This window comes from Mixta hanseatica (assembly GCF_023517775.1).
In the GTDB taxonomy this organism is placed as follows: domain Bacteria; phylum Pseudomonadota; class Gammaproteobacteria; order Enterobacterales; family Enterobacteriaceae; genus Mixta; species Mixta hanseatica.
Map to the genome: position 1 here is coordinate 3,545,843 of NZ_CP082904.1, position 57,671 is coordinate 3,603,513.

Annotated in this window: 52 protein-coding genes and 1 pseudogene (1 of these 53 cut by a window edge); 29 read left to right on the forward strand and 24 right to left on the reverse strand. The window is 54.4% G+C overall.

The window, feature by feature from the left end:
• Positions 1-91: 91 nt before the first annotated feature.
• From K6958_RS16885 to epd, 6 genes are all read right to left on the reverse strand, one after another.
• Positions 92-814 carry an oxidative stress defense protein gene (locus K6958_RS16885; protein WP_249892192.1) on the reverse strand — a complete coding sequence of 241 codons (723 nt, stop codon included), beginning with the start codon at positions 812-814 and terminating at the stop codon, positions 92-94.
• 179 nt (positions 815-993) lie between these two features.
• Positions 994-1,614: an arginine exporter ArgO gene (argO, locus tag K6958_RS16890; RefSeq protein WP_249892193.1), complete on the reverse strand. Its 621-nt coding sequence runs from the start codon at positions 1,612-1,614 to the stop codon at positions 994-996.
• Between the two features lie 174 nt (positions 1,615-1,788).
• The gene (mscS, locus tag K6958_RS16895; RefSeq protein WP_249892194.1) at positions 1,789-2,676 is read right to left on the reverse strand and encodes a small-conductance mechanosensitive channel MscS; all 888 of its coding nucleotides are present in this window, start codon (positions 2,674-2,676) and stop codon (positions 1,789-1,791) included.
• A gap of 184 nt (positions 2,677-2,860) precedes the next feature.
• Positions 2,861-3,940, reverse strand: coding sequence for a class II fructose-bisphosphate aldolase (fbaA, locus tag K6958_RS16900; RefSeq protein ID WP_249892195.1), 1,080 nt, complete (start codon positions 3,938-3,940; stop codon positions 2,861-2,863).
• Between the two features lie 98 nt (positions 3,941-4,038).
• Complete coding sequence (gene pgk, locus K6958_RS16905; protein WP_249892196.1) at positions 4,039-5,202, reverse strand: phosphoglycerate kinase; 1,164 nt, start codon at positions 5,200-5,202, stop codon at positions 4,039-4,041.
• Positions 5,203-5,252: 50 nt separating this feature from the next.
• Positions 5,253-6,272 carry an erythrose-4-phosphate dehydrogenase gene (epd, locus tag K6958_RS16910; RefSeq protein ID WP_249892197.1) on the reverse strand — a complete coding sequence of 340 codons (1,020 nt, stop codon included), beginning with the start codon at positions 6,270-6,272 and terminating at the stop codon, positions 5,253-5,255.
• Between the two features lie 631 nt (positions 6,273-6,903).
• Here epd and K6958_RS16915 point away from each other — a divergent pair.
• Positions 6,904-7,440: a bactofilin family protein gene (locus K6958_RS16915; RefSeq protein WP_249892198.1), complete on the forward strand. Its 537-nt coding sequence runs from the start codon at positions 6,904-6,906 to the stop codon at positions 7,438-7,440.
• A gap of 295 nt (positions 7,441-7,735) precedes the next feature.
• On the opposite strand, the gene tkt is transcribed toward K6958_RS16915, so the two are convergent.
• Complete coding sequence (gene tkt / locus K6958_RS16920; RefSeq protein WP_249892199.1) at positions 7,736-9,727, reverse strand: transketolase; 1,992 nt, start codon at positions 9,725-9,727, stop codon at positions 7,736-7,738.
• Positions 9,728-10,016: 289 nt separating this feature from the next.
• On the opposite strand from tkt, the gene loiP reads away from it, so the two are divergent.
• Complete coding sequence (loiP, locus tag K6958_RS16925; RefSeq protein ID WP_249892200.1) at positions 10,017-10,772, forward strand: metalloprotease LoiP; 756 nt, start codon at positions 10,017-10,019, stop codon at positions 10,770-10,772.
• 100 nt (positions 10,773-10,872) lie between these two features.
• On the opposite strand, the gene speB is transcribed toward loiP, so the two are convergent.
• Together speB and speA are read right to left on the reverse strand one after the other, a co-directional pair.
• The gene (gene speB / locus K6958_RS16930) at positions 10,873-11,808 is read right to left on the reverse strand and encodes an agmatinase (RefSeq protein WP_249892201.1); all 936 of its coding nucleotides are present in this window, start codon (positions 11,806-11,808) and stop codon (positions 10,873-10,875) included.
• Between the two features lie 172 nt (positions 11,809-11,980).
• Positions 11,981-13,957 (reverse strand): biosynthetic arginine decarboxylase, encoded by a 1,977-nt coding sequence (gene speA, locus K6958_RS16935; RefSeq protein WP_249892202.1) that lies wholly within the window; start codon positions 13,955-13,957, stop codon positions 11,981-11,983.
• A 790-nt stretch (positions 13,958-14,747) separates the two neighbouring features.
• Here speA and metK point away from each other — a divergent pair.
• From metK to ruvX, 8 genes are all read left to right on the forward strand, one after another.
• Positions 14,748-15,899, forward strand: coding sequence for a methionine adenosyltransferase (metK, locus tag K6958_RS16940; protein ID WP_249892203.1), 1,152 nt, complete (start codon positions 14,748-14,750; stop codon positions 15,897-15,899).
• Positions 15,900-16,325: 426 nt separating this feature from the next.
• Positions 16,326-17,723: a sugar porter family MFS transporter gene (locus tag K6958_RS16945; protein WP_249892204.1), complete on the forward strand. Its 1,398-nt coding sequence runs from the start codon at positions 16,326-16,328 to the stop codon at positions 17,721-17,723.
• A 129-nt stretch (positions 17,724-17,852) separates the two neighbouring features.
• Positions 17,853-18,371, forward strand: coding sequence for a SprT family zinc-dependent metalloprotease (locus K6958_RS16950; RefSeq protein WP_249892205.1), 519 nt, complete (start codon positions 17,853-17,855; stop codon positions 18,369-18,371).
• 106 nt (positions 18,372-18,477) lie between these two features.
• Positions 18,478-19,191 carry a deoxyribonuclease I gene (endA, locus tag K6958_RS16955; protein ID WP_249892206.1) on the forward strand — a complete coding sequence of 238 codons (714 nt, stop codon included), beginning with the start codon at positions 18,478-18,480 and terminating at the stop codon, positions 19,189-19,191.
• 105 nt (positions 19,192-19,296) lie between these two features.
• Positions 19,297-20,028 (forward strand): 16S rRNA (uracil(1498)-N(3))-methyltransferase, encoded by a 732-nt coding sequence (gene rsmE, locus K6958_RS16960; protein WP_249892207.1) that lies wholly within the window; start codon positions 19,297-19,299, stop codon positions 20,026-20,028.
• A 94-nt stretch (positions 20,029-20,122) separates the two neighbouring features.
• On the forward strand, positions 20,123-21,067 hold the full coding sequence (gene gshB, locus K6958_RS16965) for a glutathione synthase (RefSeq protein ID WP_249892208.1): 945 nt from the start codon (positions 20,123-20,125) through the stop codon (positions 21,065-21,067).
• 92 nt (positions 21,068-21,159) lie between these two features.
• On the forward strand, positions 21,160-21,723 hold the full coding sequence (locus K6958_RS16970; RefSeq protein WP_249892209.1) for a YqgE/AlgH family protein: 564 nt from the start codon (positions 21,160-21,162) through the stop codon (positions 21,721-21,723).
• On the forward strand, positions 21,723-22,148 hold the full coding sequence (gene ruvX, locus K6958_RS16975; protein WP_249892210.1) for a Holliday junction resolvase RuvX: 426 nt from the start codon (positions 21,723-21,725) through the stop codon (positions 22,146-22,148). The genes K6958_RS16970 and ruvX overlap by 1 nt, the downstream gene beginning before the upstream one ends.
• Here ruvX and K6958_RS16980 read toward each other — a convergent pair.
• Positions 22,108-23,136 carry a type IV pilus twitching motility protein PilT gene (locus tag K6958_RS16980; RefSeq protein WP_249892211.1) on the reverse strand — a complete coding sequence of 343 codons (1,029 nt, stop codon included), beginning with the start codon at positions 23,134-23,136 and terminating at the stop codon, positions 22,108-22,110. The two genes, ruvX and K6958_RS16980, sit on opposite strands and share 41 nt — an antisense overlap.
• 15 nt (positions 23,137-23,151) lie before the next feature.
• Here K6958_RS16980 and K6958_RS16985 point away from each other — a divergent pair, with 15 nt between their 5' ends.
• The 4 genes from K6958_RS16985 to hemW are packed head-to-tail and all read left to right on the forward strand — an operon-like array spanning position 23,152 to position 26,184.
• Complete coding sequence (locus K6958_RS16985; RefSeq protein ID WP_249892212.1) at positions 23,152-23,862, forward strand: YggS family pyridoxal phosphate-dependent enzyme; 711 nt, start codon at positions 23,152-23,154, stop codon at positions 23,860-23,862.
• A gap of 12 nt (positions 23,863-23,874) precedes the next feature.
• On the forward strand, positions 23,875-24,426 hold the full coding sequence (locus tag K6958_RS16990; protein WP_249892213.1) for a YggT family protein: 552 nt from the start codon (positions 23,875-23,877) through the stop codon (positions 24,424-24,426).
• Positions 24,427-24,461: 35 nt separating this feature from the next.
• Positions 24,462-25,055, forward strand: coding sequence for an XTP/dITP diphosphatase (locus K6958_RS16995; protein WP_249892214.1), 594 nt, complete (start codon positions 24,462-24,464; stop codon positions 25,053-25,055).
• Positions 25,048-26,184 (forward strand): radical SAM family heme chaperone HemW, encoded by a 1,137-nt coding sequence (gene hemW / locus K6958_RS17000; protein ID WP_249892215.1) that lies wholly within the window; start codon positions 25,048-25,050, stop codon positions 26,182-26,184. Before K6958_RS16995 ends, hemW begins: the two co-directional genes overlap by 8 nt.
• Before the next feature lie 210 nt (positions 26,185-26,394).
• On the opposite strand, the gene K6958_RS17005 is transcribed toward hemW, so the two are convergent.
• The 3 genes and pseudogenes from K6958_RS17005 to K6958_RS17015 form a co-directional block, all read right to left on the reverse strand.
• Complete coding sequence (locus K6958_RS17005) at positions 26,395-26,649, reverse strand: hypothetical protein (protein ID WP_249892216.1); 255 nt, start codon at positions 26,647-26,649, stop codon at positions 26,395-26,397.
• 42 nt (positions 26,650-26,691) lie between these two features.
• A pseudogene (locus K6958_RS17010) lies at positions 26,692-26,769 on the reverse strand (RHS repeat-associated core domain-containing protein); the annotation flags it as partial.
• A gap of 65 nt (positions 26,770-26,834) precedes the next feature.
• Positions 26,835-30,893, reverse strand: a complete 4,059-nt coding sequence (locus tag K6958_RS17015; protein ID WP_249892217.1) for a DUF6531 domain-containing protein — start codon at positions 30,891-30,893, stop codon at positions 26,835-26,837.
• 313 nt (positions 30,894-31,206) lie between these two features.
• Here K6958_RS17015 and K6958_RS17020 point away from each other — a divergent pair, with 313 nt between their 5' ends.
• Complete coding sequence (locus tag K6958_RS17020; protein WP_249892218.1) at positions 31,207-31,656, forward strand: DUF5675 family protein; 450 nt, start codon at positions 31,207-31,209, stop codon at positions 31,654-31,656.
• A complete protein-coding gene (locus K6958_RS17025) occupies positions 31,647-32,354 on the forward strand; it encodes a hypothetical protein (RefSeq protein ID WP_249892219.1) in 708 nt (235 codons plus the stop codon). Before K6958_RS17020 ends, K6958_RS17025 begins: the two co-directional genes overlap by 10 nt.
• Positions 32,355-32,427: 73 nt before the next feature.
• Here K6958_RS17025 and K6958_RS17030 read toward each other — a convergent pair whose 3' ends face one another.
• From K6958_RS17030 to trmB, 3 genes are all read right to left on the reverse strand, one after another.
• A complete protein-coding gene (locus K6958_RS17030; protein ID WP_249892220.1) occupies positions 32,428-33,141 on the reverse strand; it encodes a YggN family protein in 714 nt (237 codons plus the stop codon).
• A 149-nt stretch (positions 33,142-33,290) separates the two neighbouring features.
• The gene (locus K6958_RS17035; protein ID WP_249892221.1) at positions 33,291-33,617 is read right to left on the reverse strand and encodes a YggL family protein; all 327 of its coding nucleotides are present in this window, start codon (positions 33,615-33,617) and stop codon (positions 33,291-33,293) included.
• Positions 33,617-34,336 (reverse strand): tRNA (guanosine(46)-N7)-methyltransferase TrmB, encoded by a 720-nt coding sequence (gene trmB, locus K6958_RS17040; RefSeq protein WP_249892222.1) that lies wholly within the window; start codon positions 34,334-34,336, stop codon positions 33,617-33,619. The genes K6958_RS17035 and trmB overlap by 1 nt, the downstream gene beginning before the upstream one ends.
• A 154-nt stretch (positions 34,337-34,490) precedes the next feature.
• On the opposite strand from trmB, the gene mutY reads away from it, so the two are divergent.
• From mutY to mltC, 3 genes are read left to right on the forward strand one after another with little or no spacing between them, the layout of a single operon-like run.
• The gene (gene mutY, locus K6958_RS17045) at positions 34,491-35,579 is read left to right on the forward strand and encodes an A/G-specific adenine glycosylase (RefSeq protein WP_249892223.1); all 1,089 of its coding nucleotides are present in this window, start codon (positions 34,491-34,493) and stop codon (positions 35,577-35,579) included.
• Positions 35,579-35,851 carry an oxidative damage protection protein gene (locus K6958_RS17050; protein ID WP_085070177.1) on the forward strand — a complete coding sequence of 91 codons (273 nt, stop codon included), beginning with the start codon at positions 35,579-35,581 and terminating at the stop codon, positions 35,849-35,851. Before mutY ends, K6958_RS17050 begins: the two co-directional genes overlap by 1 nt.
• A 50-nt stretch (positions 35,852-35,901) precedes the next feature.
• Positions 35,902-36,981 (forward strand): membrane-bound lytic murein transglycosylase MltC, encoded by a 1,080-nt coding sequence (mltC, locus tag K6958_RS17055; protein WP_249892224.1) that lies wholly within the window; start codon positions 35,902-35,904, stop codon positions 36,979-36,981.
• Between the two features lie 69 nt (positions 36,982-37,050).
• On the opposite strand, the gene K6958_RS17060 is transcribed toward mltC, so the two are convergent.
• Together K6958_RS17060 and K6958_RS17065 are read right to left on the reverse strand one after the other, a co-directional pair.
• Positions 37,051-37,881, reverse strand: coding sequence for a phosphoenolpyruvate hydrolase family protein (locus K6958_RS17060; protein WP_249892225.1), 831 nt, complete (start codon positions 37,879-37,881; stop codon positions 37,051-37,053).
• A gap of 2 nt (positions 37,882-37,883) precedes the next feature.
• Positions 37,884-39,104: a Tm-1-like ATP-binding domain-containing protein gene (locus K6958_RS17065; protein WP_249892226.1), complete on the reverse strand. Its 1,221-nt coding sequence runs from the start codon at positions 39,102-39,104 to the stop codon at positions 37,884-37,886.
• A 316-nt stretch (positions 39,105-39,420) separates the two neighbouring features.
• On the opposite strand from K6958_RS17065, the gene K6958_RS17070 reads away from it, so the two are divergent.
• Entirely contained in the window at positions 39,421-40,041 is a 621-nt protein-coding gene (locus K6958_RS17070) for a TetR/AcrR family transcriptional regulator (RefSeq protein ID WP_249894720.1), read from the forward strand.
• A gap of 526 nt (positions 40,042-40,567) precedes the next feature.
• The gene (locus K6958_RS17075) at positions 40,568-41,218 is read left to right on the forward strand and encodes an acyl-homoserine-lactone synthase (protein WP_249892227.1); all 651 of its coding nucleotides are present in this window, start codon (positions 40,568-40,570) and stop codon (positions 41,216-41,218) included.
• On the opposite strand, the gene K6958_RS17080 is transcribed toward K6958_RS17075, so the two are convergent.
• Both K6958_RS17080 and K6958_RS17085 read right to left on the reverse strand, forming a co-directional pair.
• Positions 41,199-41,936 carry a LuxR family transcriptional regulator gene (locus tag K6958_RS17080; RefSeq protein WP_249892228.1) on the reverse strand — a complete coding sequence of 246 codons (738 nt, stop codon included), beginning with the start codon at positions 41,934-41,936 and terminating at the stop codon, positions 41,199-41,201. The two genes, K6958_RS17075 and K6958_RS17080, sit on opposite strands and share 20 nt — an antisense overlap.
• A 242-nt stretch (positions 41,937-42,178) precedes the next feature.
• Entirely contained in the window at positions 42,179-44,323 is a 2,145-nt protein-coding gene (locus K6958_RS17085) for an ornithine decarboxylase (protein ID WP_249892229.1), read from the reverse strand.
• Positions 44,324-44,928: 605 nt separating this feature from the next.
• On the opposite strand from K6958_RS17085, the gene K6958_RS17090 reads away from it, so the two are divergent.
• The gene (locus K6958_RS17090) at positions 44,929-45,996 is read left to right on the forward strand and encodes an alkene reductase (RefSeq protein ID WP_249892230.1); all 1,068 of its coding nucleotides are present in this window, start codon (positions 44,929-44,931) and stop codon (positions 45,994-45,996) included.
• Positions 45,997-46,035: 39 nt separating this feature from the next.
• Here K6958_RS17090 and K6958_RS17095 read toward each other — a convergent pair whose 3' ends face one another.
• A complete protein-coding gene (locus K6958_RS17095; RefSeq protein ID WP_249892231.1) occupies positions 46,036-47,346 on the reverse strand; it encodes a PQQ-dependent sugar dehydrogenase in 1,311 nt (436 codons plus the stop codon).
• Positions 47,343-47,783 carry a DUF2231 domain-containing protein gene (locus K6958_RS17100; RefSeq protein WP_249892232.1) on the reverse strand — a complete coding sequence of 147 codons (441 nt, stop codon included), beginning with the start codon at positions 47,781-47,783 and terminating at the stop codon, positions 47,343-47,345. The genes K6958_RS17095 and K6958_RS17100 overlap by 4 nt, the downstream gene beginning before the upstream one ends.
• Positions 47,784-47,991: 208 nt before the next feature.
• Between K6958_RS17100 and K6958_RS17105 the strand changes: the two genes are divergently transcribed.
• Both K6958_RS17105 and K6958_RS17110 read left to right on the forward strand, forming a co-directional pair.
• Complete coding sequence (locus K6958_RS17105) at positions 47,992-48,780, forward strand: siderophore-interacting protein (protein WP_249892233.1); 789 nt, start codon at positions 47,992-47,994, stop codon at positions 48,778-48,780.
• A 70-nt stretch (positions 48,781-48,850) separates the two neighbouring features.
• The gene (locus K6958_RS17110; protein ID WP_249892234.1) at positions 48,851-49,357 is read left to right on the forward strand and encodes a PadR family transcriptional regulator; all 507 of its coding nucleotides are present in this window, start codon (positions 48,851-48,853) and stop codon (positions 49,355-49,357) included.
• 48 nt (positions 49,358-49,405) lie between these two features.
• Here the strand turns inward: K6958_RS17110 and K6958_RS17115 are convergent, their stop codons facing one another.
• Together K6958_RS17115 and K6958_RS17120 are read right to left on the reverse strand one after the other, a co-directional pair.
• The gene (locus K6958_RS17115) at positions 49,406-50,506 is read right to left on the reverse strand and encodes an NADH:flavin oxidoreductase/NADH oxidase (protein ID WP_249892235.1); all 1,101 of its coding nucleotides are present in this window, start codon (positions 50,504-50,506) and stop codon (positions 49,406-49,408) included.
• Positions 50,507-50,590: 84 nt separating this feature from the next.
• Positions 50,591-52,021 (reverse strand): sugar porter family MFS transporter, encoded by a 1,431-nt coding sequence (locus K6958_RS17120; protein WP_249892236.1) that lies wholly within the window; start codon positions 52,019-52,021, stop codon positions 50,591-50,593.
• A 605-nt stretch (positions 52,022-52,626) separates the two neighbouring features.
• On the opposite strand from K6958_RS17120, the gene K6958_RS17125 reads away from it, so the two are divergent.
• The 5 genes in view from K6958_RS17125 to K6958_RS17145 are tightly spaced (at most 36 nt apart) and all read left to right on the forward strand, a layout consistent with a single transcriptional unit that may run on beyond the window.
• Complete coding sequence (locus K6958_RS17125; RefSeq protein WP_249892237.1) at positions 52,627-53,031, forward strand: ExbD/TolR family protein; 405 nt, start codon at positions 52,627-52,629, stop codon at positions 53,029-53,031.
• 1 nt (position 53,032) lies between these two features.
• A complete protein-coding gene (locus K6958_RS17130; protein WP_249892238.1) occupies positions 53,033-53,785 on the forward strand; it encodes an energy transducer TonB in 753 nt (250 codons plus the stop codon).
• Positions 53,786-53,821: 36 nt separating this feature from the next.
• Complete coding sequence (locus K6958_RS17135; RefSeq protein ID WP_249892239.1) at positions 53,822-56,062, forward strand: TonB-dependent receptor family protein; 2,241 nt, start codon at positions 53,822-53,824, stop codon at positions 56,060-56,062.
• A gap of 19 nt (positions 56,063-56,081) precedes the next feature.
• A complete protein-coding gene (locus tag K6958_RS17140) occupies positions 56,082-56,726 on the forward strand; it encodes a MotA/TolQ/ExbB proton channel family protein (RefSeq protein ID WP_249892240.1) in 645 nt (214 codons plus the stop codon).
• Positions 56,719-57,671, forward strand: partial view of a phospholipase D-like domain-containing protein gene (locus tag K6958_RS17145; RefSeq protein WP_350355797.1) — the 5' portion only. The gene runs 307 nt beyond the window's last position; only the first 953 of its 1,260 coding nucleotides appear in the window; its start codon is at positions 56,719-56,721; the stop codon falls past the right edge of the window. The genes K6958_RS17140 and K6958_RS17145 overlap by 8 nt, the downstream gene beginning before the upstream one ends.

Here is a 57,671-nt window from a genome sequence, read left to right on the forward strand (position 1 = left end):
GCCTGCACTTCCCGTGCAGGCACCCTGCTCCCGCAACCTAAGGCGTGTGGAGTACGTTAGGCTATTCAGGTGGCATCTCTGCCGGGTGCAACTAGTTGCGCTGTAGCTCAAACACCACATCGACCTGATCGTCAAAATGTATGCTCTGCTGCTCATAGGTTTGCTCAGCGGAGGTCATGGGCGCGGCGTCGGCGGCTTTATACATGCGCGCCATCGGCATCGGCTGATAGTTGGCTACGTGATAGCGCACGCTGTAAACCTGTCCCAGCTTGGCGTTAAATCCTTTTGCCAGCGCCGCCGCCTGCTGTGTGGCGTTTTCAATCGCCGCCTGACGCGCCTTCGCTTTATAATCATCCGGATTCGCTACGCCCAATTCTACCGAACGGATCTCATTCAGCCCCGACTTCAGCGCGCCATCCAATAAATCGTTCAGCTTATCCAGCTGGCGCAACGTTACCTGTACCTGGCGCACCGCACGGTAACCTTTCAGCACCGACTTGCCCTCTTTGGTATAGTCATACTCCGGCTGGGTACGCAGGTTCGCCGCATCAATATCTTTTTTCTCGATACCGTTTTTACTCAACAGATCGAAATATTGCGCCACGCGATCGTCCGCCTGTTTTTTCGCTTCCGCGGCATCCTTTGAAGAAACATTGACTTCTATCGCCAGCGTGGCGATATCAGGGCGCGCATCCACGCTCGCCTGTCCTGAGGTGACAATATGCGGCCCGTTGGGCAGCTCATCCGCCTGGGCGATCAATGGCGCGGTGCTTAATCCCATCGTTGCGGCCAGAGCCAGTGCTTTCAGTTTCACGAAAGGTCCTCCTTGAAGACAAAACAAATTAACGGGGCGCCGTATTGGCAGTTGCCATGACGGCCACGCAAGCCTGCCATAAGCCAGCCGTGGGCGACATGCGTGTTCCTCTGAGTTTTTATTGTGGCAAAAGTTTCTTTTTTTGCCGCCCCGCCGCACTTAATGCTGTCGGCCGCGCCTTAAAAGCCCGCCAGCCCCTGCCAGGCCAGTTTTAACGCAATAAACCACATCACTACGCCGACGAATAAATTAATGATGCGTTGCGCGCCCACCGTGTTCAGACGCGGCGACAGCCAGGCCGCCAGCAGCGCCAGGCTAAAGAACCAGATAAAAGAGGCGCTGGCGGTGCCCAACGCAAACCAGCGGCGCGCCTCGGCCGGCAATTGACCGCCCAGGCTCCCCAGCACGACAAAGGTATCCAGATAGACGTGTGGGTTTAACCAGGTGACCGCCACCAGCGTAGCGATAATGCGCCAGCGGCTCTGCTGCTTTAGCTGCGTGCTGGCCAGGGAGATATCAACGCTCAGCGCCGTACGCAACGCGCTCCACCCATACCACAACAGAAACGCGACGCCGCCCCAGGTCACCAGGTTCAGCAGCAGCGGCGATTGATTCAGCAGCGCGCTGCCGCCGAAAACGCCGGCGGAAATCAGAATAATATCGCTTAGCGTGCAGAGAGCGGCGGTCATCAAATGGTATTGCTGACGGATACCCTGGTTAAGCACGAACGCGTTTTGCGGCCCCAGCGGCAGAATAAGGGCTACGCCCAGAGCAAGCCCCTGAAAATATACGGATAGCATAAATTCCTTCCCGATAATGATAATGGCGGGCAGTGTATAGCGCGCAAGGCAGAGGGTGAAATGGAAAGAATTAATGGAATATCAGCAGGGCTAATAACAGCAGCGGGCGAGGTTTAACCTCGCCCGCTGCTGACTTTGCTTTGCCAATGCTGGCTAAGCCCAGGTCATTGCTGATCAGACGTTGGCCGTTTCAGCTTTGGCTTTTTCCTCGTCAGAAGATTTTACCTGATGCAAGTGAACATCCATCTGCGGATATGGGATGCCGATGCCGTGCGCATCCAGCGTACGCTTAAAGTTTTTCATCAGATCCCAGTAAACATCCTGCAGATCGCTGCTATTGCTCCAGCAGCGCACCACGAAATTCAGCGAGGAGGCCGCCAGTTCATTCAATCCAATCTGCACGCCTTTATCCTGCAGTACGCGCGGATCGGCATCCACCACTTCACGCAGCAGCGAAATGACCTGATCGACATCAGCGTCGTAGGCGACGCCAATAATAAATTCATTACGGCGCACCGGCTCGCGTGAGAAGTTAATGATATTGCCGGCAATGATTTTACCGTTCGGCACCACGACGATTTTGCCGTCGCCGGTACGCAGCGTGGTAGAGAAAATCTGCACGTGCAGCACGGTACCCATCACGCCGCCCAGATCGACAAACTCACCGGTACGGAACGGACGGAACGTCACCAGCAGTACGCCCGCAGCCAGGTTAGAGAGTGAGCCTTGCAACGCGAGGCCTACCGCCAAACCTGCCGCACCCAATACGGCGATAACCGAAGCCGTTTGTACACCGACGCGTCCCAGCGCGGCGATCAGGGTAAAGGCAATAATGCCGTAACGCACCAGCGCTGACAGAAAATCCGCCACGGTGGCATCAATATGCCGCGCAACCAGTAGACGGTTGATGCCGTTTGAAATGATGCGCGCAATGATCATCCCGACAATAAGGATGGCAAAGGCCGCCACGATATTAACCGCATAACCGATCAGCAACGCCTGATTATGGACCAGCCAGCCGCCTGCGCTGCTTATCCCGTGTACCACATTTAAATCTTCCATCTATCCACCCTGTTATCTTTCCTCAAAAAAAATCGTCAAAACTATCGCTAAGCGCTGATGCGCCCTCCACCAAGGGTAAACAATAACAATCCGCTTCGCCAAATAAGTGACGATAAAGGTTACACTTTTGCACCAAAACGCCATAAAAAAAGGCCCCGTAGGGCCTTTTATCACCAATACGCGATTACAGCGTGTTGATGTTGTTCAGCTCTTTAAACGCCTGCTCTAAACGCACAACCATGGAAGCCTGTGCAGCACGCAGCCAAACGCGTGGATCGTAGAATTTCTTGTTCGGCTTATCGTCGCCTTCCGGGTTACCCAGCTGCGCCTGCAGATAGCCTTCGTTCTTTTTGTAGTACTGCAGAATACCGTCCCAGGTCGCCCATTGGGTGTCGGTATCGATATTCATTTTGATTACGCCGTAATCGATAGATTCTTTGATCTCTTCAGCAGAAGAACCAGAACCGCCGTGGAACACAAAGTTCAGCGCATTGTGCGGCAGGTTATGTTTCTGGCACACATATTCCTGAGAGTTTTTCAGGATTTTCGGCGTCAGAACCACGTTACCCGGCTTGTAAACGCCGTGTACGTTACCGAAGGAAGCGGCGATGGTGAAACGATGGCTCACTTCGCTCAGCTTGGTGTACGCGTAATCCACGTCTTCCGGCTGGGTGTACAGCGCGGAGCTGTCGAGATGGGAATTATCTACGCCATCTTCTTCACCACCGGTTACGCCCAGTTCGATCTCCAGCGTCATATCCATTTTCGCCATACGCGCCAGATACTTGCTGCAGATTTCGATGTTTTCTTCCAGCGTCTCTTCAGAGAGGTCGATCATATGGGAAGAGAACAGCGGTTTACCGGTCTGAGCGAAATGTTTTTCACCCGCGTCCAGCAGACCGTCGATCCACGGCAGCAGTTTCTTCGCGCAGTGGTCGGTATGCAGAATCACCGGCACGCCATATTTTTCCGCCATCAGATGCACATGATGGGCACCAGCGATCGCACCGGCGATAGCGGCAGCCTGCGGCTCGTCAGATTTAAAGCCTTTACCTGCGATAAAGGCTGCACCGCCGTTAGAGAACTGTACGATAACCGGCGCTTTAACTTTAGACGCGGCTTCCAGTACGGCGTTGATAGAGTCGGTGCCTACGCAGTTAACTGCTGGCAGGGCGAATTTGTTCTCTTTCGCTACCTGAAATACTTTCTGTACGTCATCACCGGTGACAACGCCTGGTTTTACGAAATCAAAAATTTTAGACATCTGTTTTGTCCTGTTTCGTCGGCCGTGTTACGGATTCACGCCCATTTAAGTAAGCTGGGCAATACGTTCTGGCAGAGCGTGACGCCCTGCCCTAAAAGTTACTGTTTAGCACGCTCTTCGAGCATAGCGACCGCTGGCAGTTTTTTGCCTTCCACGAACTCAAGGAACGCGCCGCCGCCGGTAGAGATATAAGAAATTTTATCTTCGATGCCAAACAGATCGATTGCCGCCAGCGTATCGCCGCCGCCAGCAACAGAGAACGCTTCGCTGTCAGCGATCGCGTTAGCGATGATTTCGGTGCCTTTACGGAAGTTCGGGAATTCGAACACGCCTACCGGGCCGTTCCACAGGATGGTTTTCGCCTCTTTCAGCACTTTCGCCAGCGCCTGCGCCGTTTCATCGCCGAAGTCCATAATCTCTTCGTTGTCGGCGATCTCGGTAACTTTTTTCACCGTAGCCGGTGCAGTTTCAGAGAATTCCGTACCTACGCGCGAGTCGGTCGGCACCGGAATGCCATACTGATCGCGCAGGCCTTTCGCGGCTTCAACGAAATCTGGCTCATACAGCGATTTACCCACGTTGTTGTCGATCGCCACGAAGGTGTTGGCGATGCCGCCGCCGACGATCACGGTGTCAGCGATTTTAACCAGTGAGTTCAGCACGTCGAACTTGGTAGACACTTTAGAACCGCCTACCACCGCCACCAGCGGGCGGGCCGGGTTGTTCATTACTTTGCCCAGCGCTTCCAGCTCGGCGGAAAGCAGCGGACCGGCACAGGCGATCGGCGCGAATTTGCCTACGCCATGTGTGGAAGCCTGTGCGCGGTGCGCGGTGCCGAATGCATCCATAACGAACACGTCGCACAGAGCGGCATATTTTTTCGAGAGGGTTTCGTCGTCTTTCTTCTCGCCTTTATTGAAACGCACGTTTTCCAACACTACCAGCTCGCCCGCGCCGACTTCTACGCCGTCAAGGTAATCTTTCGCCAGGGTCACGTTGGTACCGCTCAGTTTCTCTTTCAGGTAGTTAACTACCGGCAGCAGAGAGAACTCTTCGTTATATTCGCCTTCGGTCGGACGTCCCAGATGGGAAGTCACCATTACTTTCGCGCCCTGTTTCAGAGCAGCTTCGATAGTCGGCAGCGAAGCGCGAATACGCGCATCTGACGTCACTTTCCCTTCTTTAACCGGCACGTTAAGATCGGCACGGATCAGAACGCGTTTACCAGCAAGATCCAGATCGGTCATCTTAATTACAGACATGGTGAACCCTCTCGTTGATTCTCATAAGTTTTGTCAGACGCATCCGCGTCTTACCTGAAACCACTTGCGGCCATGGCTAACGTGGTGTCGAGCATCCGGTTAGCAAAGCCCCATTCATTGTCACACCAGACTAATGTCTTAACCAGGTGGTGACCGCTGACCCGCGTTTGCGTGCCGTCCACTATGGCACTGTGCGGATCGTGATTAAAATCGATCGAGACTAACGGCATTTCCGTATAGTCAACTATACCACTAAAAGACCCCGCTGAGGCATTTTGCAGCACGGCGTTTACCTCGCAGGCCGTGACTGCGGCGCGTACGCTGACGCTCAGATCCATCGCGGTAACGTTGATCGTCGGCACCCGCACGGCGATCGCTTCGAAGCGATCGTGGAACTGCGGCAGGATGCGCCCGATACCCGCAGCAAGCCGCGTATCAACGGGAATGATCGACTGGCTGGCGGCTCGCGTACGGCGCAGATCGCTGTGATAGGCATCGATCACCTGCTGATCGTGCATCGCGGAATGGATAGTGGTTATGGCACCGGATTCGATGCCGAAAGCGTCGTCCAACAGCTTAATAATCGGAATAATACAGTTAGTGGTGCACGAGGCGTTGGAGATAATGCGGTCGGTGGGTTTAAGCGCCTGCTCATTTACGCCGAAGACCACCGTGGCGTCCAGATCGTTACCGCCGGGATGGGAAAACAGTACTTTCTTCGCGCCAGCCCGCAGATGAGCTTCGCCATCCGCGCGGCTGCCCCAAATCCCGGTACAGTCCAGCACCACGTCAACGTTTAGTTCACGCCAAGGCAGATCGGCGATATGCGCCTGATGCAGCAGACGAATAGTATCTTCGCCCACCCACAGCAGATCGCGCTCCTGACGCACTTCCCAGGCGAAGCGGCCATGGCTGGTATCATATTTCAGCAGATGCGCCATACCGGCGGATTCCGCCAGCTCATTAATAGCGACAACGCTAATTTCTGCCCGACGGCCGGTTTCGTACAGCGCACGTAATACGCTGCGTCCAATACGGCCAAAGCCATTAATCGCTACGCGAAGGGTCATAAATCTCCTGCGTCAGAACCTGATAAAAACGTGCCGATAGACTGAGCCAGCCGTTACGATTTGTACAGGGAAAATTCCGCCAGTGCAATCCACCGTAAAACAGGGTAACTGCCTCTACTGAAACGCTTCAGCGAGAATATTCGTTACCAGGAATAATTAAAATGATAGCGATCAACCCTTACAGCAAACTTCTGACACAGATCACAAATTTGAATAAAAGTCCTGTCGGTCCTCCCCGCTTGCGTTGATGCGCATAGTATGGTGAGGCGATGTAAGCGCGTTTTTCAACCTGTCTCGCAGGGAAAGGCATTGACCCTCTTAAGATGCGTATCGCAGGCCCGCCCTGCTGTTTTAACGCGTGAATAGGTGACCGACAGATCGGTATCAGCTTATTCATGCGCATTCATTACGGTTGCACGGCTGGTTTTTCGGGTTCGGTAAAAACGTTATGAACTATAACCTGCTTTGGGGCGTTTGGTTTATCTGGGCGACGGCTTTGCTGGCTTATTTTCTTGAAGGAGAAAGCATCCGGCAGCTATTAACCCACCTGTTAAAAATAACGCCAGCGTTAATAACCACTTTCGTTATTTTATCTTTACTTCGCCATCTGAAATCTAACAAAGGACTGACTATGTTTAAACGTAAAGAAAAAATGCCTGTCAATAATTATACTGCGGAACCGCAGGAATCCGTAACGCCACCCCAGCCTGCGCAGAATTTTAGCGAAACCGTCTCGGCGGCGATAGTAGTAGATAAAGAAGCGACCATTATTCCCTCCAGTTGTTATATTAACGGCGAAATAAAGGCCTCCGGCGATATGAAAATTAATGGTTCTATCGATGGCACCATCACCGCAGAAAAGACCGTGTACATACTCAGCAAGGGCTCTGTGGATGGAGAGATTTATGCCGCGAAAGTGGTGGTGGATGGTAAAGTAACCGGCGTGTGCGCCAGCGCGGTAGTAGAAATTAACGCCAGCGGGTTTATTGACGGCACCATTGAAAGCGATGATCTCTCAATCAACAAAAACGGGCGCTTCTACGGCATATCTAAACCGCTGGCGATAAAAACCAGCCCGTCGGAAAAACCGCCTGTTAGCCATAAAGAGAATAGCGATGAAAAACTCACTATTATTCAACAGGTGCTGGATAACGTGCCGGATAAATAATAATCATCGCCGTTGCACAACAAACTCATCGTTTATTGTTTACCCTATCCCGAGACGAATTAAATAAATATCAACCTTTAACGGGAAACATTATTAACCTGACTGACAGTAAATATGTATACAGGAACGATATTGTGGTAGCGCATTATCGATTAACTGACGCATTAATCATATGAACTAACGGGAAATGTGAATTATCAGGCGCGACGCATCGCGCACAATAATAATGGCGCGCGATTGATTAAACCGCGCGCCATAGGAAATACCGTTTCGCCCGCCTGAACGGGCGGGCCTTTTACAGAATCGCTTTCGCTTTTGCGACGACGTTCTCAACGGTAAAACCAAACAGCTCGAACAGTTTCTCAGCCGGAGCGGATTCACCGAAGCTGGTCATGCCGATAACCGCGCCGTTTAGGCCGGTATACTTGTACCAGTAGTCAGCAATGCCCGCTTCGATCGCGACGCGCGCGCTGACCGCCTTCGGCAGCACGGACTCACGGTAAGCCTCATCCTGCTTATCGAACGCATCGGTAGATGGCATAGAAACCACACGTACCTGATAGCCTTCAGAGGTCAGCTTATCCCAGGCGGCAACCGCCAGTTCCACTTCGGAACCGGTAGCGATCAGGATCAGCTGCGGCTGACCTTCGCACGCTTTCAGCACATAGGCGCCGCGCGCGATGTTAGCCAGTTGCTCAGGGCTACGGGCCTGCTGCGCCAGATTCTGACGGGAGAAAATCAGCGCGGTCGGACCATCCTGACGCTCAATGGCATATTTCCATGCCACGGCGGATTCAACCTGATCGCACGGACGCCAGGTGCTCATGTTCGGCGTAACGCGCAGGCTGGCGATCTGTTCCACCGGCTGATGCGTCGGGCCATCCTCGCCCAGACCGATTGAGTCATGGGTATAGACCATCACCTGGCGAATCTTCATCAGCGCTGCCATACGCGCCGCGTTACGGGCATATTCCACAAACATCAGGAAGGTGGCGGTGTAAGGCAGGAAACCGCCGTGCAGCGCGATGCCGTTAGCGATAGCGGTCATACCGAATTCACGTACGCCGTAGTGGATATAGTTACCAGCCGCATCATCGTTGATGCCTTTAGAACCGGACCACATGGTCAGGTTGCTCGGCGCCAGGTCAGCAGAACCGCCCAGATATTCCGGCAGCAGTTTACCAAACGCTTCGATAGCGTTCTGCGAGGCTTTACGGCTGGCGATTTTGGCCGGGTTGGCCTGCAACTGTTCAATAAATTTCTGCGACTCTTCCTGCCAGTTGGCGGGCAGTTCGTTGTTCATGCGGCGCGTAAACTCAGCGGCCAGTTCCGGATAGGCCTGCGCGTAGGCATCAAATTTCTGCTGCCACGCGGCTTCTTTTACGCGACCCGCTTCTTTCGCATCCCACTCGGCATAAATATCCTGCGGGATAACAAAAGGCGCATGTTCCCAGCCCAGCTGTTTGCGGGTCAGGACGATTTCATCATCGCCCAGCGGCGCGCCGTGTGAATCATGGGTGCCGGCTTTATTCGGCGAGCCGAAACCGATAACGGTTTTGCACATCAGCAGTGACGGCTTATCGCTTACCGCTTTCGCTTCTTCAATCGCTTTTTTAATCGCGTCGGCGTCGTGGCCGTCTACGCCGCGCACCACGTGCCAGCCGTAGGCTTCAAAACGGGCCGCGGTATCGTCGCTGAACCAGCCTTCGATATGACCGTCAATGGAGATGCCGTTGTCATCGTAAAACGCAACCAGCTTGCCCAGCTTCAGGGTACCGGCCAGCGAGCAGACCTCATGAGAGATGCCTTCCATCATGCAGCCGTCGCCCATAAACACGTAAGTGTGATGATCGACAATGTCATGATTCGGACGGTTGAACTGCGCCGCCATGGTACGTTCCGCGATCGCCATGCCTACCGCATTAGCAATACCCTGCCCCAGCGGACCAGTGGTAGTTTCCACGCCTGCGGTATAGCCATATTCCGGGTGACCCGGCGTTTTAGAGTGCAGCTGACGGAAGTTTTTCAGCTCTTCGATCGGCAGATCGTAGCCGGTGAGATGCAGCAGGCTATAGATCAGCATAGATCCGTGACCGTTAGAGAGCACGAAGCGATCGCGATCGGCCCACAGCGGGTTGGTCGGATTGTGGTTCAGATAATCACGCCACAACACTTCGGCAATATCCGCCATGCCCATCGGGGCGCCCGGATGACCAGATTTCGCTTGTTGTACTGCATCCATGCTCAAGGCGCGAACGGCGTTGGCAAGCTCTTTACGAGAAGACATGTGTTACTCCAGGTCGGATTAATGCTTCGCCGTCCTTAACCTATTGTAATTAATGAGTTATCAGGCAAAGCCAGAGAAAAGTCGCCAAACAATGTACATGAAAAGCGGGGTGGAAGTACATGGCGTGAGATGCGAAATATCAGGGACAATTCGCGCTTTAAGCGTTGTCTACTGGGCTTTGTATATTGAAACCGCTATAAGAGAACCTTCCTGGGAAGAGCGCCACGCGCCTTTTTATTCAGGACCGATTATTTTTACTACCTTGTTACTGTGATGGGATATGAATGGAATGAAAATCCGTGCTTCTTTGATGGCCCTGTCGGTCGCCACTTTACTTTCAGGCTGTCAGAATATTGACAGCTCCGCGCTGATGCAGTCTGGCGCGCAGGCTTTCCAGGCCGCCACCCTCAGCGAAGAGCAGGTTAAGACGCTGAGTGACCAGTCCTGCCAGCAAATGGACAGCGAAGCGCAGATCGCGCAGTCCGGCAGCACCTACCAGCAGCGTCTGGATAAAATCGCCGCCGCGTTGGGCAATAATATTAATGGCACGCCGGCTAACTATAAGGTCTATATCACCAAAGATGTTAACGCCTGGGCGATGGCCAACGGCTGCATCCGCGTTTATAGCGGCCTGATGGATATGATGACCGACAACGAAGTTGAGGCGGTGCTGGGTCATGAGATGGGCCACGTTGCGCTGGGCCACTCGCGTAAAGCGATGCAACTGGCCTACGCCACTACGGCGGCGCGCACCGCGGTAGCCTCGATAGGCGGCGTCGCTGCTACGCTGTCGCAGTCGCAGTTGGGCGAGCTGGGCGAAAAACTGGTTAACGCGCAGTTCTCGCAAACGCAGGAGTCGCAGGCGGATGACTACTCTTACGACCTGCTGAAAAAACGCGGCATCAACCCGAACGGTCTGGTTACCAGCTTTGAAAAACTGGCGAAGCTGGAAGGCACCCACCAAAGCTCAATGTTTGACGATCACCCGCCTTCTGAAGCGCGCGCCGAACATATCAAAGAGCGTATCGCGGCCGATAACAAATAAGCGGCTTACGCCATATAGCAGATTGGCTGATATCCCGCGCCTGAACGGCGCGGGTTGGCCTGCGGCAAGCTTTCGCCCAGGCCTGCCAGGACGCGATCGATTAGCCTTTATTAGCTTTATTCGCCGCCTGAACGTGCAACATATCCAGCGCGATGGTTGCCGCCGCCAGCGAGGTCAGATCGGACTGGTCGTAGCCTGGCGCCACTTCAACCAGATCCATACCGACGATATTCAGCCCCTGCAAACCGCGAATCAGCTTCAGCGCTTTATCGGTGGTCAGGCCGCCAATTACCGGCGTACCGGTGCCAGGCGCGTGCGCCGGATCCAGGCAGTCAATATCGAAGGTCAGATATACCGGCATATCGCCGACAATCTGCTTCACCTGCGCCAGAATATCGTCAACGCCGCGATCGTTAACCTGCGCCGCATCCAGCACCTGATAGCCAAGGTTTTTATCAAACTCGGTACGAATACCGATCTGTACCGAACGCTGCGGATCGATCAGACCTTCATTCGGCGCATGGTGGAACATGGTGCCGTGGTCAAATTTCGGGCCGTTGGAATAGGTGTCGGTGTGCGCATCGAAATGGACCAGCGCCATCTTACCGAAATGCTTCGCATGGGCGCGCAGCAACGGTAACGTAATGTAGTGGTCGCCGCCAAAAGTCAGCATACGCTTGCCGCTGGCCAGCAGTTTCTCAGCATGCGCCTGCAGCTTGTCGGTCAGATCCTGAGAATCACCGAATGCGTACACCAAATCGCCGCAGTCGATCACGTTCAAACGCTCGCGCAGATCGAAATCCCACGGCCAACGGCAGCCTTCCCACGCCAGGTTAGTCGAGATCTGGCGAATCGCGCCCGGGCCAAGGCGGCTACCGGGACGACCAGAGGTTGCGGCATCAAAAGGCACGCCGGTGATGACCCATTCAGCATCGCTGTCGTACGGCTGGAAGTTCAGAGGTAAACGCAGAAAGCCAAAAGCGTTGGAAACCAGCGAGTTATCGTACTGATGACCTAAGGTGTTGGTGTTATTCATTACAACTCCTTTTATTCATGACGGCGCGGCCGGCATGGTTGTTCAGATGAAAAAAATCCCCTCCGCGTCGTTAAACCCGACGAGGAAGGGATTGATGAGCTAGCTGACGGCGATTATCGCCGCGCGGCACGCAGGCGGCAATGTCATTTTTGACGTGCCGCCGCATTGCCGCTTATTCGTCTTCTAAATAAGTATAGCCGTAGAGGCCCGCCTCGAACTCTTCAAGGAACTGCGCGCGCAGCTCATCGTCAAGATCGGTCTGCTTGACCTGATTGCGGAACAGATCCAACAGCTCCTGCGGATTCAACTGAACATATTCCAGCATGTCCGCCACGGTGTCACCTTCATCGGACAGCTCTACTTCCACGCTGCCGTCGGCGAAAGCGTAAACGTTCACCGCCTCCGTATCGCCGAACAGATTGTGCATATTGCCGAGGATTTCCTGGTAAGCGCCCACCATAAAGAAGCCCAGCATCGGTGGATTATCCACGTCGTACTGCGGCATCGGCATGGTAGTAGCAATACCGTCGCCATCAACGTAGTGATCGATGGTGCCGTCGGAGTCACAGGTAATGTCGAGCAGCACGGCGCGGCGCTCCGGCGTCTTATTCAGCCCTTCCAGCGGCAGTACCGGGAACAGCTGGTCAATGCCCCACGCGTCCGGCATGGACTGGAACAGCGAGAAGTTAACGTAAATCTTATCCGCCATGCGTTCCTGCAGCTCATCGATAATCGGACGATGAGCGCGGTTGCTGGGGTCGAGATGCTGCTGAATATAGTGACAGATACTCAGATAGAGCTGCTCGGCCCAGGCGCGCTGCGACAGATCGTAGGTGCCCTGCGAATAACCGGTATGAATATCGTGCAGATCCATCTGGCTGTCGTGCAGCCACTCACGCAGCGAACGGCGCGTATTCGGCTCGTGCATCTCCTGCCAGGTTTCCCACATGCTTAGCAGCGGACGCGGCGCATCCTCCGCCGGCGCGGACGGCTTGCTGAACTCGCTGCGCTCAACGCCGATAATATTGGAAACCAGTACGGTGTGGTGCGCGGTCACCGCACGGCCTGATTCGGTAATCACCGTCGGATGCGGTAAGCCATGTTCTTCACAGGCGTCGCCAATCGCCCAGATGACGTTGTTGGCGTATTCGTTCAGGCCGTAGTTAACGGAACAGTCCGACTGCGAGCGCGTGCCTTCATAATCCACGCCCAGGCCGCCGCCGACGTCGAAACATTGAATATTAACGCCCAGCTTCGCCAGTTCCACATAGAAACGCGCAGATTCACGCACGCCGGTGGCGATATCACGGATATTGGCCATCTGTGAGCCGAGATGGAAATGCAGCAGCTGCAGGCTGTCGAGACGCCCGGCGTTGCGCATAATGTCCACCAGCTGTAGCACCTGCGAAGCGGACAGACCGAACTTCGATTTTTCACCGCCGCTGGACTGCCATTTACCGGAGCCTTGCGAAGCCAGACGGGCGCGGATACCCAGGCGCGGTATCACATTCAGGCGTTCCGCTTCTTCCAGCACCAGTTTCACCTCGGTCATTTTTTCGATAACCAGGTAAACCTTATGGCCCATTTTTTCGCCAATTAGCGCCAGACGGATATATTCGCGATCTTTATAGCCGTTGCAGACGATCACCGTACGCGTCATGCCGGCATGCGCCAGCACCGCCATCAGCTCTGCTTTCGAACCCGCTTCCAGGCCCAGCGGCTCGCCGGAATGGATCAGCGATTCAATTACGCGCTTATGCTGGTTAACCTTGATCGGGTAAACCAGGAAGTAGTCGCCCTTATAGCCGTAGGACTCACGCGCGCGTTTAAAGGCGGCGTTAATGGAGCGCAGACGGTGCTGTAAAATCTGCGGAAAGCAGAACAGCGCCGGCAGACGCTGACCATCAGCTTCACGCTCTTTCACCAGGCGGGCCAGGTCTACGCGCACTTCCGGCATATCCGGATCGGGACAGACGCTAATATGCCCCAGCTCGTTGACGTCGTAATAGTTGTTGCCCCACCAGGCAATGTTATAGGTGCGCAGCATTCTGCTCGCCTCTTGATCGCTCATCGCCACCTCCTGCATCGAGCGCAGTCCACCCTGTTCGCCTGCTGACGAACCCTTGATATTCTTTATGTCGTCAGACATTGCGAACCTCAACATTAATTAGTGTTGCAGAATAATTAACAACTATCGCAGTTTGGCGCGGCCAGAACAAGCCACCTTCCAGCGAGGTCGCCAGCATAAAATGCTGAACTGTCGCCTCAGCCCACTGCGTCATTGATTCAGTGTAAAACACGTCGCCGAACTCCGTGTTGCGGGATAAAAAAAAGCATCAGCTCACCTTCAGCTAAAACTGAAGGCACCCAGTCAAAACTGTAGCAAGTTAGCCTGCGCTCGTGTCGTGATGATGACCGAAACAGAGAAAGCGTTGGCGGAAAAGGCTGGCGGAGGAGCAAACGGAAAGAGACGAATGCACATCAGTGCAGCGGAGCGAACCGGAAGAAAGGGTGAAAACCTGGTTCATTACTCGTATCACCTCCACACATGTTGGGCATGTGGAAAATAGGCCTGAGGGTGAAAATCAGATATCTCATCTGACGGGCCAGACGCCGTAAGCGTCCTGATTTCTCGCTGAAAACAGCAGCCGCGTTTTATACCGCTCGCGCGGGCAAAATGCAAAAACAAATTATGTAAGCTGAGGTTGCCGTCAGGATATTGGCCGCGCTGCCGATATTAGAAAGCACCGCCCGACAAAAAAGGGCTGGCAATTCGCTTACAGAGTAACCTAAAATAGACGTCCAGATGTTAATCCGTCTAAACTGGTTAACTTCTGTGCTGCACGCGGCTTTGCCTGAAGGGGCGTTGGACCAGGCTAAGCCCTTTTCCTGCGTCGGGCAGTTGTTCATTAAACCGTTTTAGTAAGGTAAAGAATAAAATGGCTAAACACCTTTTTACCTCAGAGTCCGTATCCGAGGGACATCCTGATAAAATCGCCGACCAAATTTCGGACGCCGTTCTTGATGCGATCCTCGCTCAGGATCCGAAAGCGCGCGTGGCTTGCGAGACCTATGTGAAGACCGGTATGGTCCTGGTCGGTGGTGAGATCACGACCAGCGCCTGGGTTGATATCGAAGAAATCACTCGCCAGACCGTGCGTGATATTGGCTATGTTCACTCTGATATGGGCTTTGACGCTAACTCCTGCGCCGTTCTGAGTGCTATCGGCAAGCAGTCGCCGGATATCAATCAGGGCGTTGACCGCATCGACCCGCTGGAGCAAGGCGCGGGCGACCAGGGCCTGATGTTTGGCTACGCCACCAATGAAACCGACGTGCTGATGCCGGCGCCGGTGACCTATGCGCACCGTCTGGTGCAGCGTCAGTCTGAAGTGCGTAAAAACGGCAGCCTGCCGTGGCTGCGCCCGGATGCGAAAAGCCAGGTCACCTTCCAGTACGATGGCGGCAAAATTGTCGGTATCGACGCTGTAGTACTTTCTACCCAGCATGCGGAAGATATCTCCCAGTCCGATCTGCAGGAAGCGGTGATGGAAGAGATCATCAAGCCGGTTCTGCCCACCGAATGGCTGAGCTCCGCAACCAAATTCTTCATTAACCCAACCGGACGCTTTGTTATCGGCGGCCCGATGGGCGATTGCGGCCTGACTGGTCGTAAGATCATCGTTGATACCTACGGCGGCATGGCGCGTCACGGCGGCGGCGCTTTCTCTGGTAAAGACCCGTCTAAAGTTGACCGTTCAGCGGCTTATGCGGCGCGCTACGTAGCGAAAAACATCGTGGCAGCCGGCCTGGCCGATCGCTGTGAGATTCAGGTTTCCTACGCTATCGGCGTAGCAGAACCGACCTCTATCATGGTTGAAACCTTCGGTACCGAGAAAGTCTCTACCGAACAGCTGACGTTGCTGGTACGTGAGTTCTTCGACCTGCGTCCGTACGGTCTGATCCAAATGCTGGATCTGCTGCAGCCGATCTACCGTGAAACGGCAGCCTATGGCCACTTCGGCCGCGAGCATTTCCCATGGGAAAAAACCGATAAAGCACAACAGCTGCGCGACGCGGCTGGTCTGTAAATCCTGCACGCTGCCACTTTCGTCGGCGGCGCTCATAGCAAAAGGGAGCATTAATCGCTCCCTTTTTTATTCCTCATGTTTTTTTTCACCAGCTACACTTTTGTTGCCTGTATTTACCGTTGGCATGATAACGTTTACAAATTGAAAGGCCTTATATTTCTGCTATTTAGGATTTAATCGCGGATGTATTTTGCCGGGAAATGCGTTATTTTCAGCGTCGTCTGATAGCTGATTAACATCCAACTGTCAGAAACTTAACAGGTGCTATACCTTACTGGTTATGTAATCTGGGCCTGGTGATAAATGCTGGTTTTCAGGGTTCTGGCGCGTGTAACCGATTACACCTCTGTGATCCGTCTCACTTTTCGTCACGCTCAGGTTTCTTAACATTGATAACTACAACGATGGATACTATTCGGAGGCACTATGCCTGGTAATACCCACAAAAGCAGAACCTCGAATAAGATGATGACCTTATTCGTCTGCTTTCTTGCTGCACTTGCTGGCCTGCTGTTTGGCCTGGATATTGGCGTTATCGCCGGTGCCCTGCCTTTTATCGCCAAAGATTTTAACGTCACCGCCCATCAACAAGAGTGGATCGTTAGCTCAATGATGTTTGGCGCCGCCATCGGCGCCATCGGCAGCGGCTGGATGTCTTCCCGCCTCGGCCGTAAAAAAAGCCTGATGGCCGGTGCGATCCTGTTTGTTATCGGTTCTCTCTGGTCGGCCATGGCGCCTAACCCGGAAATGCTGATCGCCGCGCGCGTGGTGCTTGGCCTGGCCGTGGGCGTCGCCTCTTATACCGCGCCGCTTTATCTGTCAGAGATCGCGCCGGAAAAAATTCGCGGCAGCATGATCTCTCTTTATCAGCTGATGATCACTATCGGTATTTTAGGCGCTTATCTGTCCGATACCGCTTTTAGCTATACCGGTAACTGGCGCTGGATGCTGGGGGTAATCACTATTCCTGCCATTCTGTTGCTGATTGGCGTCTTCTTCCTGCCGAATAGTCCGCGCTGGCTGGCGGCAAAAGGCAACTTCCGTGATGCGCAGCGTGTCCTGGATCGCCTGCGTGATACCAGTGAGCAGGCAAAGCGTGAGCTGGATGAGATCCGCGAAAGCCTGAAAATCAAACAGACCGGCTGGAGCCTGTTCCGCGGCAACAGCAACTTCCGTCGCGCAGTATTCCTCGGCGTGCTGTTGCAGGTGATGCAGCAGTTCACCGGTATGAACGTCATCATGTATTACGCGCCGAAAATCTTTGAAATCGCTGGCTTTACTAATACCACCGAGCAGATGTGGGGCACGGTCATTGTCGGTCTGATCAACGTACTGGCCACCTTTATCGCTATCGGTTTGGTGGATCGCTGGGGCCGTAAACCGACGCTGACGCTGGGCTTTCTGGTAATGGCGGTCGGTATGGGTATTCTGGGCACCATGTTGCATATGGGTATCGAATCGCCGGGCGCGCAATATTTTGCCGTTGCCATGCTGCTGATGTTTATTATCGGCTTTGCGATGAGCGCCGGTCCGCTGATTTGGGTGCTGTGCTCTGAAATTCAGCCGCTGAAAGGGCGTGATTTCGGGATTACCGTTTCCACCACCACGAACTGGATTGCGAATATGATCGTCGGCGCAACCTTCCTGACGATGCTGAATACGCTGGGCAACGCCAACACCTTCTGGGTGTACGCTGGCCTGAATATCCTGTTTATTATCCTGACGGTGATGCTGATCCCCGAGACGAAAAACATCTCTCTGGAACATATCGAGCGTAACCTGATGTCGGGCAAAAAACTGCGCGATATCGGCTCGCAAGAGTAATTCTGTCGTCTGATAACAGCCGGGGCCGCATCTGCCGCCCCGGCTTTTTTTTTCGCCCTGGTTCCCGGGAGCCGCTCGATCATTGCGCCCCATTGTTTTCTTATCATCCGCGCCGTATTCTTTGCCGCTATGAAACCCATTCGCCTCCCTGGCACCCTACAGCAGGCCGTTATGCGTGCGCTGCGTGACAAACTGCAGCTGGCTAATCAGCGCCTGGCGCGTAATTATCCGGAACCCCAGCTGGTTTATCAGCAGCGCGGTACCGCTGCGGGCACCGCCTGGCTACAAAGCTGGGAGATTCGCCTTAATCCCGTGCTGCTGCTGGAAAACCAGCAGGCGTTTATCGAAGAGGTGGTGCCACATGAGCTGGCGCACCTGCTGGTATGGCGCCACTTTGGTCGCGTCGCGCCGCATGGCAAAGAGTGGAAATGGATGATGGAGACCATTCTGGAGGTACCGGCGCGCCGCACTCATCAGTTTGAAGTCGCCTCGGTACGCGGCAAATCCTGGCCCTACCGCTGCCGCTGTCAGCAACATTATCTGACGGTGCGTCGCCATAATCGCGTCGTGCGCGGTGAAACAGAATACCGCTGCGTTCAGTGCGGCGATCTGCTGGTGGCGGGCGATTACCTTGCGCCAGGCGGCTAAGCCGCCTGATCAGCGCGCATTTCCCGCCGATCGTCCCTTTAGCATTCCGACAAACGCTGCAATCTGGTACGCTGCGCGCTCTTTTTCATCAGTTGAAAAATGGAATATGTCTCGCAAAATTCTGTTTACCGTTGCCTTTTCCGCCCTGCTTGCGCCATTAGCCGCACATAGCCTGAGCGGAAACGCTTATCATCAAAATAATTTTCAACAGGCGAAGAAAGTCTCTGCGCAAATCAACGCCGATGCGCCTGGCTCTTTTTATTGCGGCTGTAAAATTAACTGGCAGGGAAAAAAAGGCGTGCCCGATTTGGCGTCCTGCGGCTACCAGGTGCGTAAAAACGCCAACCGCGCCAGCCGTATAGAATGGGAGCATGTGGTCCCCGCCTGGCAATTCGGCCACCAGCGCCAGTGCTGGCAGGACGGCGGCCGTAAAAACTGCAGTAAGGATGATGGCTATCGCCAGATAGAATCTGATTTGCATAACCTGCAGCCAGCAATTGGCGAAGTGAACGGCGATCGCGGCAACTTTATGTACAGTCAATGGAATGGCAGCGAACGCCAGTACGGCCAGTGCGAAATGAAAATTGATTTTAAAAATAAACTGGCCGAGCCGCCGGCGCGTGCGCGCGGCATTATCGCCCGCACTTATTTTTATATGCGCGATCGTTACCAGCTGCGCCTGTCTCGTCAGCAGACGCAACTGATGCAGGTATGGGATAAGCAATACCCGGTAACGCCCTGGGAATGCGAACGTGATAAACGCATCGCAAAAATTCAGGGCAACCATAACCCATACGTTGAGCGCGCTTGCCAGCGTTAAAAGCGCTGCCCTACACTTTACATAACCGTGTGACCGGCTGCGCGTCGGTCACACGAAAGTACTTTATGCCGTGCCCCGGCGCGGTCTGTGATTATCAGGAACCTCATGCGAAAACCCCGCATTTATCATCCCGAAACCTTAACGGTCGGTCAGGACGTCGCGCTTAGTGAAGATGCCGCCAATCACGTTGGCCGGGTGCTGCGTATGGGCAGCGGCCAGGCGCTGGAACTGTTTGATGGCAGTAATCTGGTTTTTGACGCGGAAATTGTACGCGCCGATAAGCGCAGCGTAACGGTAAAAGTTATGCAAAGCCGCGAAGATAGCCGAGAATCGCCGCTTCATCTGCATCTGGGGCAGGTTATGTCGCGCGGCGAAAAGATGGAATTCACCATTCAGAAGTCGATCGAACTGGGGGTTAATGTGATTACCCCCTTGTTTTCTGAGCGCTGTGGCGTAAAGCTGGATGCCGAGCGACAGGCGAAAAAAATCCAACAGTGGCAAAAAATCGCCGTGGCCGCCTGCGAACAGTGTGGACGTAATGTGGTGCCAGAAGTACGTGAGGCAATGTCGCTGGAAGCCTGGTGCGCCGAGCAGGATGATGCGCTGAAGCTGAATTTACATCCGCGCGCGCAGCATAGTATTAATACGCTGCCGCAGCCGGTGCAGCGGGTTCGTCTGCTGATAGGCCCGGAAGGTGGATTAACCGCAGAAGAGATCGCCATGACCGGCCGCCATGGTTTTACCGATATTTTGCTTGGCCCACGCGTGCTGCGCACCGAAACCACCGCGCTCACGGCTATTACGGCACTCCAGGTCAGGTTTGGCGATCTGGGTTAAGCTAACCAGGCGGCCCATTGCGTTAAGCCTGTAACAAGAATTTATGCCACCCTGCGGCAAGCGGCATACTGACCGCCCGATCGAGGAGAACAGAATGATTAAGCTTGGCATCGTCATGGATCCGATTACGACGATCAATATTAAAAAAGACTCCAGCTTTGCAATGCTGCTGGAAGCACAACGCCGCGGTTATGAAATTCATTATATGGAGATGAACGATCTCTATTTACGCGGCGGCGAAGCGCGTGCCCGCACCCGTCAGCTAAGCGTTGAGCAGAACTACGATAAATGGTTTGAGTTTGGCAGTGAGCAGGATATCGCGCTGGCTGAGCTGAACGTGATTTTGATGCGTAAAGATCCGCCTTTTGACACAGAATTTATTTACGCCACCTATATGCTGGAACGTGCGGAAGAACAGGGCGTGCTGATCGTTAACAAACCGCAGAGCCTGCGCGACTGTAATGAAAAGCTGTTTACTGCCTGGTTTTCCGAACTGACGCCCGATACGCTGGTAACGCGTGATGGGAAGCGTATCCGTGAGTTTTGGCAGCAGCACGGCGATATTATTCTGAAGCCGCTGGACGGCATGGGCGGTTCCTCTATTTTCCGTGTGAAGCAGGACGATCCTAACGTTGGGGTTATCCTTGAAGCGCTGACCAACCACGGTAAGTTTTTCTGTATGGCGCAAAACTATCTGCCCGCGATTAAAGATGGCGATAAGCGTGTGCTGGTGGTGGATGGCGAGCCGGTGCCTTATTGTCTGGCGCGTATTCCCCAGTCGGGCGAAACGCGCGGTAACCTGGCCGCCGGTGGACGCGGTGAAGCGCGCCCGCTTAGCGAAAGCGACTGGGAAATCGCGCGTCGCGTTGGGCCTACGCTGAAACAAAAAGGCCTGATTTTTGTGGGCCTGGATATTATCGGTGACAAACTGACCGAGATAAACGTAACCAGCCCAACCTGCATTCGTGAAATCGAAGCCGCCTTCCCGGTCTCCATCACCGGTATGTTGATGGATGCTATTGAGAAGCGCCTGGCATAAATTTGAACGGGGCAACAGCCCCGTCTTCAACCTGTTAATGGCCCCTTCGGTCACCCGCCGTTAGCCGTTACCCCATATTCAGACGAGTGAGAATGAATTTACAGCACCATTTTTTGATTGCGATGCCCACCCTACAGGATCCGCTGTTTAAACGTTCGGTGGTATATATCTGCGAGCATAATCAGGACGGCGCCATGGGGTTAATTATCAATAAACCGATGGAGAACCTGACGGTTGAAGGCATTCTGACCAAGCTTAAAATAGCCCCCTCTCCGCGCGATCCGCAGGTTAAGCTGGACAAGCCGGTTTTTTCCGGCGGCCCGCTGGCCGAAGACCGCGGATTTATTTTGCACTCGGCCCAGCGCACTTTCGCTTCCAGCATTCGTATCTCTGATAACACCGTTATTACCACCTCACGCGATGTGCTTGAGTCACTGGGCACGCCGGAGCAGCCGGAGCAGGTGCTGGTGGCGCTGGGCTATTGCGCCTGGGAAAAAGACCAGCTGGAGGGCGAACTGTTGGAAAATGCCTGGCTGACCACGCCCGCTGACAGCAATATCCTGTTTCAGACGCCGATTGCCGAACGCTGGCGTGAAGCAGCAAAAAGCCTTGGCGTAGATATCCATAATATTACCAGCGAGGCAGGCCACGCCTGATGAGCAACATGACCCTTCTGGCGTTTGATTTTGGCACCAAAAGCATCGGCGTCGCGGTCGGACAGCCGCTTACCGGCACCGCTCGTCCTTTAACCGCCCTGAAGGCGCAGGACGGCGTGCCTAACTGGGAACAGATCGAACGCCTGCTAAAGGAGTGGCAGCCGCAGCAGGTGGTAGTTGGACTGCCGCTGAATATGGACGGCACCGAGCAGCCATTAACCGCCAGAGCGCGCAAGTTTGCTAACCGGCTGCATGGTCGCTTCGGCGTGCAGGTGGTGTTGCATGACGAGCGGCTCAGCACGGTTGAGGCGCGCGCCGATCTGTTTGCCCGCGGCGGCTATAAAGCGCTGACTAAAGGCAGCGTCGATTCGCTTTCGGCAGTGATTATCCTGGAAAGCTGGTTTGAGAATCTGCCGGCCTGCTAATAAGCTCCTGCTGCTGCCGCTGAAGCAAGCTTTGTTCAAACGTCTGCATACCTGACTGCAGACCGGTTTGTAGCAGACCGGCGATCTGATGCGTTTTCCCCTCGCGGATCAGGTTAGCAATCGCCGGGGTATTGATCAGCACCTCATATAGCCCCACGCGTCCTCCCTCCTTCGCCGCGACTAACCGCTGCGCAATGACCGCCTTCAGGCTGGAGGCTAACTGGCTGCGCACCAGATTTTTCTGCTGTGCCGGGAAGATATCGATCAGGCGATCCACCGCCTGCGCTGCACCACGCGTATGCAGCGTCGCCAGTACCAGATGCCCGGTTTCCGCCGCGGTTAACGCCAGCTGAATCGTCTCCAAATCACGCAGCTCGCCGAGCAGAATCACATCAGGATCCTCGCGCAGCGCCGCCCGTAATCCCTGCTGGAAGCTGCTGCAGTGCTGGCCGATTTGCCGCTGCTGAATCAGCGAGCGGCAACCACAGTGAATAAACTCGATGGGATCTTCCAGGGTAAGGATATGACGCGCCGTCTGTTGATTAATGGCGTCTACCATTGACGCCAGCGTGGTGGATTTGCCGCTGCCGGTCGCGCCGGTGATCAGAATCAGGCCATCCTGCTGTTTTAGCAACGCCGGCACGCTGGCGGGCAGTCGCAATGCCTCCAGCGTGGGACAACGGCTGGCAATCAGGCGCAACGCCAGCGATATGCCCTGCCGCTGGTGAAATACATTCGCGCGCAGGCGCTGCCCGCTGGCGGTGGTAATGGCAAAATCCGCATGCCCTTCCCGCTTCAGGCTGGCCTGCTGTTCAGCATCCAGCCAGCGATGGCACAAGGCCTCCAGCGCCGGCGCGCTGGTCGGCGGCTGCTCCGGGATCGGCTGTAATACGCCATCCAGACGCCAGCGCGGCAAATGTCCGCTACAAAGGTGCAGATCGGCGGCATTATGCTTTACACTAAGGGCCACGATTTCCTCCACATCCATGATCTTCTCCTGACTATGACTTCTATTCAGCACAACTTACAGGAAGTTCGCCAGCGGATCGCCGCGGCGGCATCGCGCTGCGGCCGCGATCCACAAGAAATTACGCTGCTTGCCGTCAGTAAAACCAAACCTGCGAGCGCTGTCGCAGAAGCGCTACAGGCCGGGCAAATCGCCTTCGGCGAGAATTACGTGCAGGAAGGCGTGGATAAAATTCAGCTATTAGCTGACGCCTGGCAGCCTGAATGGCACTTTATCGGTCCGCTGCAATCCAATAAAAGCCGTCTGGTGGCGGAAAATTTCGCCTGGTGCCATACGGTCGATCGTTTACGTATCGCTACGCGCCTGAACGATCAGCGTCCGGCGCACCTGCCGCCGTTGAATGTGTTAATTCAGGTAAATATCAGTGACGAAAACAGCAAATCGGGCATTATGCTTGAGGCGCTGCCAGAGCTGGCGCAGGCGGTTTCTGCCCTGCCGCATTTGCGGCTGCGCGGACTGATGGCTATTCCGGCGCCGGAAAAAGATTACCCGCGTCAGTTGGCGGTCTGTCAGAAGATGGCGGACGCGCTGGCTTCGCTAAAACAGCATTATCCATCCGTCGATACACTTTCTCTGGGAATGAGCGACGATATGGAGGCCGCAATTGCGGCAGGCAGTACCATGGTTCGTATCGGCACCGCTATTTTCGGCGCGCGCGATTACGGTACCACTCCCCCACAACAATAATTGAGGAACCTCATGCTGACGTTGACTTTTCTGGTAACGACGCTGATTAATCTGTACGTGAAAGTGTTGTTGCTACGCATCTGGATGCAGTGGGCAAGATGCGATTTTTATAACCCGTTTTCCCAGTTTGTGGTCAAAATTACCCAGCCGGTTATCAAGCCGCTGCGTCGTGTTATCCCTTCTATCGGTCCGGTGGATACCGCCTCGCTGCTGCTGGCCTATGTGCTTAGCGTGCTGATGTTTACCCTGGTGTTCGCATTACAAAGCAGCGTTTTCCTGTTCGATCCGGTATTCCTCTATTTTGGCCTCGTCTCGCTGGTGAAAGCGGCTGGCGTGCTGGTGTTCTGGGTCATTATTGTTCGCTCGCTGATGAGCTGGATAAGTCAGGGCCGCAATCCGGTTGATTATGTACTGATCCAACTGACCGAACCGCTGATGGCCCCGGTACGCCGTATTCTGCCGGCGATGGGCGGCATCGATTTCTCCGCGATGGTGGTGATCCTGATCCTCTATATGCTGAATTTCCTGGGTATGGATTTCATTCCTGGCTGGGCGCAGCTGTAACTGTTTTTATTGCCGTAAACGTTTCTGGAACTGATATGCAAAAAGTTGTCCTCGCCACCGGTAACCCGGGCAAAGTGCGTGAATTGGCCGATCTGCTGGCTGATTTTGGCCTGAATATTGTGGCGCAAACCGATTTAGGCGTGGAGTCCGCAGAGGAAACCGGCTTAACCTTTATTGAAAACGCCATTCTGAAAGCGCGTCATGCCGCACAGATAACCGGACTGCCGGCGATTGCCGATGACTCGGGTCTGGCGGTAGATGCGCTTGACGGCGCGCCGGGGATCTACTCGGCGCGCTACGCCGGCGAGGCGGCCAGCGATCGACAGAACCTGGAAAAGCTGCTGGAGGCGCTGCATGATACGCCGGAAGGCCAGCGTCAGGCGCAGTTCCACTGCGTGCTGGTTTATCTGCGTCATGCAGCCGATCCGACGCCGCTGGTATGCCATGGCAGCTGGCACGGCGAAATTATCCGTACGCCGGCAGGCGCTGGCGGCTTTGGCTACGATCCGATTTTTTATCTGCCCGAGCTGGGTAAGACCGCAGCGGAGCTGAGCAAAGCGGAGAAACAGGCGGTTTCTCACCGTGGCCAGGCGCTGGCTCTGTTGCTGGAAGCGATGCGTAATGGCTAATCTTCCCCCGCTCAGTCTCTATATTCATATTCCCTGGTGCGTACAAAAATGCCCCTACTGCGACTTCAACTCGCATGCCTTAAAAGGCGAGGTACCGCATGAGGAATATGTTAACCATCTGCTGGCCGATCTGGATCGCGATCTGCCGTTAACCAGCGGACGCGAAGTCGCCACCATCTTTATCGGCGGCGGTACGCCCAGCCTGTTAAGCAGCGCTGCCATGCAACAGCTGCTGGATGGCGTGCGGGCACGCCTGCCGTTAGCGGCCGGGGCAGAGATCACCATGGAAGCCAATCCCGGCACGGTGGAAGCCGATCGCTTCAGCGCCTATCAGGCGGCAGGCGTCAACCGTATTTCCATCGGCGTGCAGAGCTTTGACTCGCTTAAGCTACAGCGTCTTGGCCGTATTCATGGCCCGGAAGAGGCCAAACGCGCCGCGCATTTGGCCGCCGGCCTGGGCCTGCGCAGTTTTAACCTTGATTTGATGCATGGCCTGCCCGATCAATCGCTGACCGAAGCGCTGGACGATCTGCGCCAGGCGATTGCGCTTAATCCACCGCATCTTTCCTGGTATCAGCTGACCATTGAGCCGAATACGCTATTTGCGTCACGCCCGCCAGTGCTGCCGGATGATGACGCGCTGTGGGATATTTTTGAGCAGGGCCATCAGCTTCTGACGGCGGCAGGCTACCAGCAGTATGAAACCTCGGCCTACGCGAAGCCGGGCTATCGCTGTGAGCATAACCTCAACTACTGGCGGTTCGGTGACTATCTGGGCATTGGCTGTGGGGCGCATGGCAAGCTAACGCAGCCGGATGGCCGAATTGTACGTACGGTAAAAACGCGCCATCCGCGCGGCTTTATGGCGGGAGAGTATCTGGATAAACAGTACGAAGTAGCGGATGAGGATAAGCCGTTTGAGTTCTTTATGAACCGTTTCCGCCTGTTGGAGCCTGCGCCGCGTCAGGATTTCACGCGCTATACCGGTCTGGAAGAAGCCATTATTCGCCCGCAGCTGGATAATGCGCTGGAGAAAGGCTACCTGACGGAAACGCCGGAATATTGGCAGGTGACGGAGAAAGGCAAGCTATTCCTTAATTCGCTGCTGGAACTGTTCCTGGCGGAATAACCTGTATTTAAAAAATAAGGTTAAGTCCATTCTCTGGTGGAGAATTAATGTAATATCAAGGGCGGGTGGGTTTTATTCTGCCCTTGTTATTATCCATGCGATTATAACCTTGCCGGGTATAGTGCCCTGCTCCTACAGAGTTCTACCGCTACCGTTTCTATTACCAGTAGTGCAAATCATGAAGCGGAGAGGAGATGAAAATAGCATCATCTATATCAAGATTACCGAACCCACCTTATATAGACCATAGCCATGATTTCCTTCGACAATTACATTACCATCTATTTTTATTAGAGGCGCAACATTGCCCTTTAATAATCTATCTACATAACGCTGGATAGCCGGAAGAAAAACCGTCCCTTGTACTGTTTCTAAAGTATTCCCCTTCAAAGCCTTTTGAACAACTTCAGCAGTAACATTAGCACTTTTAGTAATTCCATAGCCGTTTAACCCCCACGGATCCACCCATACCAGCGGGTCGCTGACGTACGCATAGGTGTTCAGCCCGCCTGCCAGCCCTATCGGGTCAGGCTGCGTGTAGCGCCCCGTCGCCGGGTCGTAATACCGGAACAGATTGTAGTGCAGCCCGGAATACTCGCCTCATCCATGAGGCTCGCCCCTTCGGGGCCAGCGCTGAAGCGCTGTTCAAATCAGCTCCCGGCAGATTTGTCTCTATCCAGGTACTGCCCCTGAAAACGCAGGTTCTGTGGCACCGCCAGCGGCGTGTGGCTCTGCTCCCGCTGCGTTTCGCCCCAGGTGCTGAATGTGCCCTGCCAGACGGTCTCACCCTGCGCGTCCGTCATGCGCACCGGCAGACCGTTCAGCGCCGTGTGGTACCAGTACACCCCGCTGCCCGCCGCGCTGCTGTCCACCCGCGCCAGCGGCTCCCATGAGCCCTCGCTGTAAACGTACTGCGTTTTTTTTCCCGGCGCGTGGCTGCCTGCCTCGCCCGCCAGCCGCAGCCCGTTCCACTGAAAGGTAATCACCTCCGGCTCCGCGCTGTCGTGACGGTACAGCAGCTTGTGCGTGCGGCGGCCCAGCAGGTCATACCGGTATTCCGCACGACGGTACTCGCGGTGCCCTTCCAGTTCCATCGTGGTCAGGCGGTTTTCCTCATCGTAACCAAAATGCTGCGTCAGCCCGCGCCGCGTGTCGCGCCGTTCGGCCAGCCGGCCAAAGCCGTCATACGCAAGCCGGATGCCGTTCAGCCGCTGCAGCAGGTTATGCCACACCGTTTCGCCCGGTGCCGCCGAGCGGTTGCCCGCCGCGTCCCAGCTGAAACGTTCCTCCTGCGTCGCGCCTGCGCTGCGCGTCACCTGACCGGCCGCATCATAGCCCCACAGCTGCTGACGATACTTCCCTTCGCCCGCGTCGCCTTCGGTTATGTTCTCCTGAATAATCTGGTCAAGACGATCCCAGCGCCAGCGCCGTCCGAAAATCAGCGCCTGTCCCCGACGACTGTCGCGCAGCGTGATGCGCCCCGCCGCGTCGTAGCGCGTCTCCAGCGTCAGCGCCCCCTGGCTGCGGCGGATTTCACGGTGCAGGCTGTCGCGCTCAAAACCGGCAATATCAGTGTTAAGGCCGTCGTGATGCAGATGCATCTGTAGCAGGTGCCCGGTGCCGTAGCGCAGATGGTGCAGTGCGCTGCCGTCAGGCGCGGTGGTCACCAGCAGATTGCCCAGTGCATCATACGCGTGCTGCCAGCGGCCGCTGTGGTTCTCTTCCACCGTCAGGTTCCCCAGCACGTCACGGCTGAAGCTCAGCGTCTCCGCCCACTGCGGCACTTCACCGTCTGCTGCTGCCTGCTGCCAGGCGCTCAGGGTTATCCGGCGTATTTTTACTTCACGCGGGCCGTAGAGATATTCCGTGTGGTTCTCCGCCGTCTGTTTCAGAACCAGGCGACCCAGCGCATCATAGTCATAGCGCGTGACCTGCGCCGGTGGCGTGCCGTCCGCCTGCGGCAGCGGCTCGTGCGTGACCTCAGCCACCTGGCCCTGCAGCGTATAGCGGTAAGCGGTGCGCCGTCCCGCCCAGTCATACTGCGCCAGCAGCCGCTCGCCGTTATCATATTCAAAACGCCAGCTGTCGCCGTTCGGGTTAATCAGCGTCTGCAGACGGCCAAAACGATCGTAACGATAGCGCACCTGATGCCCGGCCGGATCGATCTCCGTCACCACCTGCCCGCGGGCGTTGCGCGTTACTTTGCGCTCTGAAAAACCGTCCGTGTTGCTGCCGGTCAGCAGGCCCGCGCGGTCATAGTCATAGCGGGTCTCGCGCCCGTCGGCGCGGATGTGCGCCGCCAGCCTGCCCGCCGTGGTCCACTGCCACTGCTCGCTGCCCGCGCCGGGCTGGCTGAGCCTGATAAGCCGCCCGCGTTCGTCATACATATGGTGGCGCTGATGGCCGGAGCAGTCTTCATCGCGCAGCAGCTGACCGCGTTCATCCCACCCGTAGCGGCTGGTGTTCTGCAGCGCGTCGGTGCGCTCCGTCAGATCGCCCTGATCGTTCCACGCGAAACGGGTGACGCCTCCTGCCGGATCGGTCAGTTCAATGACGTCGCCCCGGTTGTTGTAGCTGTACTGCCACACCGCGCCGTCCGGCAATACCTCTTTCAGCGGAAACGCATACACCGGGTGCCAGGTGGTTAAGGTGGCCTGCCCCAGCGGATCGCGCACCATTGTCAGGTTGCCGCGCGGGTCGTGGTTATATTCCCAGCGGTGGCCGTCGGGATCGATCGTCGCCTTCAGCAGCTCGCCGTCCGGGGTCCAGTGATAATGCCATTCACCGCCGTAACTGTCGGTGTAGCGGGTAATGCGGTAAAGATGATCCCAGTGATGCTCCGTTGAGCCGCCGGACAGGCAGGTGACCGTGGCAGTCCTGGCCTGCTCGTCCGCATCGATCAGCCAGTGCTCCAGCACGTTCTGCTGACCGTCGCACACCCGGTATTCCGCCACGCGCCACGCTGTGCCGCCGGCTTCCGGACGCCATTCATATTCCACGCTCAGACCGGTGGCGTAGCTGTGCGATGCCATGCAGTCGCTGGCCCGATCCCAGCTAAACCGGCGCGTCACGATGCCATCCGCATCTTCCACGGCGATCAGCTGTCCGCCGTCGTTATAGCGGTAGCCCACCAGTAAATAACGCTCTTCGCCACACAGCTGATGCACGGCGGCCAGACGGCCATGCCGTGACTCATAGCTCAGCGTGACCGTCAGCGCTTCGTTATCGCCGGAAATGGTGACAAGCTGACCCGCGTCGTTGTATGCATAGTGCTGGCAGTTTTCATGACGATCGCAGATACGCGTGATACGCCACTCGCCGGCGCGCTGCGGATCCGGCTCATAGAGCTGGAATTCACCGGGATCGCTTTGCAGCACAATGGATCCCTGCGCGCTGTACCACAGGGTCATGCCATCTTCCTGGCAGTGGATCACTTCTCCGGGATTTATCGCGCCAATGGTCAGCTCACGACCGGTAATATCACGCCAGAAAAACAGGCTGGTCGCGCCGTTTATACGCTGCAGCAGACGGGTTTCAAACGGCAGCATCCAGCCGGTGCCGAGCAGCCCGGTTGCGCTATTACGGCTGTGATAAACGCGCTGCCAGAGAAGCGGAATGCGATCCGCCAGTGAGAAATCAAGATCCTCCTGCCCGGCAAGGATCTTGGCACCGGTAGCGATATTCACCGGATGCGCCGTCTGTACCGCTTTGCTGGCGATCAGGCCCGCCGCCTCTACCGCGCCTTCCGTAGCCGCCGCCTGCGCGCCAGCCGCAGCCAGCGGGCAGACGGCTTTACGCAGCATGCGTACAAACTTAATTTCCTGATAGACGTTTTGCAGCAGACGCATGCCTTCACGCAGGCCGGAACCCATCAGCCCGCCCAGCATATACATCATGGCGTTTTTCCCGCTGCGGATATCGCGCACCACAATGCTGCCGCCACCGATGCGTACGCGCGGGTTCTCCGCCACCTCGATTTTGGCTTCGCAGGTGCTGCGATCTCCATTGCGCGCCGCAGGCTGCCCATTAATTAATACCTTGCGCGATCCTTCCGCCAGAAAGTTGGCGTTTTCAGCCAGGTGGCCCTTAGAGCAGAGAATGGTATCTTTCGGCGCAGGCGTGGCGTAAGGACTGGCGCTTTCCACTATCGGCTGTGTCAGATTCTTCCAGATATTACTGAAGTGGTTTTTAACGTCATCGCCGTCGATATGGCTGATGCCTTCCGCCAGCGCCTGCAGCGTTTTGCCCGGATGCAGCACTGCCGAGGCGGTAGCTGAGATGCCTGCCGCCACCATCATCACCACATCTTCTGCCGACAGGCTGTCATCCTGATCTGCCGCAGGCGAGTTCAGAAAGGCATGATCGACGGTACCGGCAGCCCGTGCCGCCGGCTTGCCCATGATATGCACATTATCCGAGCCGCTGGTGATTTTGGCATCCGGCGGGCCTTTCAGCCCAAAAAAATCGAGAGCGGAATCAACCAGCTCTCCAGCCTTATTGCCGATCTGTTCAGGAATACCGCTGGCCATTGCCCCGACGGTCAGGGCAAGGCCGACCGCCACGCCAATACCGGTAGCGCTGACGGCGGTCGCAGCCGCGAAAATGCCTAAATAAACGGCGCCCTCAACCAGGCCGCTGGCGAAATCAGCCAACGCCGAGCTGTGTACCAGCAGATCGTCCATCCTTGCGGCAATTAATTCATCCGCCATGCTCAGGCCTCCCCGGCCTCAGCAGGGATAAAACCTGCCTTGATCGCCTGCCACATCGCCAGCGCCGCCTCATCAAAAGGCAGCGTGCGGCTCAGGGTTAACGCTAATTATATTGACGTGAGTTTCAGCATAATGTTTTGATAACTTATTAATTATAACTCTCTATAATAATTTCCTGTTGGTTAATAACTTACTGCACAAAGTGCTATGGTGCTTGCCCCATTCTGGTCGCATTCTGGATGTCATCGAGACTTCAGAAAAAGAGCGGGCTGTTTAAAGGATTATTTAATTCCAATAACAGGAGGTTATTGCTATGGCTTACACGATTTTCATCCAAAGGAAATGGCAAACGCCGTCATCTACAGTGAGTGAATTCGCTGTATCAGGGACAGATATTAAAGGCTATTTTCTGGAGTGCCCTGGCCCGGATACGGCTATGCCAGATTTAAAGAAACGAATACCTGAAGGAAGTTATAGCCTCATTTGGCATAATAGCGGGAGGTTTAAAAAACACGCCCCGACACCGCTACTCTTTAACGCTCAAGTACCATCGAGCCGTTTGATACTTATTCATCCTGGTAATAAGCCCGATGATACTGAAGGATGCCTGTTGCCAGGTACAAAAAGAAATATTAATGAAGTAACACAAAGTGTTATTTTATACGATAAACTAAAATCTTTGATGATTAAAAAAGGGATACATAACTTTAAGGCTTTTATAATGTCTTGCTACGTTGACCATGGGAACCAATCATGCAAATAAAGATTATGAAATCAGCAATTGTTAGTTTTTCTCTACTATTTTTTAGTATAACTGTTTTTGCAAAGGAAAAACTAACTGGTGGTACGCTACAGGCTTACTGGCGGGCAGCATGGAACGCTGAAGCAACAATCAATACGCCTGAACTGAATTTCAGATATTTCCCTGCGGAAGGTTCCTCTTACGAAAAATACATTATAGACATAATATTCAAAGGAAGTGATGAGGAAAAAATAGCTTTTGTTAAAAAAAACTTCGCTAATATACCTGGTAATTTTTTAGATTATCATGAATGGTATGTTAACCAGCAAGGCACTGTTAATGTAAAAAAAGTAGAGGAGTATATGTTATGTAACGCCTCTAACTATGAAGCGGAGTTAATTTCGTTCACCCCGTCTTTATTTAATGAAAACACTAATACACAAGGAGAAAACAGGTATACCAACTGTGGTTACGGTGGCCGATACCCCTACCTAACCTCATATACCCTTAAATCAGATGCGAAAAGCGGTCAACTCAAGCGTGAGCCCAATGATAACGCTGAAACCAGCTATACCTTTACACATGATAACAGCGTGGTAAAAATTAAAACCATTAATAAAGAATGGATGTACGTCTCACTATATGATCTAACAAAACCTGATTTGCTAAGCGATAAAAGAGGTTATATAAAATTTAGCGATGTTGAGCCATTGAATTAACATTATGCTTTCAGCCAGCACCTGCGAACCATGCTAAGCGCCCTGACCGCCTGCTGGCTATCAGGGCGTATGATTATTTAAGGCCCGCTAACAACGCCTTACGCTGATTTTCCAGCGCGCTTACGCGGTTACAGACTTCATGACCGAAGTTTTGGAAATCCTGTTCCTGATTGCTCCATTCAGCCTGAATCGCCTGCTGCAGGCCGCCCAGGTTGCCCATAATCGCCTGCAGGGGGTTATTGCCCTGGCTGGCCTGTTTGGTGCCCATTTCGTTCAGGCTATCCTGCACCACGCCGCCCAAACTGCTTTGCACCAGACGCTCGCCATCAGTACGCACCTGATCGATAGCCTGATGATGGAAAGTTAAGCCGTCGCTGCGATGCTCAATAATACGGTTCATCTGTTGCTTCAGCTGTTTATCCAGCGTAGTGAGCCGGTTGCGTACGTTGCTGTCCGCGCCCAGCTTCTCAACAACTACCTTATCCAGCGCCACGCGGCCTTTCTCCAGCCGCTGCGATGCGCCCTGATCAACCCACGGCAGATCGCGACGCAGCGCCGCCTGATAATCTACCGCTTTTTGTCGGGTCGCCGTATCTGGCTGAATCTGTTTGCCGTTGTACTGCAGATCGCCCACCGGGGAGATAACCAGATTTCCGCTGGCACCCACCACCTGCACCGACTGCGGCGTGATCACCACGTCATCCTGCGGTTTCACCGGGCACTCATAAGCCGCGTGCGCCTGCACCGCAGCCAAAAAAAGGGCGCCCGTCAGCGCTTTACGCATCATAAAGACTCCTGCATTGGTTATAGAACATCATGTTCCCGTACGTCTGAACAGACGCTGCCGTAAGCCTGCCGCGTTTTTATTGCTGTCGGCCAGCCCCGGGCGCTGCGCTAACGCACCTGGCGTGCCAGTATGCGCGTTAACCCTGATATTTAGTCCCACCAGACATCAAACAGTTCAGTGACTTTTACGCTTTCCATGTTGCGGACTTCCAGCCACTGACGCACCAGTTCACGATGCTCATCGGTACATTTACCGATCTTCTGCAGGCAAACCAGCCCTTCCCACTGCAGATAACCACTGCCGTCAAAAGCCAGCCCGTTAGGCTCAATCACTTCATTGATAAAGGCATCAACGGTCGCGTCGATCTCGTCTACCGGCGTGCCCTGCGGAAAACTCCAGGCAACGGAAAAGCCCAGCTCCTGAAACTCGTCGATATGCAGCTTCTTACGTAAACGGCGGCTACGCTGTGTTGCCATTATTTAATCCTCTCAAACATTAAATCCCATACGCCATGGCCCAGTCGCTGCCCGCGCTGCTCAAATTTCGTCAATGGACGCGTTTCGGGACGCGGCACATAGTCATTGGTTACAGACTGATTCTGATAGCCCGCCACGCTGCTCATTACTTCCAGCATGTGCTCAGCATATTCCTGCCAGTCGGTGGCCATATGGAATACGCCGCCCAGCTTCAGCTTACGCAATACCAGCTCGGCAAAAGGCGCCTGCACAATACGGCGCTTATTATGGCGCGCTTTATGCCAGGGATCGGGAAAAAACAGCTGCACCATCCGCAGCGAGTTATCCGGGATCATCTTTTCCAGCACTTCAACCGCATCGTGGCACATCACGCGCAGGTTTTTAACCTCAGCTTCCTGAGCCGATCCCAGACAGGCCCCCACGCCCGGCGCGTGCACTTCAATGCCAAGGAAATTTTGCTCCGGGTTGGCGCTGGCCATCGCCACCAGCGAGGCGCCCATACCGAAACCGATTTCCAGCACCACCGGCGCTTCCCGGCCAAATAACGTCACCAGATCAACCGGCTCCGCCTGGTACTCTACGCCCATTACCGGCCATAAGGTATCAAGCGCCTGTTGTTGGCCCTTTGTCAGGCGACCCTGACGACGCACAAAGCTGCGGATACGACGCAATGGGCGCCCGTTTTCATCAAATTCCGGTGTGATGACGTCATTAATCATGTCGTTGCCTGCCTGTCTGCATATTCAGGAAAACGGGCATTATGCAAAGTTACCGGACAGAAGCAAGCACTTGCAAAGTTCCGGTTTACTCCACGCAATGTCTATGCTGGAATGCCTGCCTGAGTGTAGAGCAATAACGGAAATTTTCCTTCTCATGATGCAAGCGCAACAGTTCGCGCAGCAGGTGCTGGACTGGTATCAGCGCTTCGGACGTAAAACCCTGCCCTGGCAACAGGCCAAAACCCCTTACAAGGTTTGGCTCTCCGAAGTCATGCTGCAACAAACCCAGGTCGCCACCGTAATCCCCTATTTCGAACGCTTTATGGCGCGCTTTCCTGCGGTTACCGATTTAGCTGCCGCGCCGCTGGATGAAGTACTTCATCTTTGGACCGGGCTGGGCTACTACGCCCGCGCGCGCAATTTACATAAGGCGGCGCAGACCATCGCCGATCGTCATCAGGGCGTTTTTCCACAAACCTTCGAAGAGGTTGCCGCTCTGCCCGGCGTGGGCCGTTCTACCGCTGGCGCAGTGTTATCGCTGGCGCTTGGGCAGCACTATCCGATTCTGGACGGCAACGTCAAGCGCGTGCTGGCGCGTTGCTATACGGTGGATGGCTGGCCGGGCAAAAAAGAGGTGGAAAAGCGTTTGTGGCAAATTGCCGAGGAAGTTACGCCTGCGCAGGGGGTCAGCCAGTTTAATCAGGCGATGATGGATCTCGGCGCGCTGGTCTGCACGCGTTCAAAGCCCAAATGTGAAATCTGTCCGTTAAATAATGGCTGTATGGCCTACGCCGAGGGAACCCAGGCCCGCTATCCCGGTAAAAAGCCAAAGCAGACGCTGCCGGAACGTACCGGCTATATGCTGTTGATGCAGCGCGGCGACGGCGTCTGGCTGGAGCAGCGTCCGCCTGTTGGACTATGGGGCGGTCTGTTCTGCTTTCCGCAGTTTGCTAATGAAGAAGAATTACGCGCCTGGCTCACTGCGCGCGGCATCGGTAGCACGGCGCTTCAACAGTTAACCGCCTTTCGCCATACTTTTAGCCATTTCCACCTGGATATTGTGCCAATGTGGCTGGAACTGTCATCTGCGGGCGCGGCGATGGATGAAGACGCGGGTCTCTGGTATAACTTAGCGCAACCACCGGCCGTGGGTTTAGCCGCACCGGTCGAACGCCTGCTGCAAGAATTGCGGCATCCCCAGCAAATATCGCTGCATATGCGCGTTTCTGAAGAGGAAGAGTAATGAGCCGCACCATTTTCTGTACGTTTCTGCAACGCGAAGCTGAAGGACAAGACTTTCAGCTCTACCCAGGCGAACTGGGAAAACGCATCTACAATGACATCTCAAAAGAGGCCTGGTCAAAGTGGATGAGTAAACAGACCATGTTGATTAACGAAAAGAAACTCAACATGATGAACCCGGAAGATCGCAAAGTGCTGGAGAAGGAGATGGTTAATTTCCTGTTCGAAGGCAAAGATGTGCATATCGAAGGTTATACCCCACCAGAGAAATAACATTTTGGGCCTCACTTGAGGCCCCTTGTTTTGGGTTCAGCGCAAATACGATGAAAAAAAAATTTATTGCTTTGCTAGTGATAGCACCGCTGCTGGTTTCCTGCTCGGGAAGTAAAAAACAGGCCTTTCATGAGGAATGGGTAAAAGATACCAACGGCTTCGACATTTTGATGGGCCAGTTCGCTCATAACATTGAGAATATCTGGGGTATCAATGAAGTTCTGATCGCCGGGCCGAAAGACTACGTTAAATACAGCGATAACTACTACACCCGCAGCCATATCAACTTCGAAAAAGGCTCGATCACCATTGAGACCATTTCAGGCACCGATCCGGCGGCCAGCCTGCGTCAGGCGATTATCACTACCCTGTTGATTGGTGAAGATCCCGGCAATGTCGATCTCTATTCCGACGCCAACGATGTGCAGCTCAGCAAAGAGCCGCTGCTGTATGGTCAGGTACTGGATAATACCGGCCAGCCGATTCGCTGGCAGGGCCGCGCCGCCAGCTTCGCTGACTACCTGATTCAGAATAAGCTGCAGCGTCGCGTTTCCGGCCTGCATGTAATCTGGTCCGTGACCATACCTATGGTGCCTAACCATCTCGACAAGCGTGCACACAAATATCTGCCGATGGTGCGTAAGGCGGCGGAGAAATATAACGTCGATGCGTCGTTGATTCTGGCGATCATGCAAATCGAATCCAGCTTTAACCCCTATGCGGTCAGCCATTCTGACGCGCTGGGTCTGATGCAGGTGGTGCAGCATTCTGCCGGCCTTGATGTTTTCAGAATGAAAGGCAAATGGGGCAAACCAAGCCGCAGCTATCTGTTCGATCCGGAAAACAATATTGATACCGGCACCGCCTACTTGTCGATTCTGCAGGATAATTATCTGGCGGGTATCGCTAATCCGGTATCGCGTCGTTATGCGGTGATTACCGCCTATAACGGCGGCGCGGGCAGCGTGCTGCGCGTTTTCTCCAGCGATAAAGATCGGGCTTTTGCTCAGATCAACGCGCTGTCGCCGGATGATGTCTATCAAACTCTGACCACCCGCCATCCCTCCGCAGAGTCACGCCGTTATCTGTATAAAGTTAGCCACGCCCAGCGCAGCTATAACCGCTTTTAACGCGCATAAAAAAGCCAGCCTGAACATCGGCTGGCTTTTTAGGTAAATCCCTGGTGTTGGCGCTAAAAATTAACGCCGAATATTTTTAAACTGCTGAGTGGTATCGGTTAAAGCCACTTCTGTTGGTAACCGCTCCATAGAGCTGGCGCCATAAAAACCGTCGCACAGCGGGCAGTTATCCATAATAAATTGCGCATCTTCCGGAGTAGATATCGGCCCGCCGTGGCACAGCACGATCACATCTTCACGCACCGCTTTCGCCGCCTGGGCCCATGCCGTAATCAGCGGCACGCAATCTTCCAGTTTCAACGCGGTTTCTGCGCCGATGCTTCCACCGGTGGTTAATCCCATATGCGGCACGATAATATCTGCGCCCGCCTCGGTCATCGCCACCGCATCTTGCTCGCTAAACACATACGGTGTAGTGAGCATATTTTTCTGATGCGCCAGGCGGATCATCTCGACTTCCAACCCATAGCCCATGCCAGTCTCTTCCAGATTGGCGCGGAAATTACCGTCTATCAGGCCCACGGTAGGAAAGTTTTGCACGCCGGAAAAGCCAAGCGCCTTCAGGTCGTCAAGAAACTTATCAAAATGGCAGAAAGGATCGGTGCCGTTGACGCCTGCCAGCACCGGCGTTTTTTTCACCACCGGCAGCACCTCTTTCGCCATATCAACCACGATTTCATTCGCATTGCCGTAGGCGAGCAGCCCGGCCAGCGACCCCCTTCCCGCCATACGGTAACGCCCTGAGTTATAAATAACGATCAAGTCGATGCCGCCCGCTTCCTCACATTTGGCGGAGAGGCCGGTACCCGCTCCGCCGCCAATGATCGGTTCACGCCGGGCAATCATTGCGCGAAAATTTTCCAGCAATTCCTGTCGGTTTAACGCAGGCATGTTTAAAACTCCCTGGTGTTGATGGTACGAAACGCTTCAACGGCAGCGTCAGCAAACTTTGCATCATTAATGTTATAAGGTAATCGTATTATTTTTCTTTTTTCGGTCGGTATCAGTTCCGCTTCCAGCGTAGAGATAAATGCCTCATTCGCTTCGGGCGACCAAAATGGCATCCCCGGCGCGTCGAGTGCGGAAAATCCCCCTTCCGGAATCAAAAACCGTACTTCCCCTTCGCAACGATTAAGCTTGGCGGCAATCCACTTTGCCATCGCGCGATTTTCCCCTGGTGTGGTGCGCATTAGCGTGACCTGGGCGTTATGGTGGTAAAACAGCCGGTCCGCATATTTTTCCGGCACGCTTGAGGGATGGCCGAAATTGACCATATCCAGCGCGCCGCAGGAAGCCACATAAGGCACCTGTGAGCGAGCGATCGCATCAAAGCGCGTTTCCGCGCAGGCCAGTACGCCGCCGGCCAGCAGATCGCAAACTTCTGTGGTGGTCAGATCCAACATGCCTGCCAGCATGCCGCTATCCGCCAGTTTCTCCATCGCCATGCCGCCGCTACCGGTGGCATGAAAAACCAGACAATCAAATTCATCTTCCAGCTGTTGGCTTACCGCCTGAATACAGAGCGTGGTAACGCCGAACATGGTTAAGCCAAGCGCCGGTTTATCCTCTGCGCAAGCTTCCGGCTGAAACAGTACGGCGCCAGCCATTTGATGCGCGGCGTTGCCCAGTACTCGACGCGAAATGCGGTTAAGGCCCGCCACATCGGTAACTGAATAGAGCATGCTGATGTCGCTGGCGCCGATATAGCCCGCTATATCGCCTGAGGCCATGGTAGAGACCATCACTTTCGGCACGCCGATCGCTAAATCCTGCATGGCGGGCGTAATCAGCGCAGTACCGCCAGAGCCGCCTAAACCGAGCAGACCGGCGACATCCTGACGTGTTTTGAGGTAATTCTGAAAAGCGATCGCCATCGCTTCGATAGCGCGTCCACGGTCACCGCAAAAAACGGCCTGCGCGCCCTGTGGATGAAAAGCGGCCACCTCTTCCGGTTTCACTTCTGCGGCAGAACTGGCGCTAAGTGATTGTGTTGACAGGTCAACCGTACGCGTCCGCAGGCCAGTTTTGCTAATCAAATCCCGAACGTAAAACAGTTCCCGCCCTTTAGTATCCGCTGTAGCAGCAATATAGATGTAACCGGTTTCTTCTTTCATTTCTGTTAACCATTCCTGTCACAAAAGCCATTAAAGGCTTGATAAAACTGAAATAAAAACCAAAATACTCTTTATAAGCGGATGGGAAGCCGTCCGTTCGAGACAACAGTATCACCCTCCTGATTGTTAAATCAAGTGAATGAAATGCACGTCTCAACAATAATGAGAAAAAACTGATGATTAAACAGAACGAATGTTGGCTGTTAATATTAGTAGTTCTGCTATAGTGCCAATAGAGCTTGGCGAATCAGCGGACCCTGAGTCCGAACAGAGAAAACAAGGGGTTAAAGTGGTTGAAAGGGACACCCAGGCAGACATGCCGATGACGTCCACGCGCGCCCGTACGCGCAGGCTATTAATTGAAACGGCAATGAAAATGTTTGATAGCGGTAGCTTTCCTTCTATTACCGAAGTGGCCCAGGCAGCGCAGCTGTCGCGCGCTACGGCATACCGTTACTTCCCTACTCAAAGCGCGCTGGTTTCAGCCATTGTCACTGAAACGCTGAGTCCGATGAAAAATTTCCAGCCGACGCAGCCCGATGTTAGCGACCGTATTGATGAACTGCTGGCTTTCGCTTTTCCACGTATGTTGCAACATGAAGGCACGCTCCGTGCGGCGCTGCACTTATCTCTGACGCAGTGGGCACAATCGCGCTCTACGGATCTCCCGCTGGTGAAAGAGAAACTGGTACGCGGCAACCGTAAGCAAACGTTGCAGCGCGTGGTTGATCCGCTGCGAACGGAGCTTTCCCCCGAGCTGCTGCAGAAGGTGTTGTATGCGTTATCACTGGTGTATGGATCTGAAATCTTTCTGGTGATGAAAGATATCTGGGGCTGTGATGATGATTCACTGCAGGGCGTGGCGCGCTGGATTGCCAAAGCTATCATACGTCAGGCGCGCGAGGATGCGCAGCTGGAAGCGAGCACGGGAAAATAATCCGGTTTACCGCCCATGATATCGGACTCCTGGCAGGCAGCTGACAGCGGGGCAAACCTTCGTCCTGCCATACATCACGCTACTAAGCGTTAGTTTTCGTGCGTACCCCAGTCACTTACTGCTGTAAGCTGCTGGGGATTACTGTGTCGCCGCGTGATTTGAGCTTTAGCCTCGCCCCGTCGAGCCTGCGCAAGCGTGGTTTAAAACGCTTTGCGTTTTGTCCGGTAGGCGAACCAGTCAGATATAGGTTAATTCTTAGTCGGTTAATATTACGCCGCTTATTGCTGACTAAAACGTTATTACCTTGCGCGCTAAATGCTTGCCAGCAACATGGGAAGCCCTTACCTTATGTTTGCCGGGATACGCGCTTTCATTTTTATCCTCTCTTCACAACACATTCTTTGTACGCTGTACAAGCGCCTCGGAAAAAGCGAAAATCAGGACAGGATTTTACCGGATTAGTTTTACGCTCCGGGTTAGGTTTTGTAATTCAGATGCAAAACAACGTCATCGAAATGGAGTCAGCATGATAAATTTTCTTGATATCAACTACCAAAAGCTATCAGAGCAAAGGTCCAGCGAACTATTTATCCTGAGGAAGGAAACCTTCAAAGATCGCCTGGACTGGGCAGTTAACTGCATCAACGGCATGGAGTTTGATGAATATGATAACGAAAATACAACCTATGTCTTCGGTATTCATAACGATAACGTATTATGCAGCGTAAGATTTATCGAAACCCGCTATCCTAATATGATCAGCCATACCTTTGCGCCATGGTTTGATAATGTACAATTACCTGCCGGGAACTATATTGAATCCAGCCGCTTCTTTGTAGACAAAGACCGTGCGCGCTCTTCTGAGCTTTATCAATATCCAGTCAGCAGCATGCTTTTTTTAGCCATGGTCAATTATGCTCGCCATTACGGTTATGAAGGGATATATACTCTGGTCAGCCACGCGATGCTGCGTATATTAAAACGCTCCGGCTGGGGAATCTCTGTTTTTGCGCAAACGCTTTCCGAGAAAAAAGAGAAAATTTATATCGTGTTTTTACCGATTGACGATAAAAACCGCGATATACTTATTGAGAAATCAAACCAGGATAAACTTTTTGATGACAAAGAGTTAGCTAACTGGCCGCTGGCTTTTCAGCCTAACCGGCAGCAGGTTTAATTAGCTGCAGTTCAATACCCATTCTGATGGCATGTTTTGCGTTCATGACGCCCAGTTTTTTAACAACATTGCCAATATGGAATTTTACGGTGCTTACTTTGATATCCAGAATAAGCGCTATTTCCTGGTACGTTTTTCCAACGCTGGCCCAGTAAAGGATTTCATTTTCACGCGGTGAGAACATATCTTTACTTACCTGTTTTTTACTGGCAGCGTTATCTTCCTTCTCTTTATATAACGAGATCACTTTGTCATGCGCATTGATCAATAACATCTGTAAGTTGGCCTGATGCTGCGCAACAATCTCTTCGGTTTCATGCACACGGTTTTCATTCATTAAAATCGAAAGCAATGCCAGGTTATTGTAATAATCATGTAAAACAAATGTATGACCATTAACAATCTTATAGGTTTTAGAGAGATTAAAAATTTTGGAAAAGTTGAGCTCGTTATTGATGGTAATATTTTCATCCCATGAGAACGGCGAAATCCGGGTGAAAGAGGCAATAACGACCGGATCAATTTGTTGATAATTATTTTCTTTATAAATCTCCACCCACTCTTTGGGGTAGTTTGAAATAATCACCATGTCAGCTGGGTTCTTTTTATTCAAAACCATATAGGCATATTTTAAATCACCAAGCTGACTGAGTTCGCTATCGAAATAGTGCTGTGCGGTGTCGATGATCGCCTGATTTTCTGAAAAAAATAGTGACATCCATAACCTCAAAATAACGTTGTATCGTCCTTAATCTGCCCGCTAATGCAGGACCCTATACTAAAGTCTAACTTACATCTATATTACATGTATCGTAAAGTGTATGAAAGTAAAAGACAAAGAATAAATTTTAAGCAAAAAAAAACCTGACCATATGAGATCAGGTTGCCATTTGGCCAACACCAGGGAAAATTTATTTAAAAATTATCATACAGTTAACTATATCTCGTCAAGGTAATCCCTCATTCTGTAATGATATATCCATATAACCGTTTTACTCCTTCATCATCCGTTTCGGTATACACTCCCTGCAATTCCGGTGAAAAACCAGGCAGCAGGTTGATCCCCGCCTCCAGCGCCAGAAAGTAACGTAACGCTGCTCCGCCCCACACTTCGCCTGGCACCACGCACAGCACGCCGGGGGGATAAGGCAATGCGCCCTCTGCGGCAATCAAGCCCTCCGCCTGCGCGACCGGCACCAGCTCAACGTTTCCCCGAATAAATGCCTGATTCGCATCCTGCGCATTCATCCTGACCTGCGGCAAACTGGCCTGACGAAACATTGCTTTTTGCAGATCTTTTACGCCATGGCTTACATATAAATCGTGCATTTCCTGACATAAACGCCGCAGCCGGTAGCCGCTATAGCGTTCGGCATGCTTGCTGTATAGGACCGGCAACACTTCACTCATGGGCGAATCATTGCGGATATGCTGCTCAAAACGCACCAGCATCGCTACCAAATGCGCCATCTTTTCGGCACTTTCCGCCGGGGTTAACAGGAAAAGAATGGAATTCAGATCGCACTTCTCCGGCACGATACCGTTTTCACGCAGGTAGTTAGCCAGAATGGTTGCCGGAATGCCAAAGCCGCTATATTCGCCGCTGGCGGCATCGATACCGGGCGTGGTGAGCAATAGCTTACAAGGATCGATCAGATACTGATCCGCTGCGTAACCCGCAAATCCATGCCATGATTCATCCGGCGCGAAGCTAAAATAGCGGGCGTCGCGGGCGATCTGTTCAGTAGATGCCGCCTGCCACGGCTGCCCATCCACGCTTTCCGGTATAAAGGGACGAATCAGGCTGCAATGGGTCAGGATCGCTTTACGTGCGTCAATGCCCAGCGTAACGCATTCATGCCAGAGCCGTCGCCCTGCCGCGCCCTGATGCATTTTAGCGTTCACGTCCAGCGCGGCGAACAGCGGATAAAAGGGGCTGGTTGAAGCGTGCAGCATAAACGCATTATTAAGCCGCTTATGGCTGCAAAAACGCCGCTGCCCGCGAATATGATTATCCTTTTTATGGATCTGCGACGTTTGGGAAAAGCCGGCCTGCTGTTTGTGTACCGACTGGGTAACGAAAATGCCCGGGTCGTTTTCATTCAATTCAAGCAGCAGCGGCGAGCAGGGCTCCATCACCGGGATAAACTGCTCATAGCCGACCCAGGCGGAATCAAACAGAATGTAATCACACAGGTGACCGATGCGATCGATTACCTGACGGGCGTTATAGACCGTGCCGTCATAGGTGCCCAGTTGAATGATCGCCAGACGAAACGGTCTGGCCTCGCCGGCGCGCTGCGGCGCAACGCGGCGCAGCTGCTCGCGCAGGTACGCCTCATCAAAGCAGTGCGCGTCTATGCCGCCGATAAAACCGAAGGGGTTGCGCGCCGCTTCCAGATAAACCGGCGTAGCGCCTGCCTGGATCAGCGCGCCGTGATGGTTGGACTTATGGTTATTACGATCGAACAGCACCAGATCGCCACGCGTTAGCAGCGCGTTGGTAACCACTTTGTTGGCGCTGGAGGTGCCGTTCAGCACAAAATAGGTTTTGTCGGCGTTAAACACTTTGGCGGCAAATTTCTGCGCATCCTTCGCCGATCCCTCATGAATCAATAGATCGCCCAGTCTGACATCCGCATTACACATATCAGAGCGAAACAGGTTCTCGCCGTAAAAATCATAAAACTGACGTCCCGCCGGGTGCTTGCGGAAAAACGCGCCGCCCTGATGCCCAGGACAGGCGAAGGTGCTGTTACGCATGGCGACATATTTTGTCAGCGTATCAAAGAACGGCGGCAGCAGCGTCGCTTCATAATTATCCGCCGCCAGCGTCAGCTCTGTTAGTGATTCAGCGCTACCATCCAGCAGGCCGCTCACCTGCGGCAAATCCGCCGCCTCGCTGGCCTGTGCCGTCGCGATAAAAACCGGAAACGTAAAGCCGGTATGACGTAATAACCCCAACACGCCGCTGCGCGCGTCCGCAACGGAGACGACAACCGCCGCCACATCGGTAAAATCGGTCTTATCGAGCGTAACGATCTCGCGTCCGACGGTAAGTGAGGGCACCAGCGCGGCGCTGGCAGCTATTTTCAATGGTGTCATAACACAAATCCTCAGGCCTCAAGGATGAGCGGGTGCGCAAGGCACGGCAATGGGAAGCAGTTTCCCGGCGAAAGATGTCGGGAGGATGCAAAGCAGAATGAGTTTCAGCTGCAACCGATAGACATCAGTAAAACCAGAGCGCATCTGTTTTTACTCATGTCCAACAGGGAGCGTAAATTAGCTTCACCGCATGGTGAACAACGCGCGTGCCGAAAGGGAAAAGGAGGTGCGTCCACGCCGCGAGCGGCAGTGAGGAGAGCAGCGGCGCAGGGCCAGCAGCGTTCCGGACATAGCGATAACCCCGCGATAACAATGGATGATAAAAGAGGCGACATCATGTCATTTTTTATTACCGCGAACAACCCTACCGAATGAATAATTAATCAACATGAAAAATATAAAATCATTAATAAATAAGGGAATAATAAATAATCATTGTTTTTTATCATCATAATTTTGATGTTTTATTCATCGCGCTGACCATTTAGCTTTAACAGAATATGCTGCACATCTCGCCCCTGCTTTAACATTCATTGACGCTGCGCTCACCGCTCCGCATGATGTTTTTACTGAAGTCTGACGCTCACTGAATAGATGAGGTAACTATGACAAGCTTGTACCAGCCGGTAAAAATCGGCGCGCTGGAATTGAAAAACCGTATCGTTATGGCGCCGCTGACGCGGATGCGCGCGGTGGAAGCGCGCACCCCGAATGAGATCATGCTTAAGCACTACGTACAGCGCGCCAGCGCAGGACTGATCGTTACCGAAGCCACGTCGATATCGCCGCAGGGCGTAGGCTATCCCAACACGCCGGGCATCTGGAGCGAAGAACAGGTGGCGGGCTGGCGCGATATCACCGATGCGGTGCATCAGGCCGGCGGCAAAATCGTTATCCAGCTGTGGCATGTTGGCCGCGTTTCCGATCCCATTCATCTTAACGGCGAACTGCCGGTAGCCCCATCGGCCATTGCGCCTGAAGGCCACGTCACGCTGGTGCGTCCACAGCGCCCTTATGTCACGCCGCGTGCGCTGGAAACCGAGGAAATTGCCGGTATCGTAGAAGATTATCGCCGGGCGGCGGAAAACGCCAAACGAGCAGGCTTTGATGGCATCGATCTGCATGCCGCCAACGGCTATTTGATCGACCAGTTTCTGCATGACGGCTCTAACCAGCGTCATGACCAATACGGCGGTCCGATCGAAAACCGTGCCCGCTTCCTGCTGGAAGTGATTGATGCGATCCTACAGGTCTGGTCTGCCGACCGCGTCGGGGTGCACCTTAACCTGATGTCTAATAGCTATTCCATGTCCGATTCCAATCCGCGCGCGCTGTTTGGCTATGTCGCAGAGCAGCTCAATGCGCGTCAGCTGGCGTTTATTTTTGCCCGTGAAGCGTTAACTCAGGCGGAGCCAATCGGACCGTTAGTGCGTGAGAAGTTTAGCGGCGCGTTTATTGCCAATGACGGTATTACGCGTGAAGAAGCGGAAAAGCTGATCGCGGAAGGCCGGGCCGATGCCGTAAGCTTTGGCAAACTCTATATCGCGAATCCGGATCTGGTGGCGCGCTTTGCTCATCAGGCGCCGTTAAACCCGTTAGACAATGAGAATATCTATCGGATGGAGCCGCCATACGACCGCGGCTACACCGATTATCCTCTCCTCGCCGATTAAGATGTTCCCGGAGCGCCAGCGGCGTTCCGGGAACTTTCTTTATCGTGCGGCGCTAACCCGCCAGACGGTATCGCCGGCATCATCCGCAATCAGCACGCCGCCCAGCTTATCCATCGCCAGGCCAACCGGCAGCCCCCTGACTTCCTTATGGTCATCGCTCAGGAATCCGGTCACTACCGGCTCCGGCTTGCCTACCGGGCGGCCATTCTGGAAAGCGACAAACGACACGCGATAGCCGTTCAGCGGCGTGCGGTCCCAGCTGCCATGTTCACTAATAAAGGCCCCGCCGTGATATTTTTCCGGCAGGCTGGTACCGGTATAAAACATCAGGCCCAGCGGCGCAACATGCGAGCTAAGCGCATAGTCCGGTTTAATCGCCTTTTGCACCAGGTCAGGGCGCTGCGGCATCACACGATGATCGATATGCTGACCAAAATAGCTGTAGGGCCAGCCATAGAATCCGCCTTCCTGTACCGAGGTCAAATAGTCGGGCACCAGATCGGCGCCGATCTCGTCACGTTCGTTAACAATCGCCCAGAGTTTGCCGGTCTGCGGCTCCCATTGCAGCCCGGTGGGATTACGCAGGCCGCTGGCGTAAATCCGGCTGCCGCCGGTGGCGGTATCCACTTCCAGCACCGCCGCCCGACGATATTCTGCGCCGATGCCATTTTCAACAATATTACTGTTGGAGCCGACGCCCACATAGAGTTTGCTGCCATCCGGACTGGCCAGTAACGATTTCGTCCAGTGATGGTTCAACGGCCCGCCCGGCAGATCGGTCAGTTCGCTACCGGGGTCGGTAATACGCGTCGCGCCTTCCTGATAGCGATAGCGCATAATATTATCGGCATTAGCCACGTAGAGCGTATCGCCCACCAACTGTACGCCAAACGGCGAATGCAGGTTTTCCAGGAAGATATGTTTCTCCCAGGTGACGCCATCGCCGCTGGTATTACGCAGCAGCGTAATCCGGTTGCCGCCCTTGCCGCCTTTCCCGGACGATTTTTGCACCATGCCCATCACCAGCTGTTTCGGCATACTTACCGGCTCCGTACCGGGACTGTTGGCCTCCACCACCAGCACATCGTTATTAGGCAGAACATAGACCTGACGAGGATGCATTAAACCCTCCGCCACTTTAGTAATTTGCAGGCCGCTGGCGACCTTCGGCGCCTCGCCCTGCTTCCAGGCCACCCCTTTCGGCACCTGCATCGGCGGCATCAAAAAGTCTTGCGCCTTCGGCAATACCGGATCGGGCCCCATCTGCTGGCTGGGATCGACCGAAGCCTGTTCATCGCAGCCGCTTAACAGCAGCGCGGAAGAGACGGCGAGCAACAGTAATTTTTTCATCGTGCTGCTCCTTCTGTCGTACGCAGGCGCAAGGCCAGCTGAATATTGGCCAGGCAAAGTAGCGCCACCACCAGCGTTGAGAGGATCACGCCCGCGGGCACCACGGCGTAAGCATCGCGGCTGTGAACAAAGGCATTAAAAATCGCCAGTACGATCGCCACGAGATTGGCCCAGAAGTGAATTTTTACCGGCGACGTTTGCGCCCATGAGGCACCGACCCAAACCTGCACCAGATTAATCAGCCGGGGAATGATGGCGATAATCAATCCAAAGGCGATAAGCCAGCTGGCGCTTTTGGTCCACATCGGGTTGTAACTATTCAGATAAATAATGTCAAAAATCCAGGCTGCGGCGAAAAAGCCCAGCGGAACAGGATTAAGTAATTCATACAACGCCACTGCAAGCGCAGAGTGACGTCTGGTAGCAAAGGGGTTCATTAGCAGGCTCCTGAGGTAACGAAAAAGATCGGCAGCAAGGGATCTACTGCCGTCGCGCTATCCTGAAAAAGCGTAGTAAAAATAACCCCTTTCGGTTAAGGATCCGGCAAAAATAGGCAACATTAACCCTAATGCGCACGAAAGGCCCTTGTGGCAAAGATATGTCTTAGATATGTTTCTGCTCTTACTTCACCATGAGATTATCACTATGAGCGCAGAGACGTTTACTCAGGACTGGCCCCTCCCCACCCGTAAAAAAAATCAGCTCAGGCTGCGCCAGCTGCGCGTTCTGCATAAGACGCACATTGGCAGCTTTTATCGTATTTGCTTAACCGGCGAAGACCTGCAGGGCTTTATCTCCCACAGCTTCGACGACCATATCAAACTCTTTTTCCCGGATGCCGACAGCGGCGAACTGGTGTTGCCGGAAATCAGCGATCAGGGCGTGGTGTGGCCGGAAGGCAAACGTCCGCAGTCGCGCGACTATACGCCGCTGTGCTGGGACGCAGGGGCCAATACGCTGACCATCGATTTCTTTATTCATCCTGGCGGTCTTGCCAGCGCCTGGGCGGAAAAGGCGCAGCCCGGCGATCCGCTGGTGATTGGCGGCCCGCGTGGCTCTTTCTGTATGCCGCTGGACTATGCGTTTCAGCTCTATCTGTGCGATGAGTCCAGCCTGCCGGCGCTGAACCGCCGTCTGGCGGAGATCGCAGCAGCACAGGTAGAGGCAGAGATTCACGTGATGATCATGGCGGATGAAGCGCAGAGCAGAACTTATCTGCCGTCGCTGACGGGCGTAACCTGTCACTTCCTGCCGGCAGGCGATGTGGATGCCGCGCAGCAGGCGCTGCAACAGTTGCCCATTCCGCAGCAGGGCTATTTTCTATGGCTGACAGGCGAAGGCGACCGGGTAAAAACGCTGATTGACTATCTCACCGGGGAACGTCAGATCAATGAAAACTATCTACGCGGCGTCGCCTACTGGCATCAAAAATAAGCTTTTTGCCCGGCAGGGAATGCCGGGATAATAGTTACAGATTGAATACCGTATTAAAGGGAAATGCCTGATGAAAGATAAAAACAGTTCTGCTTTTTTTGCCTATAAAAAACGTAAAGAACGGCTGCTGGATGCTACGGAAGTGCGCCTGCTTATCCTGAGCATTTTAAAGACACGAGCGGCGCACGGCTATGAGATTATTAAGGCGATTGAAGAACTGTCGCGCGGTGAATATACGCCCAGCCCCAGCCTGATTTACCCTAACCTGACGCTGTTGGAAGAGATGGGCTACGTCAACGCGGAAACGGAAGAGAACAACAAAAAAAACCATGGGATTACTGCCGAGGGGAAAGATTTTCTTCAGCAGCAGCAGACTCAGTTGCAAAGCGTGATCGCTCGCATGCAATCGCTGGCGGTGCTGGCAAATAATCGCAGCCTGCCAGAGGTACAGCGTGCCATTCATAATATGCGCACCGCGTTGAATACCCGCCTGGCTGAAGAGAATATCTCACAGCAGTCGCTATACGCGATTATCGATGTGCTGGATGAAGCGGCGAAAAAGATCGAACGCAGTTAGCCGAAAGGAAACTCGCCGCCGACAGGGCCGGAGGCGAGTGAATAGCGATTAATCGCTGGTGCGATAGCGTTCCAGCCAGTGCGCGTACGGCGCAGGCAGCACCCATGACGCTTTATCTTCTTTTAGCGCCAGTGCGGCTTTGTAAGGCCAGTGCGGATCCGCCAGGTGAGCGCGGCCCACCATCACCAGATCCAGCTGCTGCTCTTCCACGGTACGGTTAGCAATCGCCGGCGCATCGATGCCCCAGGCGGAAGCGACTGGAATCTGTGCTTCACGGCGCACGCGTTCCGCGATCGGCGCCAGGAAGGCCGGGCCCCACGGAATGTTGGCATCCGGCGTAGAGAAACCGATGCTAACGCTCAGCAGATCCAGACCGCCGGCACGCATCTGACGCGTCACTTCGATCGATTCCTGCAGCGTTTCTTCATCACGGCCATCATACTCAATCACGCCAAAGCGTGCGGTCAGCGGCAGGTTTTCCGGCCATACGTGACGCACCGCTTCCAGTGTTTCCAGCATAAAGCGGCTGCGTCCGGCAAGGTCGCCGCCGTACTGGTCCTGGCGCTGGTTAGCCTGCACGGAGAAGAAACTCTGCGCCAGATAGCCGTGCGCAAAGTGCAGCTCCAGCCATTCAAAACCGGCATCGCGTGCGCGACGGGCGGCCGTAGCAAAGTCTTCACGTACGCGGGCGATATCGTCCAGCGTCATCGCTTTCGGCACCTGCGGCAGGTTAGCGCCAAAGGCCACGGCGGAAGGTGCGATAGTTTCCCAGCCACGACCGTCGTCGGCAGCGATATGATCATCGCCTTCCCACGGACGGTTGGCGCTTGCTTTACGTCCGGCGTGTGCGATCTGAATGCCCGGTACGGCGCCTGCCGCTTTAATATCCCGGGCGATCTGCGCCAGCTTTTCCGCCTGCTCGTCATTCCAGATACCCAGGCAGCCGGGGGTGATACGCCCTTCCGGCGCTACCGCCGTCGCCTCGACAATCACCAGACCCGCGCCGCCGCGCGCCAGGCCGTTGTAGTGTACGCGATGCCAGTCGTTGATCAGACCGTCGGTAGCGGTGTACTGACACATCGGCGGAACCGCAATGCGGTTGCGCAGCGTCACGTCTTTCAAAGAAAACGGTGAAAATAAACCTGACATTTAAACCTCTTGCGTTCAGGAAAAATGAATATGGCCGAGCCGATCGGCCCAGACAGAAGACCGATAATAGCCCGCCCCTATTTTTTAAACTTCACCGTATTTGCTACGCATCATATTCTCGATCTCCTCCAGGCTTTTGCCGCGGGTTTCCGGTAGCAGGAAGTAAACGAAAATGAAGGAACCGATATTCAGCAGCACAAACAGGAAGAAAGTCTGGTTACCGATCAGGTTCAGCATCAGCGGGAAGGCGAACGCTACGGTGGCATTACATATCCACTGAAACGAGACAGCGGTACCGGCCAGCGCGCCGCGAATTTTCATCGGGAACAACTCTGACATCAGCAGCCAGTAAACTGGCGAGATGCACATCTGCATAAAAAACAGGAATACCAGAATGCAGCCCAGCGCCAGATAGCTTTGCATTAGATTCTGCGGCAGCAAAGTTAGCGTCAGGCCCAGCGCCACCTGCGTCAGGATAACGATGATCAGACCGGTCATCAGCATGCGTCGACGGCTAAAACGGCTTACTGCCCAGATCCCCACCAGCGTCGCCAGCACCGATACCACGCCATTACCGATGGTGGCGGCAATGGACGCATTAGTGCCCATTCCGGTGGTTTTCAGGATAATCGGCGTGTAATACATAAAGGCATTTACGCCGGTAAACTGCGCAACAAAGCCCAGACCACAGCCGGTCAGCAGCAGGCGGATCACCCAGCGCTCTTTGAGCAACTCCTTCACCGAAGGTCCTTTACGCGCCAGTTTCTCCTGCTTGCGCATCTCTGCCATCTCTTTGCGGATCTCGCGCGGCGTTTCCCTGAGTTTTTTAAGTACTTTCAGCGCCTCGGTGAAGCGACCTTCCGCCACCAGCCAGTGCGGCGAGGCGGGCACAAAGAAGGTACCGATAAACAACAGGATGCCCGGCACCATCGCCAACGCCAGCATATAGCGCCAGATATGCGGATCGTGCAGCGTATAACTCATGATGGTGCTCACCACATAGGCCAGCAACTGACCGCTGACAATCATCAACTCGTTGCGGCTAACCAGCGGCGCGCGGCGCTTAGGCCCGGCGATTTCGGCAATAAACACCGGCACGGTGGCAGAGCCGCCGCCGACGGCAATCCCCAGCACAAAGCGCATCGCCACCATCACCGGCACCGACGGCGCAACGGCGGTGCCCAGCGCTCCGGCGATAAACAGTAGCGCCAGACTGCGCAGCGTCATGCGGCGACCAAAACGATCCGACATAAAGCCGCTAAGGAACGAGCCCAGCGCCGCGCCGAAAATCAACGATGAGGCGACCAGCCCCTCAGTGAAAGAGTTCAGCCCCAGCCCGCCCTGCGAAGGCGCAGCGGACATAAAGGGTAAAGAGCCGGAAATGATGCCGGTATCGTAGCCGAAGGCGAGCGCGCCCATGGTTGCGACCAGCACCACCAGAAAAATGCGTTGTCGCACAGTGTCTTTAGTTTCCGTCTCCTGTACGGATGACGGCTCAGATGGATAATCGGTCATAGTGCTCCCTGTTATTAATTTTGTAATGTTTTGTGCAGATGTTGTTGTTTGAAACTAAAGGGATTTGCTCCACCGAAAGAGAGAAAGGTAAAGATAAGTCTAAACCGGCTTCGCTGAAACCGCCTGTTTCCGTGACAGGAATCACAATGAAAAGGGTACAGACGAACAATAAACAGGCAGGCGGGTAAAATTTGTTCGCTCAAACGTTGTCCATTGCTTATCCGCGTAACGTCATCTCCATCTCGCCATGCTATAAATTAATTTTGTTAATATTTACCTTGTCACAGCCTATCGCTCTCCCGTTTAAATAATCTAACGCTTTCTCTCGGCTTCACCTGCGCCACTTATTAAGCACCCATCATCGGCGTTCAGCGATAACCAGCTGCGCGAATCAACGTTCCCTGCGTGAATTTTTTGCCATAAATTCTTTTCGCCGTCGCCGCTATTCTTCAGCCAATGCCCCTCTTAATGTTAAATATTAATGATTAATTTCGCGATTTAACGTGCAAAGGCATTACCGACATTGTGAAAATTTTGTCTTTTAAACGTAACAAAAAATAAACAAATCTTGCCTATAGTGGCTGCTCTTTCACCCAGGAGGCGCCATGCGAAGCTGGAACGAACCGAAGAAAAACAAAGCGCATATTGAACTGATCCCAATGATCGACGTGATGATGTTTTTGCTGGTGTTCTTTGTGCTGATTAGCCTGAATGTAATACCGGCACAGGGACTGAAAACGCAGCTGCCGGGCGCGGCAAGCGCGCAACAGCTGAAACCGCAAAAGAAAGCGATTGTGACGCTGGGTGATAACGATCGGCTACAGCTGGATGGGCAACCGATCGCCCTGCAAGATTTAGTGGGGAGGCTGAAGCAGCAGCAGCGTGACGAACCGCTGACCATTATCCTCAACAGCGATAAAGGCGTCGCCGTAGAGCGACTGGTAGCCGTGATGGATAACCTGCGCCAGGGCGGCTTCACCTCCGTTTCTATCGCCACACGGAAACTGTGATATGTACGCGCTCTATCGTTCCCGCCATATGTTGAGCTGGCTGCCTGCCCTTGCGGCAGCAGGATGGATGCTGTGGATTAACCAGCAGGTCACGCTAAAAGTTCAGCCTCGTTACGATGAATCCACCATGGAACTGGTGCTGGCGGAGCCGCCAGTGTCAGAAACGCCCGCCGAGCCGGAACCGGAACCTGAGCCGACGCCACAGCCGGAGCCAGAACCTCCTCCGGTAGCCGATCCGCTACCAGAGCCGATTGCCGCGCCGCAGCCGGTTGTACCGCCGCAGCCTCAACCAAAGCCGAAGCCCAAAGCGGTGGCGCAGCCAAAACCCAGGCCACAGACTACGCCCCGCTCACAGCCGGCGCCCGTGACACAAACGCGCACCGCCGCTCAGGCGCCTTCCGCCGCCGCGCCGCGCCCGTCGGCGGCCAGCAGCAACGCCGCTAATGCGGGTGCGCTGGAAAACGGTTATTTACAGGCGCTGCGCCGCGATCTGGAACAGCGTAAGCGTTATCCCACCGGCCGCCAGGCATCGCTTGAGCGCCCGGAAGGTAGCGTCGAGATCTGGCTGGAAGTCGATCGCAGCGGCCGCGTTATCGCCTCCGGCATCGTCAGTAAAGCGCGCAGCATGCTGTTAAACCGCGCAGCCAGCAGCAGCCTGCAAAGCATCAGCCAGCTTAAGCCTTTCCCCGAAGGCGCTTTCGCCGGTCAAAGCCGTAAACGTTTTACCGCCACGTTCAATTACCGGGCGCCCTGATGCCCGGAACCTTTCATCGCACCACAGGAAAAGAAAATGACCACCTTTAAACGTTCTGGAATTTATCTTGCGGTTATGGCTGCGCTGTTGCCCGGCCTGGCGCAGGCGGAAGAAAACAGTGATGTCGGCACCATTGATGTGCAGGGCGTCTCTCTGGGCGGCGGGATGATGGTTCAGGAGGAGACGCCCAAAGCGCGATCCACCGTCACCAAAGAGGCGATGGATAAAATGCCCTCCGCCGCCAACGCCATCGATAAGCTGAAGTATACGCCGGGGCTAAACGTTAACAGCACCGACGCCAGCGGTCTGAGCGGCGTTGACTACACCATGCGCGGGATGAATTCCGATCAGATCGGTCTGTCGATGGATGGCATTCCGATTAATGATTCCGGCAACTATGCGGTTTACCCTAACCTGTTAGGCGATGCGGAAAACCTGCAGGAGATCTTTGTGACGCAGGGTGCCTCCGAGGCGGACGGCCCGCATATTGGCTCCAGCGGCGGCAATATTGGGCTGGTGACCCGGCGTCCGGCGAAAGCGTTTGGCGGCTTCGTTAAACAGACGCTGGGCAGTAACGATCTCAGCAAAACCTTTGCGCGTCTGGAAACCGGTGAATACAACGGCTTCAGCAACTGGCTCTCTTATTCCCATACCGAAGCGAAAAAGTGGCGTGGCGAAGGCCGTCTCTATTCCGATAAGTTTGAAATGAATTCGCTGTTTGAGGCGGAAAACGGCAATGTCAGCAACCTGATCGTAAAGTATAACCGTCAGGAAAACAGCAACTACAACTCCATCAGCAAGGCGCAGTTTGAGCAGGAAGGACGCGACAGTGATTTTCCCTCCTCACCACAGTACAACAGCCGTGGCCAGCTGAGCCGCTATTACAAGCTGAATCGTAACCCGTTTGAAAACCTGACCGTTAGCTTTAGTCAGAAGCTACAACTGCGTGATAACCTGAGCTGGACCATCCAACCTTACTATTACTGGGGCAACGGCGGCAGCTTTAGTAGCCAGAGCGCGTCAACCCTTTCGTCCACCTCTGACCAGGCCGGACAGTACGATTTAAGCAATCTGAGCAGCAATACCTACTATCGTCCTTCATGGACGCAAACCTGGCGTCCCGGCATTACGACGAAATTAAAGTGGGACATTAACGAGCAGCATAGCCTTGATGTCGGCTACTGGTATGAACGCGCGCGCCAGCGCCAGACGCAGCCGTTTATCAGCATTAATGCAGATGGTAATCCGGCGGAGCTGTGGGGCGAGCCAGGCGGGTCGCATCAGGTAAAAGACGCTAACGGCAATACGGTACAGGGTCGCGATCAATATACCGTTACGCCCGCGCAAAAAATTTGGCTACAGGATAGCTGGTACCTTTCACCTGACTGGACGCTGGTGGGCGGCCTGGCCTGGCAGCACGTGGAACGGCGCGGCGAAAACAATGGCAGCCTGTATAACAGCCCGGAAGATCGTCGCGCCAGCTACCATAAATTCTTGCCCAACTTCAGCGCCAGCTATCGCCTGAACCAGCAGAACCAGCTGTTCTACAGCCTGTCGCGCAATATGCGTACCCCGCCCAACTATGTGCTGTACAACGTCGGCGATTCGATCAGCACCAAACCCGAGCTGAGCTGGAACCATGAACTGGGATGGCGTTTCCAGCAGGAAGATATGCTGCTGAGCGCCACGCTGTTCTACCTGCGCTATAGCGATCGACAGGTATCCACCACCAATAGCGATGGCGATTATGAAATGATGAACGTCGGTAAGGTGGAAAACCGCGGGATCGAGCTGGAGTGGAGCGGCCAGCTGCCGCACCACTTTAACTATTACGCCTCTTACACTTTCACCGATTCGGAGCAGAAAGAGGATCTCACCAGCGATGGCGTTACTCTGCCCACTTCTGGCAAAACATTGCCTAACGTGCCGAAAAACCTGTTGAATATGACGCTGGGCTACGATGACGGCCTGTGGTACAGCGGCGTCACCGCTAAATATGTCGGCGCGTTTTACGGCGATCTGACCAATGATGAAAAAGTGGGTGGCCGCACGGTCTTTGATCTGGCGGCAGGCGTTCATCTGCCGGTCGATAAGAAGATAGTGAAAAGCGCCGCGCTGCGTTTCGGCATCGATAACCTGTTTGATAAAGAGTATCTCACTTCGGCACGCACCACCGTGTTTAACGCCAGCGCGCGTAACGGGCTGGACGCCGCCACGCCTTATTACAACGTCGGCGAGGAGCGCACCTTCAGCGTCTCGCTGGAAGCCACTTTCTGATTAAACAGGAATCAACCCCATGAACGCGACCTTACTTCACGACATTATCTTTTATATCATGTACTTTGCGCTGGCTATCGCGCTGGTGATCATTATTGAGCGGGCTATCAGCTTCGCCTGGACCTGGCGCCAGGCGCGACAGCTGGAGCGGGCGCTGACGCCGCAGACGCGCCAGATTGACGCCCTGCCCGCCGATCTGCTGCGCCGCAGCAGCCTACCGCTGACGATGATCCAGCCGATTTTGCTGCATAAAAACCAGCATAGCGCGCAGATGCTAAATGACCTGGTAGAGACCCAGTATCTGCTCAGCAAACCGCGGTTAAACCGCGGGCTGTGGCTACTGGAAACCATCGTCACCGCCGCGCCGCTGCTCGGCCTGTTGGGCACGGTGATGGGAATTATCGATACCTTTAAGGCGCTTTCCGCCTCCGGCGTTTCTGAACCGAGCCTGGTATCGGCGGGCATGGGCACCGCGCTGTATGCCACCGGCCTCGGCATCGCCATCGCGCTGATTGCGCTGGTAGGCAATAATTATCTGCAAAGCCGTATGGACCGCATTGGTGAACTGTTAAAGGTGCTGCTGATCCGGGCCGCTGGCTCGGCGCCGCCGCAGCCAACAACCGCCGAGGCCTGGATGGAAAGCGGAGCGCAGCGCTATGCCTGATATTTTTTGGCGCAGGTGGCTACGCCGCCTGCCTTATTTCTTCTGGAGCAGCACTCTGTTGATATTAAGCCCCAACGCCAGCGCGCGTTTTGAAATCGATGGTTATGAGCTGGTGTATAGCGCGCCGACGGAAACCCAACTGCAGGCGGAAGATTTGCGTCGCAGCGACGAAGTCTGGCGCGAAATGTTTGCGGCCGCGCAACAGCGCATCGATATTGCACAGTTTTATGTTGCCGGTCAGTCAGGATCGCGACTGGATCAGGTGCTGCAAACGCTGCGCGCCGCGGGCGAGCGCGGGGTGAAAATCCGCTTTTTAATGGAAGAGAAAGGGCTACGCAACAGTACCTCAGAGACGCTGGAACAGTTAAAAAGCATTCCCAACCTTGAGCTGCGCCTGATGCCGTTTGGCAAACTCAGCGGCGGCATCATCCATGCTAAATATTTTGTGGTGGACAATCAGCAGGCCTTTGTCGGCAGCCAGAACTTTGACTGGCGCGCGCTGGAGCATATTCAGGAAACTGGCCTACGCATCAGCGATGCGCCAGTGGTGGCGCAGATCGCCGCGATTTTTAATCAGGACTGGCAGGCGCAATCGTTGCTGGCTGACCATCGCCCGGTGCCGCCTCTGCCGCAAAGTGAACCTCGCGCCGATCTGCGCAGCGGCAATTACCTGGTCGCCAGCCCACGCAGCTGGAATCCGCCAGGGGTGGCAGACTCCCAGGCAGCTTTAGTACAGCTGTTGGCGTCGGCGACGGAGACGGTACGCGTTCAAGTAATGGACTATGCACCGCTCTCTTACGGGCCGCAACGCAGCCGCCCTTTTTATCCGGTTATCGATAATGCCTTACGCAGCGCGGCAGCGCGTGGCGTGCAAATTGAACTGATGGTGGCTGACTGGAACACCAACCGACCGGATATCGACTGGCTAAAAAGCCTGGCGCTGGT

Coding starts and splice junctions, on each gene's coding strand:
- argO (WP_249892193.1), bottom strand. CDS start 1,614: ATGCTATCCGTATATTTTCAGGGGCTTGCTCTGGGCGTAGCCCTTATT.
- mscS (WP_249892194.1), bottom strand. CDS start 2,676: ATGGAAGATTTAAATGTGGTACACGGGATAAGCAGCGCAGGCGGCTGG.
- fbaA (WP_249892195.1), bottom strand. CDS start 3,940: ATGTCTAAAATTTTTGATTTCGTAAAACCAGGCGTTGTCACCGGTGAT.
- pgk (WP_249892196.1), bottom strand. CDS start 5,202: ATGTCTGTAATTAAGATGACCGATCTGGATCTTGCTGGTAAACGCGTT.
- epd (WP_249892197.1), bottom strand. CDS start 6,272: ATGACCCTTCGCGTAGCGATTAATGGCTTTGGCCGTATTGGACGCAGC.
- K6958_RS16915 (WP_249892198.1), top strand. CDS start 6,904: ATGTTTAAACGTAAAGAAAAAATGCCTGTCAATAATTATACTGCGGAA.
- tkt (WP_249892199.1), bottom strand. CDS start 9,727: ATGTCTTCTCGTAAAGAGCTTGCCAACGCCGTTCGCGCCTTGAGCATG.
- loiP (WP_249892200.1), top strand. CDS start 10,017: ATGAAAATCCGTGCTTCTTTGATGGCCCTGTCGGTCGCCACTTTACTT.
- speB (WP_249892201.1), bottom strand. CDS start 11,808: ATGAATAACACCAACACCTTAGGTCATCAGTACGATAACTCGCTGGTT.
- speA (WP_249892202.1), bottom strand. CDS start 13,957: ATGTCTGACGACATAAAGAATATCAAGGGTTCGTCAGCAGGCGAACAG.
- metK (WP_249892203.1), top strand. CDS start 14,748: ATGGCTAAACACCTTTTTACCTCAGAGTCCGTATCCGAGGGACATCCT.
- K6958_RS16945 (WP_249892204.1), top strand. CDS start 16,326: ATGCCTGGTAATACCCACAAAAGCAGAACCTCGAATAAGATGATGACC.
- K6958_RS16950 (WP_249892205.1), top strand. CDS start 17,853: ATGAAACCCATTCGCCTCCCTGGCACCCTACAGCAGGCCGTTATGCGT.
- endA (WP_249892206.1), top strand. CDS start 18,478: ATGTCTCGCAAAATTCTGTTTACCGTTGCCTTTTCCGCCCTGCTTGCG.
- rsmE (WP_249892207.1), top strand. CDS start 19,297: ATGCGAAAACCCCGCATTTATCATCCCGAAACCTTAACGGTCGGTCAG.
- gshB (WP_249892208.1), top strand. CDS start 20,123: ATGATTAAGCTTGGCATCGTCATGGATCCGATTACGACGATCAATATT.
- K6958_RS16970 (WP_249892209.1), top strand. CDS start 21,160: ATGAATTTACAGCACCATTTTTTGATTGCGATGCCCACCCTACAGGAT.
- ruvX (WP_249892210.1), top strand. CDS start 21,723: ATGAGCAACATGACCCTTCTGGCGTTTGATTTTGGCACCAAAAGCATC.
- K6958_RS16980 (WP_249892211.1), bottom strand. CDS start 23,136: ATGGATGTGGAGGAAATCGTGGCCCTTAGTGTAAAGCATAATGCCGCC.
- K6958_RS16985 (WP_249892212.1), top strand. CDS start 23,152: ATGACTTCTATTCAGCACAACTTACAGGAAGTTCGCCAGCGGATCGCC.
- K6958_RS16990 (WP_249892213.1), top strand. CDS start 23,875: ATGCTGACGTTGACTTTTCTGGTAACGACGCTGATTAATCTGTACGTG.
- K6958_RS16995 (WP_249892214.1), top strand. CDS start 24,462: ATGCAAAAAGTTGTCCTCGCCACCGGTAACCCGGGCAAAGTGCGTGAA.
- hemW (WP_249892215.1), top strand. CDS start 25,048: ATGGCTAATCTTCCCCCGCTCAGTCTCTATATTCATATTCCCTGGTGC.
- K6958_RS17015 (WP_249892217.1), bottom strand. CDS start 30,893: ATGGCGGATGAATTAATTGCCGCAAGGATGGACGATCTGCTGGTACAC.
- K6958_RS17020 (WP_249892218.1), top strand. CDS start 31,207: ATGGCTTACACGATTTTCATCCAAAGGAAATGGCAAACGCCGTCATCT.
- K6958_RS17025 (WP_249892219.1), top strand. CDS start 31,647: ATGCAAATAAAGATTATGAAATCAGCAATTGTTAGTTTTTCTCTACTA.
- K6958_RS17030 (WP_249892220.1), bottom strand. CDS start 33,141: ATGATGCGTAAAGCGCTGACGGGCGCCCTTTTTTTGGCTGCGGTGCAG.
- K6958_RS17035 (WP_249892221.1), bottom strand. CDS start 33,617: ATGGCAACACAGCGTAGCCGCCGTTTACGTAAGAAGCTGCATATCGAC.
- trmB (WP_249892222.1), bottom strand. CDS start 34,336: ATGATTAATGACGTCATCACACCGGAATTTGATGAAAACGGGCGCCCA.
- mutY (WP_249892223.1), top strand. CDS start 34,491: ATGATGCAAGCGCAACAGTTCGCGCAGCAGGTGCTGGACTGGTATCAG.
- K6958_RS17050 (WP_085070177.1), top strand. CDS start 35,579: ATGAGCCGCACCATTTTCTGTACGTTTCTGCAACGCGAAGCTGAAGGA.
- mltC (WP_249892224.1), top strand. CDS start 35,902: ATGAAAAAAAAATTTATTGCTTTGCTAGTGATAGCACCGCTGCTGGTT.
- K6958_RS17060 (WP_249892225.1), bottom strand. CDS start 37,881: ATGCCTGCGTTAAACCGACAGGAATTGCTGGAAAATTTTCGCGCAATG.
- K6958_RS17065 (WP_249892226.1), bottom strand. CDS start 39,104: ATGAAAGAAGAAACCGGTTACATCTATATTGCTGCTACAGCGGATACT.
- K6958_RS17070 (WP_249894720.1), top strand. CDS start 39,421: ATGCCGATGACGTCCACGCGCGCCCGTACGCGCAGGCTATTAATTGAA.
- K6958_RS17075 (WP_249892227.1), top strand. CDS start 40,568: ATGATAAATTTTCTTGATATCAACTACCAAAAGCTATCAGAGCAAAGG.
- K6958_RS17080 (WP_249892228.1), bottom strand. CDS start 41,936: ATGTCACTATTTTTTTCAGAAAATCAGGCGATCATCGACACCGCACAG.
- K6958_RS17085 (WP_249892229.1), bottom strand. CDS start 44,323: ATGACACCATTGAAAATAGCTGCCAGCGCCGCGCTGGTGCCCTCACTT.
- K6958_RS17090 (WP_249892230.1), top strand. CDS start 44,929: ATGACAAGCTTGTACCAGCCGGTAAAAATCGGCGCGCTGGAATTGAAA.
- K6958_RS17095 (WP_249892231.1), bottom strand. CDS start 47,346: ATGAAAAAATTACTGTTGCTCGCCGTCTCTTCCGCGCTGCTGTTAAGC.
- K6958_RS17100 (WP_249892232.1), bottom strand. CDS start 47,783: ATGAACCCCTTTGCTACCAGACGTCACTCTGCGCTTGCAGTGGCGTTG.
- K6958_RS17105 (WP_249892233.1), top strand. CDS start 47,992: ATGAGCGCAGAGACGTTTACTCAGGACTGGCCCCTCCCCACCCGTAAA.
- K6958_RS17110 (WP_249892234.1), top strand. CDS start 48,851: ATGAAAGATAAAAACAGTTCTGCTTTTTTTGCCTATAAAAAACGTAAA.
- K6958_RS17115 (WP_249892235.1), bottom strand. CDS start 50,506: ATGTCAGGTTTATTTTCACCGTTTTCTTTGAAAGACGTGACGCTGCGC.
- K6958_RS17120 (WP_249892236.1), bottom strand. CDS start 52,021: ATGACCGATTATCCATCTGAGCCGTCATCCGTACAGGAGACGGAAACT.
- K6958_RS17125 (WP_249892237.1), top strand. CDS start 52,627: ATGCGAAGCTGGAACGAACCGAAGAAAAACAAAGCGCATATTGAACTG.
- K6958_RS17130 (WP_249892238.1), top strand. CDS start 53,033: ATGTACGCGCTCTATCGTTCCCGCCATATGTTGAGCTGGCTGCCTGCC.
- K6958_RS17135 (WP_249892239.1), top strand. CDS start 53,822: ATGACCACCTTTAAACGTTCTGGAATTTATCTTGCGGTTATGGCTGCG.
- K6958_RS17140 (WP_249892240.1), top strand. CDS start 56,082: ATGAACGCGACCTTACTTCACGACATTATCTTTTATATCATGTACTTT.